Annotated in this window: 52 protein-coding genes and 1 riboswitch (2 of these 53 cut by a window edge); of the genes, 47 read left to right on the forward strand and 5 right to left on the reverse strand. The window is 37.2% G+C overall.

Going from position 1 to position 57,671, the window contains the following annotated elements:
- The 14 genes from ybeY to IGJ66_RS03425 form a co-directional block, all read left to right on the forward strand.
- Window positions 1-364 carry the 3' portion of an rRNA maturation RNase YbeY gene (gene ybeY / locus IGJ66_RS03360; protein ID WP_067483877.1) on the forward strand. Its footprint begins 113 nt before the window's first position, so only the last 364 of its 477 coding nucleotides appear in the window; the start codon falls outside the window, past its left edge; its stop codon occupies window positions 362-364.
- The gene (locus IGJ66_RS03365; RefSeq protein WP_172843720.1) at window positions 348-740 is read left to right on the forward strand and encodes a diacylglycerol kinase family protein; all 393 of its coding nucleotides are present in this window, start codon (window positions 348-350) and stop codon (window positions 738-740) included. Before ybeY ends, IGJ66_RS03365 begins: the two co-directional genes overlap by 17 nt.
- A gap of 18 nt (window positions 741-758) precedes the next feature.
- Entirely contained in the window at window positions 759-1,658 is a 900-nt protein-coding gene (gene era / locus IGJ66_RS03370) for a GTPase Era (RefSeq protein ID WP_430616816.1), read from the forward strand.
- A 75-nt stretch (window positions 1,659-1,733) separates the two neighbouring features.
- On the forward strand, window positions 1,734-2,594 hold the full coding sequence (gene recO / locus IGJ66_RS03375) for a DNA repair protein RecO (RefSeq protein WP_067483884.1): 861 nt from the start codon (window positions 1,734-1,736) through the stop codon (window positions 2,592-2,594).
- A 300-nt stretch (window positions 2,595-2,894) separates the two neighbouring features.
- Window positions 2,895-3,137, forward strand: coding sequence for a hypothetical protein (locus IGJ66_RS03380; protein ID WP_218658118.1), 243 nt, complete (start codon window positions 2,895-2,897; stop codon window positions 3,135-3,137).
- 22 nt (window positions 3,138-3,159) lie between these two features.
- Complete coding sequence (glyQ, locus tag IGJ66_RS03385; protein ID WP_067483888.1) at window positions 3,160-4,077, forward strand: glycine--tRNA ligase subunit alpha; 918 nt, start codon at window positions 3,160-3,162, stop codon at window positions 4,075-4,077.
- Between the two features lies 1 nt (window position 4,078).
- Window positions 4,079-6,154, forward strand: coding sequence for a glycine--tRNA ligase subunit beta (gene glyS / locus IGJ66_RS03390; RefSeq protein ID WP_430616817.1), 2,076 nt, complete (start codon window positions 4,079-4,081; stop codon window positions 6,152-6,154).
- 662 nt (window positions 6,155-6,816) lie between these two features.
- Window positions 6,817-7,548 (forward strand): GntR family transcriptional regulator, encoded by a 732-nt coding sequence (locus IGJ66_RS03395; RefSeq protein WP_067483891.1) that lies wholly within the window; start codon window positions 6,817-6,819, stop codon window positions 7,546-7,548.
- Between the two features lie 12 nt (window positions 7,549-7,560).
- The gene (locus IGJ66_RS03400) at window positions 7,561-8,736 is read left to right on the forward strand and encodes an SIS domain-containing protein (protein ID WP_430616818.1); all 1,176 of its coding nucleotides are present in this window, start codon (window positions 7,561-7,563) and stop codon (window positions 8,734-8,736) included.
- A 25-nt stretch (window positions 8,737-8,761) separates the two neighbouring features.
- Window positions 8,762-9,733 (forward strand): tagatose-bisphosphate aldolase, encoded by a 972-nt coding sequence (gene lacD, locus IGJ66_RS03405; protein ID WP_067484145.1) that lies wholly within the window; start codon window positions 8,762-8,764, stop codon window positions 9,731-9,733.
- Window positions 9,734-9,824: 91 nt separating this feature from the next.
- A complete protein-coding gene (locus tag IGJ66_RS03410) occupies window positions 9,825-10,304 on the forward strand; it encodes a PTS system mannose/fructose/N-acetylgalactosamine-transporter subunit IIB (protein WP_067483894.1) in 480 nt (159 codons plus the stop codon).
- Between the two features lie 12 nt (window positions 10,305-10,316).
- Window positions 10,317-11,210 (forward strand): PTS mannose/fructose/sorbose/N-acetylgalactosamine transporter subunit IIC, encoded by an 894-nt coding sequence (locus tag IGJ66_RS03415; RefSeq protein WP_067483895.1) that lies wholly within the window; start codon window positions 10,317-10,319, stop codon window positions 11,208-11,210.
- On the forward strand, window positions 11,197-12,006 hold the full coding sequence (locus tag IGJ66_RS03420) for a PTS system mannose/fructose/sorbose family transporter subunit IID (RefSeq protein ID WP_067483896.1): 810 nt from the start codon (window positions 11,197-11,199) through the stop codon (window positions 12,004-12,006). The genes IGJ66_RS03415 and IGJ66_RS03420 overlap by 14 nt, the downstream gene beginning before the upstream one ends.
- Window positions 12,007-12,019: 13 nt before the next feature.
- Entirely contained in the window at window positions 12,020-12,424 is a 405-nt protein-coding gene (locus IGJ66_RS03425) for a PTS sugar transporter subunit IIA (protein ID WP_430616819.1), read from the forward strand.
- Between the two features lie 85 nt (window positions 12,425-12,509).
- On the opposite strand, the gene yidC is transcribed toward IGJ66_RS03425, so the two are convergent.
- Together yidC and IGJ66_RS03435 are read right to left on the reverse strand one after the other, a co-directional pair.
- The gene (yidC, locus tag IGJ66_RS03430; protein ID WP_067483898.1) at window positions 12,510-13,445 is read right to left on the reverse strand and encodes a membrane protein insertase YidC; all 936 of its coding nucleotides are present in this window, start codon (window positions 13,443-13,445) and stop codon (window positions 12,510-12,512) included.
- A gap of 173 nt (window positions 13,446-13,618) precedes the next feature.
- On the reverse strand, window positions 13,619-13,894 hold the full coding sequence (locus IGJ66_RS03435; protein ID WP_067483900.1) for an acylphosphatase: 276 nt from the start codon (window positions 13,892-13,894) through the stop codon (window positions 13,619-13,621).
- Between the two features lie 105 nt (window positions 13,895-13,999).
- On the opposite strand from IGJ66_RS03435, the gene IGJ66_RS03440 reads away from it, so the two are divergent.
- The 13 genes from IGJ66_RS03440 to IGJ66_RS03500 all read left to right on the forward strand — a co-directional run bounded on the left by IGJ66_RS03440 (window position 14,000) and on the right by IGJ66_RS03500 (window position 26,572).
- Complete coding sequence (locus tag IGJ66_RS03440) at window positions 14,000-14,764, forward strand: TrmH family RNA methyltransferase (RefSeq protein WP_071868703.1); 765 nt, start codon at window positions 14,000-14,002, stop codon at window positions 14,762-14,764.
- 119 nt (window positions 14,765-14,883) lie between these two features.
- Complete coding sequence (locus tag IGJ66_RS03445) at window positions 14,884-15,387, forward strand: HD domain-containing protein (RefSeq protein ID WP_067483904.1); 504 nt, start codon at window positions 14,884-14,886, stop codon at window positions 15,385-15,387.
- 377 nt (window positions 15,388-15,764) lie between these two features.
- Window positions 15,765-16,112 carry an LPXTG cell wall anchor domain-containing protein gene (locus IGJ66_RS03450; RefSeq protein WP_067483906.1) on the forward strand — a complete coding sequence of 116 codons (348 nt, stop codon included), beginning with the start codon at window positions 15,765-15,767 and terminating at the stop codon, window positions 16,110-16,112.
- Window positions 16,109-16,837 carry a WxL domain-containing protein gene (locus IGJ66_RS03455; protein ID WP_311797931.1) on the forward strand — a complete coding sequence of 243 codons (729 nt, stop codon included), beginning with the start codon at window positions 16,109-16,111 and terminating at the stop codon, window positions 16,835-16,837. Before IGJ66_RS03450 ends, IGJ66_RS03455 begins: the two co-directional genes overlap by 4 nt.
- 20 nt (window positions 16,838-16,857) lie before the next feature.
- On the forward strand, window positions 16,858-17,637 hold the full coding sequence (locus tag IGJ66_RS03460; protein WP_270607310.1) for a WxL domain-containing protein: 780 nt from the start codon (window positions 16,858-16,860) through the stop codon (window positions 17,635-17,637).
- 19 nt (window positions 17,638-17,656) lie between these two features.
- Window positions 17,657-19,480 carry a leucine-rich repeat domain-containing protein gene (locus IGJ66_RS03465; RefSeq protein ID WP_430616820.1) on the forward strand — a complete coding sequence of 608 codons (1,824 nt, stop codon included), beginning with the start codon at window positions 17,657-17,659 and terminating at the stop codon, window positions 19,478-19,480.
- Between the two features lie 42 nt (window positions 19,481-19,522).
- Window positions 19,523-20,275 carry a WxL domain-containing protein gene (locus IGJ66_RS03470; RefSeq protein WP_067483914.1) on the forward strand — a complete coding sequence of 251 codons (753 nt, stop codon included), beginning with the start codon at window positions 19,523-19,525 and terminating at the stop codon, window positions 20,273-20,275.
- A gap of 78 nt (window positions 20,276-20,353) precedes the next feature.
- A complete protein-coding gene (locus tag IGJ66_RS03475) occupies window positions 20,354-21,418 on the forward strand; it encodes a DUF916 and DUF3324 domain-containing protein (RefSeq protein WP_430617015.1) in 1,065 nt (354 codons plus the stop codon).
- A complete protein-coding gene (locus IGJ66_RS03480; RefSeq protein WP_311817870.1) occupies window positions 21,399-22,154 on the forward strand; it encodes a class A sortase in 756 nt (251 codons plus the stop codon). Before IGJ66_RS03475 ends, IGJ66_RS03480 begins: the two co-directional genes overlap by 20 nt.
- Before the next feature lie 2 nt (window positions 22,155-22,156).
- Window positions 22,157-22,618 carry a hypothetical protein gene (locus IGJ66_RS03485; protein WP_157495862.1) on the forward strand — a complete coding sequence of 154 codons (462 nt, stop codon included), beginning with the start codon at window positions 22,157-22,159 and terminating at the stop codon, window positions 22,616-22,618.
- A gap of 6 nt (window positions 22,619-22,624) precedes the next feature.
- Window positions 22,625-24,049 carry a helix-turn-helix domain-containing protein gene (locus IGJ66_RS03490; protein ID WP_430616821.1) on the forward strand — a complete coding sequence of 475 codons (1,425 nt, stop codon included), beginning with the start codon at window positions 22,625-22,627 and terminating at the stop codon, window positions 24,047-24,049.
- A gap of 450 nt (window positions 24,050-24,499) precedes the next feature.
- Entirely contained in the window at window positions 24,500-25,147 is a 648-nt protein-coding gene (locus tag IGJ66_RS03495; RefSeq protein WP_067483924.1) for a FusB/FusC family EF-G-binding protein, read from the forward strand.
- 41 nt (window positions 25,148-25,188) lie between these two features.
- Window positions 25,189-25,253: riboswitch (Fluoride riboswitch) on the forward strand.
- A 53-nt stretch (window positions 25,254-25,306) separates the two neighbouring features.
- Window positions 25,307-26,572: a voltage-gated chloride channel family protein gene (locus IGJ66_RS03500; RefSeq protein WP_430616822.1), complete on the forward strand. Its 1,266-nt coding sequence runs from the start codon at window positions 25,307-25,309 to the stop codon at window positions 26,570-26,572.
- Window positions 26,573-26,999: 427 nt separating this feature from the next.
- Here IGJ66_RS03500 and IGJ66_RS03505 read toward each other — a convergent pair whose 3' ends face one another.
- Together IGJ66_RS03505 and IGJ66_RS03510 are read right to left on the reverse strand one after the other, a co-directional pair.
- Complete coding sequence (locus IGJ66_RS03505; protein WP_430616823.1) at window positions 27,000-28,199, reverse strand: YdcF family protein; 1,200 nt, start codon at window positions 28,197-28,199, stop codon at window positions 27,000-27,002.
- 168 nt (window positions 28,200-28,367) lie between these two features.
- Window positions 28,368-29,675, reverse strand: a complete 1,308-nt coding sequence (locus IGJ66_RS03510) for a serine hydrolase (protein ID WP_067483930.1) — start codon at window positions 29,673-29,675, stop codon at window positions 28,368-28,370.
- Window positions 29,676-30,177: 502 nt separating this feature from the next.
- On the opposite strand from IGJ66_RS03510, the gene IGJ66_RS03515 reads away from it, so the two are divergent.
- The 14 genes from IGJ66_RS03515 (at window position 30,178) to copB (ending at window position 49,172) form a co-directional block, all read left to right on the forward strand.
- On the forward strand, window positions 30,178-31,299 hold the full coding sequence (locus IGJ66_RS03515) for a hypothetical protein (RefSeq protein WP_430616824.1): 1,122 nt from the start codon (window positions 30,178-30,180) through the stop codon (window positions 31,297-31,299).
- 712 nt (window positions 31,300-32,011) lie between these two features.
- Window positions 32,012-32,212, forward strand: a complete 201-nt coding sequence (locus tag IGJ66_RS03520) for a cold-shock protein (RefSeq protein ID WP_002288762.1) — start codon at window positions 32,012-32,014, stop codon at window positions 32,210-32,212.
- Between the two features lie 373 nt (window positions 32,213-32,585).
- Window positions 32,586-35,366: a helicase C-terminal domain-containing protein gene (locus tag IGJ66_RS03525; protein WP_071869147.1), complete on the forward strand. Its 2,781-nt coding sequence runs from the start codon at window positions 32,586-32,588 to the stop codon at window positions 35,364-35,366.
- A 52-nt stretch (window positions 35,367-35,418) separates the two neighbouring features.
- Window positions 35,419-35,946, forward strand: coding sequence for a DUF5590 domain-containing protein (locus IGJ66_RS03530; RefSeq protein WP_071869146.1), 528 nt, complete (start codon window positions 35,419-35,421; stop codon window positions 35,944-35,946).
- Window positions 35,947-35,965: 19 nt separating this feature from the next.
- On the forward strand, window positions 35,966-37,162 hold the full coding sequence (locus IGJ66_RS03535; protein ID WP_071869145.1) for a pyridoxal phosphate-dependent aminotransferase: 1,197 nt from the start codon (window positions 35,966-35,968) through the stop codon (window positions 37,160-37,162).
- Between the two features lie 33 nt (window positions 37,163-37,195).
- Window positions 37,196-38,494, forward strand: coding sequence for an asparagine--tRNA ligase (asnS, locus tag IGJ66_RS03540; protein WP_067483937.1), 1,299 nt, complete (start codon window positions 37,196-37,198; stop codon window positions 38,492-38,494).
- A 234-nt stretch (window positions 38,495-38,728) separates the two neighbouring features.
- A complete protein-coding gene (locus IGJ66_RS03545) occupies window positions 38,729-39,112 on the forward strand; it encodes a YccF domain-containing protein (protein ID WP_067483938.1) in 384 nt (127 codons plus the stop codon).
- Between the two features lie 171 nt (window positions 39,113-39,283).
- The gene (locus IGJ66_RS03550; protein ID WP_430616825.1) at window positions 39,284-41,383 is read left to right on the forward strand and encodes a heavy metal translocating P-type ATPase; all 2,100 of its coding nucleotides are present in this window, start codon (window positions 39,284-39,286) and stop codon (window positions 41,381-41,383) included.
- 360 nt (window positions 41,384-41,743) lie between these two features.
- A complete protein-coding gene (locus IGJ66_RS03555; RefSeq protein ID WP_067483942.1) occupies window positions 41,744-43,210 on the forward strand; it encodes an amino acid permease in 1,467 nt (488 codons plus the stop codon).
- Between the two features lie 161 nt (window positions 43,211-43,371).
- A complete protein-coding gene (locus IGJ66_RS03560) occupies window positions 43,372-43,917 on the forward strand; it encodes a topology modulation protein (protein ID WP_071869142.1) in 546 nt (181 codons plus the stop codon).
- 73 nt (window positions 43,918-43,990) lie between these two features.
- Window positions 43,991-44,425, forward strand: coding sequence for a CopY/TcrY family copper transport repressor (locus IGJ66_RS03565; RefSeq protein WP_067483945.1), 435 nt, complete (start codon window positions 43,991-43,993; stop codon window positions 44,423-44,425).
- 13 nt (window positions 44,426-44,438) lie between these two features.
- Window positions 44,439-44,651 carry a copper chaperone CopZ gene (copZ, locus tag IGJ66_RS03570; protein ID WP_430616826.1) on the forward strand — a complete coding sequence of 71 codons (213 nt, stop codon included), beginning with the start codon at window positions 44,439-44,441 and terminating at the stop codon, window positions 44,649-44,651.
- Window positions 44,648-46,831, forward strand: a complete 2,184-nt coding sequence (locus tag IGJ66_RS03575) for a heavy metal translocating P-type ATPase (protein WP_430616827.1) — start codon at window positions 44,648-44,650, stop codon at window positions 46,829-46,831. Before copZ ends, IGJ66_RS03575 begins: the two co-directional genes overlap by 4 nt.
- Window positions 46,832-46,973: 142 nt before the next feature.
- On the forward strand, window positions 46,974-49,172 hold the full coding sequence (gene copB / locus IGJ66_RS03580; protein WP_270607510.1) for a copper/silver-translocating P-type ATPase CopB: 2,199 nt from the start codon (window positions 46,974-46,976) through the stop codon (window positions 49,170-49,172).
- Window positions 49,173-49,199: 27 nt separating this feature from the next.
- On the opposite strand, the gene IGJ66_RS03585 is transcribed toward copB, so the two are convergent.
- Complete coding sequence (locus IGJ66_RS03585) at window positions 49,200-49,352, reverse strand: hypothetical protein (protein WP_169819337.1); 153 nt, start codon at window positions 49,350-49,352, stop codon at window positions 49,200-49,202.
- A gap of 296 nt (window positions 49,353-49,648) precedes the next feature.
- Here IGJ66_RS03585 and IGJ66_RS03590 point away from each other — a divergent pair, with 296 nt between their 5' ends.
- The 6 genes from IGJ66_RS03590 to IGJ66_RS03615 all read left to right on the forward strand — a co-directional run.
- Complete coding sequence (locus IGJ66_RS03590; RefSeq protein ID WP_082904095.1) at window positions 49,649-51,304, forward strand: PTS transporter subunit EIIC; 1,656 nt, start codon at window positions 49,649-49,651, stop codon at window positions 51,302-51,304.
- Entirely contained in the window at window positions 51,270-53,306 is a 2,037-nt protein-coding gene (locus IGJ66_RS03595; protein ID WP_067483955.1) for a BglG family transcription antiterminator, read from the forward strand. The genes IGJ66_RS03590 and IGJ66_RS03595 overlap by 35 nt, the downstream gene beginning before the upstream one ends.
- 33 nt (window positions 53,307-53,339) lie before the next feature.
- Window positions 53,340-53,780 carry a PTS sugar transporter subunit IIA gene (locus tag IGJ66_RS03600; protein ID WP_067483957.1) on the forward strand — a complete coding sequence of 147 codons (441 nt, stop codon included), beginning with the start codon at window positions 53,340-53,342 and terminating at the stop codon, window positions 53,778-53,780.
- Window positions 53,781-54,325: 545 nt separating this feature from the next.
- Window positions 54,326-56,089: a PTS mannitol transporter subunit IICBA gene (locus tag IGJ66_RS03605; RefSeq protein WP_430616828.1), complete on the forward strand. Its 1,764-nt coding sequence runs from the start codon at window positions 54,326-54,328 to the stop codon at window positions 56,087-56,089.
- A 14-nt stretch (window positions 56,090-56,103) separates the two neighbouring features.
- A complete protein-coding gene (locus IGJ66_RS03610) occupies window positions 56,104-56,541 on the forward strand; it encodes a PTS sugar transporter subunit IIA (RefSeq protein WP_067483960.1) in 438 nt (145 codons plus the stop codon).
- A gap of 12 nt (window positions 56,542-56,553) precedes the next feature.
- On the forward strand, window positions 56,554-57,671 hold the 5' portion of the coding sequence (locus IGJ66_RS03615) for a mannitol-1-phosphate 5-dehydrogenase (RefSeq protein ID WP_430616829.1). Its footprint extends 34 nt past the window's final position; 1,118 of the gene's 1,152 nt are visible here — the first part of the coding sequence; the start codon lies at window positions 56,554-56,556; its stop codon lies off the right edge, out of view.

Raw genomic sequence — 57,671 nt, forward strand, 5'->3', positions numbered from 1 at the left:
AATGTCAGTGACTTTCATGGATAATGATGCGATCCAAGTAATCAATCGTGATTATCGAGGAAAAGATGCACCAACTGACGTCATTAGTTTTGCTTTGGAAGAAGAAGGCGAAGACGAGATCCCAGTTATTTTTGAAGATGGAGAGAATCCAATGCCACGTGTTCTTGGCGACATTATGATCTCAATCGAACGCGCTGCAGAACAAGCAGAATCATATGGCCATTCATATGATCGCGAATTAGGTTTCTTAGCAGTACATGGTTTCTTACACATCAACGGGTATGACCACATGACCCCTGAAGACGAGAAAGAAATGTTTGGGTTACAGAAAGAGATTTTGGATGCTTATGGACTTAAAAGATAAACAGGTTGAGAAGAATAAACATTTTATGACTTCTGTGGAATTTGCCATTCAAGGAGTAAAAACGGTTTTTGATGAAGAACGCAACATGAAAACTCATGTTGTGTTCGGCATCTTTGCATTGATTGCTGGCGTTATTTTTCAGCTTAGTCAGAATGAATGGCTGTGGCTGTTTTTAGCTATTTTTTTAGTGTGGATCGTTGAAATTTTAAATACTGTTTTTGAAAATGTTGTCGATATGTTTACGGACTTTCATTTTCACCCGATCGGGAAAAAAATTAAAGACATGGCTGCGGGAGCGGTTTTATTGACGGCTTGTTTTGCGGTGATCGTAGGTTTGATTTTATTTGTTCCCAAAATTTATCAATTATTTTTTTAAAGAAGAAGGAGAAACAATATGCCAGAACATAAATCAGGATTTGTTGCCATTGTTGGACGCCCTAACGTTGGTAAGTCAACACTTTTGAATCGAATCGTTGGTCAAAAAATTGCCATCATGAGTGACAAAGCACAAACAACTAGAAATAAAATCCAAGGAGTCTACACGACACCAGAAGCACAATTGATTTTTATTGATACGCCAGGAATTCATAAACCCAAACATCGCTTAGGTGACTTCATGGTCGAAGCAGCTTACAGCGCACTGAAAGAAGTAGATGCTGTATTATTTATGATTAGTGCGGATCAAAAGCGTGGCCGTGGGGATGATTTTATTATTGAACGACTAAAAAATGTAACCTCACCTGTTTATCTAGTTATCAATAAAATTGATAACATCCATCCAGATGAGTTGCTAAGTATTATCGAAGATTATTCTTCACAGATGCCATTTGCTCAAGTAGTGCCGATTTCTGCAACTGAAGGAAACAATGTGGATCGTTTGATGGAAACTTTAGTGGATGAAATGCCAGAGGGTCCGCAATATTTCCCAGAAGATCAAATAACAGATCATCCAGAATATTTTGTTGTTTCAGAATTGATTCGAGAAAAAGTACTGGTATTGACTCGTGACGAAGTTCCTCATTCCGTAGCAGTCGTTGTTGATTCGATGAAACGTAATGAAAATGATAAAATTCAAATCCAAGCAACGATCATTGTTGAACGTGATAGCCAAAAAGGAATCATCATTGGCAAAGGCGGAAAAATGTTGAAACAAATCGGAACAAAAGCACGTAAAGATATTGAAAGTTTACTCGGTGATAAAGTTTTCTTGGAACTTTGGGTAAAAGTTCAAAAGGATTGGCGTGACAAAAAAGTCTATCTCCAAGACTTTGGTTACCGTAAAGACGAATACTAAAATCAGTAAAAAAAAACGGATCTGGACAGGTAGCAATACTTTTTCCAGATTTCTTTTTTTGAGGAGGGGAATCGATTGAGTCAATTGGTTGAATCAAAAGGCTTGATTATTTCTAGTCGCAACTATAAAGAAAAAGATAAATTGGTCAAGATTTTTACAGAATCAGCGGGGAAAATGATGTTTTATGTCAAAGGTATCCATCGCCAAAACCAGCCATTAGCACCTGCTATTCGACCGTTTACTCAAGCTGTTTATATTGGCACCTTTAAAAGTGAGGGTCTATCTTTTATCACGAGTGTCAAAGATGTTCATGCCTATCGTAAAATTCAAGAAGATATTTTTTTGAGTGGCTATGGGACTTATTTGTTAAGTTTGGTTGATGCAGCAATTGAAGATCACCAATATGATCCGAATCTTTTTCATTTTACGCAACAAGCGTTGGAAAGAATGAATCAAGGAGACGATGCAGAAATCATCACCAATATTTTTGAGATCCAAATCCTACAACGATTTGGGATTGCACCGATTTGGACGCATTGCGCGGTTTGCGGTGAAACACAAGGAAAATTTGATTATTCTTCAAAATATGGCGGTGTGATTTGCGAACGTCATTGGTCCCTTGATCCAAGAAGGTATCACGCGGATCCTCGAGCTGTTTATTTTGCACGTATGTTTTCTGCTATTTCTTATGAGAGAATCAACGGAATCCATTTAAAAGAAGAAACGAAGCAAGCGATTCGTCAATTGATTGATCAGCTTTATGAAGAATATGTGGGGATTCATCTTAAAAGCAAAAAATTTATTGATCAAATGAAATCATGGGAGCATGTGCTCAAACCATTAGAGAAAAAAGGTGACGCCCCAGCTACTGAGCAAGAAGAAGTAGCTGAGGAACCCGAGTCACCTTTGTCAGCTGATCCTACAGATCATGAGTGAGCCGAGAAAAAAAGAAATTTAATTGGTCAATAAAAAAATTTGACAAAAGAGTAACGAAACGGCTATTATTAACCGTAGATAAAAATAGTACGTTGATCAAGAAGAGTAAAAAATACGTGGGTAAAAGCGAGTTCGGGAGAGTGTGAGCCGAATACAATCGATTTTTGAAGTGGCGCTTGGGAGTACGTGAAACGAAGCTGCCGAATGTTTATTCGGAAGTAGGGTGGAACCGCGAATTTATTCGTCCCTATGTCTGTAGTCAGACATAGGGACTTTTTGTATTTTTAGGAGGAAATCAAGATGCAATTTGACATGGAAATTCCGGCAACAGAGTTTAAAGAAAACCGAATCAAAGTTCTTTCAAGTGTCGCACTAGCAGTCAGTGTTGTTGATGACCAAGAACAAGTGAAAGAAAGCTTTACCACCAGACCAGAAGAAACGATTTATTCAATTACTGCACAATTAGCTGAGACAGACGTTGTTCGTGTGAAATTGATTCCAGGTTCAGTCGTCGCATTCTATCCAGTCGTGCAAGCTTTGTAAGAAATGAAAGGGGTACTATACTATGAGTAAAAAATTAAGCGTTCAAGACATGATTTTAACATTACAAAAATTTTGGGCATCAAATGGTTGTATGCTGATGCAAGCCTATGACACAGAAAAAGGTGCCGGAACAATGAGTCCTTACACATTTTTACGTGCCATTGGACCAGAACCTTGGAATGCGGCTTATGTGGAACCTTCACGTCGTCCAGCAGATGGTCGCTACGGTGAAAATCCAAACCGTTTGTATCAGCATCATCAATTTCAAGTCGTGATGAAGCCTTCACCAGAAAATATCCAAGAATTATATTTGGAAAGTTTACGTTTATTAGGCGTTGACCCACTAGAACACGATATTCGCTTCGTTGAAGATAACTGGGAAAATCCTTCAATGGGTTGTGCTGGTGTTGGTTGGGAAGTTTGGTTAGATGGAATGGAAATCACACAATTTACGTACTTCCAACAAGTAGGTGGCTTACCATGTAAACCAGTGACTTCAGAAATCACTTATGGGTTAGAACGCTTAGCCTCTTATATCCAAGAAGTGGAAAGTGTTTATGATCTTGAATGGTCGGCAGGCGTGAAATATGGTGAGATTTTCAAACAACCTGAATATGAGCACTCAAAATATTCGTTTGAAGTCAGTGACCAAGAATTATTGTTACAAAATTTTGATCGTTTTGAAAAAGAAGCGAATCGCTGCATTGATGAAAACCTTGTTCATCCAGCATATGATTACATCTTAAAATGTAGCCATACGTTTAATCTACTTGATGCACGTGGCGCTGTTTCAGTTACAGAACGTGCTGGCTATCTTTCTCGAATCCGAAATATGGCTCGTGCAGTAGCAAAAATCTTTGTTGCAGAACGTGAAAAACTAGGGTTCCCACTATTGAACAAAAACACAGCAAATCCAGAAACAGTTAAGGAGGCTGAATAAGATGGCAAAAGACTTATTATTAGAAATTGGACTAGAAGAAATGCCCGCTCATGTAGTAACACCAAGCATGAAGCAACTAGAAGAAAAAACAGCAAAATTTTTAGATGAACATCAATTGACTTATGATTCAATCGAAACATTTTCAACACCGCGTCGTTTAGCAATCAAAGTAGTAAATGTTCCTGAACGCCAAGCAGACAGTGAAGAAGAAATCAAGGGACCTGCAAAAAAAATTGCATTAGATGCTGATGGAAATTGGTCAAAAGCAGCCGAAGGATTTGTTCGTGGGCAAGGACTAACAACAGCTGATATTACTTTTAGAGAATTAAAAGATGTTGAATATGTTTATGTTACAAAATACACGCACGGAAAACCTGCAATTGAAGTTTTAGCTGGGTTGGCAGATGTAATTAAAAGTTTAACTTTCCCTGTAACAATGCACTGGGCAAATTTTGATTTTGAATATATTCGTCCAATTCATTGGATCGTTGCGTTGTTAGATGATGAAGTCATTCCATTTAGCGTATTAGATGTTGAAACAGGTCGTACTTCTCGTGGACATCGTTTCTTAGGCGAACCAATCACTTTTGACCATGCGAAAGAATATGAAGATAAATTGAATGAACAGTTTGTGATTGCTTCACCACAAAAAAGAGAAGCAATGATTGTTAGCCAAGCACAAAAACTAGCAGAAAAAAATCATTGGGTAATTGACCTTGATCCAGAGTTGCTTGAAGAAGTAAATAACTTGGTAGAATATCCAACTGTTTTTGCTGGTGATTTTGAAGAAAAATATCTTTCTGTACCAGAAGAAGTCTTGGTAACTTCAATGAAAGAGCATCAACGTTACTTTGAAGTTCGAAATGACCAAGGAATGTTATTACCTCACTTTATTTCCGCTCGTAATGGAGATGCTGTCAAATTAGACAATGTTATTAAAGGAAATCAAAAAGTATTGACTGCACGTTTAGAAGATGCTGAATTTTTCTACAATGAAGACAAGAAAGTTTCAATCGCAGAAGACGTAGAAAAACTGAAATCAGTTACTTTCCATGAAAAAATCGGTAGCATTTATGAAAAAATGCAACGTGTTCAAATCGCTGCCCGCATTATTGGGGAAGAAGTTGGGTTATCTGAATCAGAATTAACAGACCTTCAACGAGCTGCCGAAATTTATAAATTTGATTTAGTGACGAATATGGTCGGTGAATTCCCTGAACTGCAAGGAATCATGGGTGAAAAATATGCGTTACTTGAAGGTGAAAAACCTGCAGTTGCGAAAGCGATTCGTGAACACTACATGCCAATTTCAAGCGAAGGTGAACTACCAGAATCAGTTATTGGTTCGGTTTTAGCAGTTGCAGACAAGTTAGATAGTATCTTTTCTTTCTTTGCTGTAGGAATGGTACCAAGTGGATCAAACGATCCATATGCTTTACGCCGCCAAGCTTATGGTGTGGTTCGTATCGTTGAATCAAAAGGATGGAGCTTCCCGTTAGCTAAATTGCAAGAAGTTATTGATGAAGAAATCAGTAAAGATCTAACACGTTTTGGAATTGACTTAACCAGTGGTCAAGGCGAAGTTCTTTCATTTATCAAAGGACGTCTACGCCAATTATTAGTCACTAAAGAAATTCGTCACGATGTGATTGACGCAGTATTGAATGCGGAACAAAAAGATTTAACAAAAGTCTTTAGCGCAGCACAATTATTTAAAGAACATTTGAATGATGCAGATTTCAAACCATCTATGGAAGCTTTGACACGTGTCATCAACTTAGCGAAAAAAGCAGAAACAACAGAAGTTGGTGTAGTAGACCCCGCATTATTTGAAAATGAAGCAGAATCAGCATTGAATGAAGCTGTGAATGAGTTAAAAGCTAATTTTGCAACACAAACATTAGGTGAAAGCTATGAAAGCTTAGTCCAATTGCGCCCATTGATTGAAGAATATTTTGATCAAACAATGGTTATGGCGGAAGATCAAGCAGTACGTGCCAACCGTTTAACGCAATTGAAAGAAATTGCATTTATGGCGTTGTCTTTGGCAAGCTTGGATAAGATTATGACAAAATAAGATTGTGGCACCAAGCGTTAAGCTTCAAGCAATAAGAATACTTTTCTAAAAATAGTTTTCCATACTTTAAGAAAAGAGGACCTATTGCCAAAGAAGTTGCTTGGGGAACACCGTGAATAAAGGTTGTGGCGCAAAACGCTTAGCTCCAACAAGATAGCGAGCAGACACACAAAATAGCTTTCCATATTTTGAAGTGAATGTAAGCTATATGGAGGAGTTGTTTTGGGAACACCGTGAATAAGGTTGTGGCGCCAAGCGTTCAGCTCCAAAAAAATAATGAACAACTGACAAAAATAGCTTTTCATGTTTTTGGACAGTTATGAATTATTTTGAGGAGTTGCTTGGGGAACACCGTGAATAAGGTTGTGGCACCAAACGTTCAGTTTCATTGAGATAGCGGGCCCATACTTTTTCAAAAAAATAAGTTTATTTAGAACTGAGACAATGAAATTTGTCTCAGTTTTTTTGCATTAGAAGCCATTATCAAGCAATAAGTGTCATAATTTTATCAACTGGTATCAGTCTGGTACTTTTCTGAAATGAAAAAAAATCCTTGATAATACTGATAATGTATAATTTTTTTAAAAAAAAGGTTTGACAAAATAGAGAAATATTTTTATTCTTGTCATGTGGTTATAACCAGTTAGAGGAAGGAAAAAATAATGGAGAGCTCAAGCAAAGGAAAATCATTATACTATCAACTTGTTGATGTATTAAAAGATCGAATCGAAACGCAGATGACAGCACACGATCAACTGCCATCTGAACGAGAATTATGTCAACATTACGGCGTTAGTCGCACGACTGTTCGCTTAGCTTTACAAGAATTAGAAACACTAGGTTGCATTTATCGCCGCCATGGTAAAGGTACATTTGTCTCTGATCTATCTGTGAAATCATCCAACTTAGCTGGAGCATACAGTTTTACAGAAGCAATGAAAGAATTAGGCAGATTACCTAAGACAGTTATTTTAGAATTTCGTCAAATCGAAGCAACAAAGAAAATTGCCCAAGCTTTGAATATAATGCTTGGTGAACCAGTGTTTAAAATCAAACGATTACGATTGGCAGATGCAGAACCCTTGATGGTAGAACGTTCTTACTTGCCAGTTAAATTATTTATGAATTTAGATTTACCGTTACTTGAAAGTAAACCCTTATATGATGTTTTTTCACAAGACTACAATCAAATCGTCCAGTTTGCAGATGAAGAATTTTATGCGAGCATCGTTCAAAAGAAAGACGCCGATTTATTACGTATCGCAGATAGTGCACCTGTATTACATTTGATTCGGTCGACGTACAATCATAAAAATGAAATTATCGAATACACAGTCAGCGTTGCCAGAGCAGATCAGTTCCATTATAAAATTCGGCACGTACGTAGTAATTAAGGAGGAAGTCAAATGCTTGAACAAAAAACAAAGTTAAAAGAGCTAGGTGCAGCAATCACGGCTAGTGAAATTCAACAGCAACCAGAATTATGGCAAGAAACCGTTACAATCATGAAGGAAAAAAAAGAAAAACTCAAAGAATTTTTTGAAAAAATGGATGAAGCAGCAGATGGAAAACGTATCCGAGTGATTTTCACTGGAGCGGGAACGTCTCAATATGTTGGAGATACAATTGTTCCTTATTTGAATGGACATGGTGAAACACAAAAGTTTATTTTCCAAAGTATTGGAACAACTGATATCGTTGCTGCACCACAAGATTATTTAATTCCAGACGAACCCACATTACTTGTATCGTTTGCACGCAGTGGGAATAGCCCTGAAAGTTTAGCGGCAGTTAAGCTCGCAAATCAAGTTGTTTCGACGATTTTTCATTTAACGATTACTTGTGCAGCAGAGGGAAGTTTGGCTAAAGCAGCAGAAAAAGATGCAAACAACTTTTTGTTATTGATGCCTGAAAAATCAAATGATGCTGGTTTTGCAATGACTGGAAGTTTTACGTGCATGATGTTAAGTGCCTTACTGATTTTTGATCAAACAACGGATGAAACAAAGGAAAAATATGTAACCGTTTTATCAACGCTGGGTAAGGATATCTTAAACAGAGCAACTGAGATTAAGGAATTGATTTCGCCAGATTTTCAAAGAATTGTTTATCTAGGATCAGGTAGCTTAGCAGGTTTGGCAAGAGAAGCACAACTTAAAATTTTAGAATTAACTGCGGGAAAAGTCGCTACTAGTTTTGATTCTTCCATGGGTTTTCGTCATGGACCTAAATCATTTGTAAATGACGAAACGCTCGTCTTTGTATTTGTCAACAATCAGCCTTACACACGAACCTATGATTTAGATATTTTAGAAGAAATTCACGGAGATAAAATTGCGAAACAAGCGATTGCGATTGCTCAACCTGGAAAAATAAACTATTCTGGTCAAACTTTCCAAATCGAAGCAACTGAAATTCGTTTGCCTGATGGGTACCTATCTTTAGCGATGATCTTAGTTGCACAACTGATTGCATTGTTGACATCCATCAAAATCGGAAATACCCCAGATACTCCTTCACCAAGCGGAACCGTTAATCGTGTTGTTAAGGGAGTAACGATTCACGACTATCCAGGAATTTAAAGAAAAGAGGAGAAAATAAGTGAACTTGACAACAGAAAAACAAGCAGCAATGAATCGATTATCCACAGAAACCGGGAAAATCAGTGCATTAGCAATTGATCAACGTGGTGCACTGAAAAAAATGATGAATGCACTAGGAATGGATGCGACAGCAGAACAAATCAGCGAATTTAAAACCCTCGTTTCAAGTGAACTGACACCTTTTGCTTCTGCTATTTTGTTAGATCCAGAGTATGGCTTACCTGCGGCAAACGCTCGTGACGAACAAGCAGGCTTGTTATTAGCTTATGAAAAAACGGGGTATGATGCGACGAAACCAGGGCGTCTACCTGATTTGCTCGAAGATTGGTCTGCCTTACGTTTAAAAATAGCGCAAGCAGATGCTGTTAAATTCTTACTATATTATGACGTAGATGAAGACCCAGCAATCAATCATGTAAAACATGTTTTTGTCGAACGTTTAGGAAGTGAGTGCGCAGGAGAGGATCGTCCTTTTTACTTAGAATTGGTTTCTTATGATGCAACAATTACAGATAGTAATTCAATTGAATATGCGAAAATCAAACCCCATAAAGTCATTGAGATGATGAAAGAATTTTCACGGCCAAACTATAAAGTGGATGTATTAAAAGTCGAAGTGCCTGTCAATATGAATTACGTTGAGGGGTTTGCTACTAGCGAAACATGCTACACACAAGTTGAAGCACAAGAATTCTTTAAAGAGCAAAGTGAAGCAACGAATTTACCATTTATTTTCTTAAGTGCAGGAGTGTCAACGAAATTATTCCAAGAAACGTTGGTCTTTGCCCACAAATCTGGTTCAGACTTTAACGGTGTTCTTTGTGGCCGAGCAACTTGGAAAGACGGTGTAAAAGCCTATGTTGAGAGTGGTCGAGCAGGCGCAATTGATTGGTTGCAAACGACTGGTCGGGCAAACATCGAGGAATTAAATGAAGTTGTGGAACAAACAGCGACACCTTGGTATGAAAAAGCATAACAGTTTCATTTTAATTGAAGAAAAAGTAAGCGGTTTCGATTGCTTTTTATAGTAACATCACATATTTAAAAATAGAAGGGAACGAAGCAAAATGGCAATTATTGGCGTACGGATTGATGGCAGACTGATTCATGGACAAGTAGCGAATTTGTGGACAACAAAATTAAATATTACGCGAATCATGGTAGTGGACGACGAGGTAGCAACGAATGCAATCGAAAAAAGTGGTCTAAAGCTTGCTACACCAGCCGGAGTAAAGTTAAGCGTGTTACCAGTAGAAAAAGCAGCAACTAATATTTTAGCTGGAAAGTATGATTCGCAACGATTGCTGATTGTTGCAAAGAAGCCAGATCGTTTATTGAAGTTAGTTGAATTAGGCGTTCCTTTAACAGAAATCAATGTTGGCAATATGTCTCAAACAGATGAAACTCGATCGATTACTAAGTCAATCAATGTTGTAGAAGAAGATGTGTCCGTATTTAAGCAGTTGGCAGCCAAAGGTGTACACCTGATTGCCCAAATGGTCCCAAGTGACAAAGCCGAAGACTTTATGAGTCTGTTAACAAAATAGGAGGAATAATTCATGGATATTCAATGGTGGCAGATCTTATTATTATCATTATACGCAGGCTATCAAATTTTAGATGAGTTACAAATTTATTCGTCAATGAGTGCACCCGTGTTTGCAGGTTTATTTGCAGGTTTAGTGATGGGTGACTTGCAATCCGGTCTTATTATTGGTGGTAGTATGCAGTTAACAGTGTTAGGTGTTGGGACATTTGGTGGTGCCTCTAAGATTGACGCAAACTCAGGGACGATTTTAGCGACGGCATTCTCTATCTCGCTTGGAATGAATCCTGAGCAAGCGATTGCAGCAATTGCTGTGCCGGTAGCTAGTTTGATGATCCAATTAGATATTTTAGCTCGCTTTGCAAATACGTATTTTGCACATCGAATTGATCGACATGTTGAAACAATGAATTATAAAGCAATTGAACGAAACTTCTTGATGGGTGCCTTACCTTGGTCACTTTCTCGATTAGTTCCTGTCTTCTTAGCTTTGGCTTTTGGTGGCGGCTTAGTTGAAAATGTTGTTGGTGTGTTAAATGGTGACCTAAAATGGCTAGGTGATGGTTTGTCTGTAGCCGGAGCTGTTTTGCCAGCAGTTGGGTTTGCTATCTTATTACGTTATCTACCTGTTAAGAAACATTTTCCATATCTTGTTTTAGGTTTCACGATTACTGCATTGTTAGCAACACTTTTCTCAAACGTTCAATTACTTGGAACAAGTGTCGCAAGTGTAGTGAAAGAAATGCCAGGAACGTTTAACTCATTACCAATGTTAGCTGTTGCTTTGATTGGATTTGCATTAGCAGCAATTAGTTATAAAAATGGTCAGAACAATCACAATCAAAAACCAGTAGCAAGCGAGCAAGTAGAATCAGCTGAGGGGGAAATCGAAGATGACGAAATCTAATTATAAATTGACAAAGGAAGATTTTAAACAAATCAATCGAAGAAGCTTATTCACCTTTCAACTAGGTTGGAACTATGAACGGATGCAAGGTTCAGGTTATTTGTATACGATTTTACCTCAACTTCGTAAAATTTATGGTGATGATACACCTGAATTAAAAGAAATAATGAAAACGCATACGCAGTTTTTTAATACGTCAAACTTCTTTAATACGATTGTAACTGGTATCGACCTTGCAATTGAAGAGAAGGAAGGCATTGCAGCAAAACAAACCGTTTCTGGGATGAAAGCTGGGTTAATGGGACCTTTTGCCGCAATTGGTGACTCGATCTTCGCAGCGCTTATTCCAACTATTTTTGGTGCATTGGCTGCGAACATGGCAATCAATGGAAATCCAGCGGGTGTTTTTATTTGGATCGCGGCTCAAATTGCAGTCATGGTCTTTCGCTGGAAGCAATTGGAGTTTGCCTATAAGGAAGGAATTTCCTTGGTAACAACAATGCAATCGCGGCTCACTGCGTTAACTGATGCAGCAACTTTACTCGGTGTCTTCATGGTGGGCGCTTTAGTAGCAACGATGGTCAATGTAAAATTTTCTTGGGCACCAAGCATTGGTGATGTGACGTTAAATATGCAAAATAATATTGATATGATCTTACCTAAGCTTTTACCAGCAGCAATCGTTGGTGGTGTGTATTGGATGTTAGGTAAGAAAAATATGACATCTACACGCGCTATCTTTATTGTTTTGATTGTCTGTGTTGCGTTATCAGCCCTTGGTGTGATTTCAAAATAATGGGGTGGAAGAAATGAGTCAAGAGTTAGTTTTGATTAGTCATGGTCAATTATGTGAAGCCTTGAAAAAAAGTACAGAAATGATTATGGGACCACAAACAGCAATTCATACGGTGGCGTTGTTAGAATCAGATGGAGTAGAAGACTTTAAAGAAAAATTTTTACAAGTCACAGATGAATTAGACTCCTATGTTGTCTTTTGTGACTTAATGGGAGGGACACCCTGCAATATCATCTCTCGTATGATTATGGAAGGCGCAGCGATTGAACTTTATGCAGGGATGAATATGCCAATGGTGATTGAGTTTATCAATGGGACATTGATTGATACACCTGTTGATTTTATTACTTCCGGTCAGCAAAATATCGTTTCTGTTAATCAAATGATTGCACTGACGAATGAAGAAGAGGATGAATAAAATTATACATCATGAAAAAGAGTGGCTGATCGAAGGATCAGCCACTCTTTTTCTTGTTGAAAGTAAAATGCTTGAAATAAAAATTTTAGTTACGGTTTTGTTTACCAGCATTTCGTTTTTTTGATGAATTATTTCTTTGTTGTGTATTGACTTGTTTAGGTGCTTTTTTCGTTTCAGCAGGTGTGACGTCTTTTCGAGGTGTCACGACTTGCTTGGGCGGATTTTGTTTCAATTCTTCAGCCACTTGAGCTTTTAAACGAGGCTTCATCAAAACGTTCGTAATGAATGTTTGAATACAACTAAAGATACCACCAACTACCCAGTACAGCGTAACGCCGGCTGGTGCACTAATTGACATAAAGACAATCATTGCTGGTGAAACAATCAGCATCGTACGCATGGTTTTCTTTTGCTCTTCGGGAATACCAATCGTTGAGATATATCCTTGAAGCAAATAAGCAATACCAGCGATAGCAACTAACACTAAACTTGGTGAGCCAAGATCGATTCCGTAAAAGCTTGATTCGCGGATTCCTTCAGTATAACGGGCAGTAAAGTAAAGTGCTGAGAAGATAGGCATTTGGATTAGCAAGGGTAAGCAACCAATTCCACCAGTCATACTCATCCCATTATCTTTATAGACTTGTTGCATCTCTGCTTGTGCAGCGACTTGTTCTTCACGAGTCGTAGCAGCTTTTAACTTTTCTTGTGCAGCTGATACTTGTGGTTTTAACGCTTGCATTTTTTCTGATTGGATCATTGTTTTTTTCGATTGGCTAATACCTAAAGGCAGGATTACTAACCGAACGATAATAGTCAAAACAATAACGGCCCAGCCATAAGACCAATTAAAATTTTCTACTAAATAGGTAATTGCTTGCCCCATCGGATGAACAAGAACTCGATAGACAAAACCTGATGTGTCAGGATTTCCATGCGAGTCAGTTCGAACACAACCGGATAAAAAAAGTAGGACAGTAACTAGTCCAGATCCCAATAACCAATTTTTCCATTTATTCATAAAATACTTCCTCTTCCATAATTTTTACACAAAATTAACTATACTAAAAAAAATTTCATAATTCAATCAACTTCATAGAAAAGTCATAGAAATGTTCGGAAACTGTCCCCAGAATACACAGAAAAAATAAAGAGGAAAATCAGAAACCTGTTTTTTCCTTTTTCATGAAGTTCTTAGTAGATGACGTCAAAACTTGTTCGGTTATCCATCCACGGATTGTCTTGTAAATCGAGATAGGTCACTCGACCAGCAGGACTGGGTGAATCTTTGATCTCTTTAATGAAGCTTTCTACTTGTTCATCCTCGCCTGCGGCCTCTATTGTAACGGAACCATCTTCTTCATTTTTTACTGTTCCATAAATTCCTAAACGATCTGCAACCATTTTTGTTGTGTAACGAAAACCAACACCTTGGACGCGACCTTGGACATTCATTTTGACTTTACGCATAAGTTGTCACCCGCTTTCATTTTCTTATCCTTATGATAACTATTTTTTATGAGAGAAACAAGTTACAGCCTTGAATACATGCTATAATCAAGTGAGGTGAAAAAGGTGAAAGAAATTCAATCCGCAAAAAATCCACGAATCAAAGAATTGAAAAAATTGCATAAGAAAAAATATCGCGAAGAAAATCGCGCTTATCTTTTAGAAGGTTTTCACTTGATTGAAGAGGCAGTGGCTGCAAATGCTGTCATCAAAGAAATTTATGTTACCCAAAAAGGTCAAAGAGAATGGCAAACTTGGCTAGAGAAACTAGCTGAGATTGAATTATTTTTCGTAACAGATGAAGTCATGCAAGCCTTATCTGATTTACCAACACCACAGGGAATCCTTGCTGTTGTAGCACGTGAAGCAATGGAACCACCAGTTTTTTCGGGTGGCTGGTTGTTGCTAGATAATGTCCAAGATCCCGGAAATGTGGGGACGATGATTCGAACAGCTGACGCTTTTGGCTTAGCAGGCGTGTTGCTTGGCCAGGGAACAGCTGATTTATACAGTACGAAAGTGTTAAGAAGTATGCAAGGCAGTAATTATCATTTGCCTGTTATCCAGATGGACTTATCACTTGCTGTTCAGCAACTAAAAGAGCAGGGGATTATGATTTATGGAACAGAGTTGAATGAAGCAGCAACTGCGTTGAATGAAGTAGAAAAACCGGCTAATTTTGCCATTATTATGGGAAATGAAGGACAGGGAGTTAGCCAAGAATTATTGAACTTCACAGATAAAAATATCTATATACCAATGAGTGGAAATGCTGAATCATTGAACGTAGGTGTGGCGACAGGTATCTTGTTGTACCACTTTGCAGTTTAGTTAAGGAACTATTAAGCTTTCTTATTTTACTGCTCAGTAGCTAGAATCTTATCGTTTCAGGTGATATACTATGGTCAATTTCAGAAATAACGAAAATCAAAAGGTGGCAGATTGAAAATATGACAGAAAAATGGCGTGAAGACGAAGAATACATGTCTTATGTAGCAGATCTTTTGGAAACAGATGCAGTGAAAAAATTAGCCGACTACACGCAACATGTCCACTCAACACGATTGGAACATTCCATTAGTGTTTCTTACTATAGTTATTTATTAGCGAAAAAATGGGGCGGGGATGCTAAGGCAACAGCAAGAGCTGGGCTTTTACATGATCTGTTTTATTACGACTGGCGAACGACTAAATTTGATGAAGGTTCACATGCGTATGTACACCCAAGAATTGCTGTGAAAAATGCAGAAAAAATCACGGAACTATCTGATTTAGAACGTGATATTATCTTGAAACATATGTGGGGAGCAACCATTGCACCACCCAAATATAAAGAAAGCTACATTGTGACATTTGTTGATAAGTATTGTGCAGTGAAAGAAGCTGCCCAACCAATGACTAGTAGCATGCGTCAAAAATGGCAACATTATTTTGGAAAAGAACAATCTATTTAAGACAAAAAGCATAGGGCAGCGATCGTAATTGATCGTTGCCCTATTTTTTTGGCGATAGGAGTAGGTATACGAGAAAGTAAAACGAAACAGAGTTCTGTTTTGTTTTACTTTTTTTTGTTAACTGTTAAAAAATAGTTTTGCCCTTGAATACTGGTTAAGGCAAATCAAAATAATAACTGTTAACGGTAACCCGAAATAAAAAACATAACAATAATTCAAGTGTGTAAGCGTTAAAAGCTATTGCTACATAACGGTTTATATATTTTTTTTGGGTGATTAAGTAAAAAGTTTGAATGAAACAATTTTTTTATTTTTTTATACTAAGGTTGGTTGAAGGCCAGTTCAGCCGAATCACGATTAGAAGAAAGGAGTAGCGTATGAAAAATATTTTAAAAACTATAATTGTTTTACTTCTAGTTTTTTGTGCAGTAGGGATCACAAATAAAACGAATGCAGTAGAACGAAATTATGAGTCAAATGGACAAACTAGTTTTTATGGTAAGTATGAGTACGAAAATGATTCGAATGATTCTGGAGCCAATTGGCTAGACGGATCGAATAATTATTTACGTGGATCAAATAATTATTTATCAACTGGCCAAGTCGTATTACCAAGTACAGGGGACTATACTTATCCAGTTTTTGCACAAGTGGGGGTTATTCTGTTAATCGGAATAAGTGTTTTTGTTTTTATTGAAAAAAGAAAAGGGGAAAATCAATCATGAAAAAGGCAGTCGCGTTGATGTCAACAGCTGTGTTGTTAGGATTTATGGTAAATACAATCCAAGTATCTGCAGCGGAAACATTTCCAAAAGAATATAACACGGAAGGAATCATCACTTTTGAAGCAGGAGATGAAGAGGTAACACCTCCAGTCGATCCGGAAGATCCAGATCCAACAGATCCTGTAGATCCAGTGGATCCTCCAGGACCAGGGACAGGTGGTTCATTATCCATTGATTACGGTTCAAAATTTAAATTTGGTGTACAAAAAATTTCTACAGCAGATAAAGTTTACTACGCAGCACCAGATGAAATGACTGATGGCTCTAAAAAGCCAACGTATGTCCAAGTTACCGATAAAAGAGGGACATTGGCAGGATGGAAGCTAAGCCTTTCTCAACCAGAACAATTCAAAACAGCATCAGGTGAAGAGTTAGTTGGCGCACAATTAGCATTTACAAAGGGACAAGCTGCTTCTTTAGTGGATGAAAAATATACACCAACAACTGTGAACACTGAATTAACATTGACACCAGGAGCAAGTAACACACTTGCAATCAACGCGAAAGAAGGTACTGGTGTTGGAACATGGGTTTACCGTTTCGGTGCCAATGAAGAAGAAAATAAAGATGCTGTACAACTTTCAGTACCAGGGAAGTCTGTTAAATTAGCGCAACAGTATTCAACCAAACTAGTTTGGACTTTGGAAAATACGCCAAATAACTAATTTTGAATAGGAGAGTATGAATGAAAAAGCAAATAGCAGGTTTGTTAACATTAAGTACTGTTGGTCTTTTGGCGCTATCTATCGAAGGATATGCAGCAGAAAACAAACAGTATGAATCAAATGGAATCGTAGAGTTTATTCCTAATTTAGATCCAACAGATCCACTTGATCCAGAAAATCCAGATCCAGAAAAACCAGTAAATCCAATCGATCCAACAGATCCAGATGGACCAAATCCAGGAACAAATGGACCATTGTCAATTGACTATGCTTCTAGTTTAGATTTCGGTAAAAATCGTATTTCTAATAAAGATCAAGTTTACTTTGCCAGAGCACAAGCTTATCAAGGCAATCAAAAAGATACACCTAACTTTGTTCAGATTTCGGACAATCGTGGAACAAATGGTGGTTGGACGTTGACAGTCAAACAAGACGCCCAATTAACTTCGACAACGCAAACATTGAATAATGTTTTAACGGGTGCACAAATTACTTTAGCTGATCCAACAGTGAACAGTAATGCACAAAACGTAGTAGCTCCTGATGCAAAAGATAACATTGCTTTAGTACCTGGGCAAGAATCTGTTGTAACAACGGCCAAAGCAGGCGCTGGCGCTGGAACTTGGGCAACTTATTGGGGCGCTGTAGAAGAAGTAAACGAAGTTGATGAGAATGGTGATGCACAAAAGGTAAATATTACAAAAGCTATCCAATTAGCTGTACCTGGTGCAACACCTAAAGATGCAGTTAAATACCAAACAAAATTAGTTTGGACGTTAACGGATGTTCCGGGAATTTAAGGATTAGGAGGAAAGAGATATGTTAAAAGGGAAAATAGTAACGCTTATGTTAAGCGGCATATTAGCGACCAATATCTCTCCTATTGCCAATACATTTACTTCAGTATCTTATACAGATAACTCTGAACGAACGAAAAGCTCATTTAGTGAAGATACGAATGTATCGGAGTCGCTGGCTCCTGATTCTTCCAGTAATCAGATTGAGACAAGCGTAGATAAAACAAGTGACTCATCAATAGAAGAGACAACTTCTTCTACTGTCGAACAAGAAACTGAACAAACAACTGAGCAAACAACAGAAACGTTAACAGAAGAAACTTCTTCTACTGTTGAGCAAGAATCAAAACCTCAAACGAAAAATATAGTGGGAAGTCAACGAATTAGTGTTGTTTTTCCTGATCCTAATTTCGCAGCCGAAATTGCACGTATTTTTAATAGAACTGTTTCTTCAACAGTTACTCAAGCCGAGCTCAATACAATCAATACGATAATTTTAGAAAATAAAGTAATCGGTACGATTGAAGGTGTCCAGCATTTAAACAACTTAGCAGAATTCTCATTGATAAATTCAATGAATGTAACGAGCTTAGCACCACTACAAAATGGTAGCATGTCGAAATTAAAAGTGATTTTTTTGAAAAATAATCAAATCACTGATTTAACGCCACTAAGCCATATAACTTCATTAGAACGACTATATTTTGAGAACAACAAAATTACTTCCTTGAAACCAATTAGTACATTAACAAATCTAACAACATTAAGTTTTCAAAATGAAGATGGGTTACCACAAAAAAACCAGATTGCTTCTTTAGAGGGAGTGGAGTCACTTCATAAATTAAAAATCATTTATGGTAAGGGAAATCAACTTACAACGTTGGAAAATTTGCTTAATTTAACTACTTTAGAGCAAGTGTTTGTTGAAAGTAATAAATTGACAAATTTAAAAGGGTTAAGAAATAAACCGAATCTAACGGATTTAAGTGTCATGTATCAAAGTGTTTCCGATATCTCAGATATTTCGACAGCCACGAATTTGAGAAATCTGTATATCCGAACAAATAAAATTACTACGATCGAGTCATTGGCAAGTTTAACAAAGCTGACCTTACTATTTATGGAAAATAATCAGGTTCGAGATATTAGCCCGTTGAGAGGGATTACGACATTAACAACTTTTTCGGCAACAAATCAAACGATATTACTTGATAGTGTTGATTATTATCCACTAAAAGATTTCACGATTGAGAATGTCGTTAGAGGACGAATGAATGACCTAGTTACTCCTCTTGACATCAGTCATTCAGGAACATATCAAGATGGTAAAATCAAATGGAATCTACCTTCAGGGACAACCCTTGCGACTTATACTTGGAGAACATCAGCTAATTTACCAGGAACTTTTTCTGGAACAATCAGTCAACCACTGAATGAAAAAGAGGGACAGTTGTTCTTTAACGAAGCACCGACAACGATTGATTTTGGTATGCACAAAATTTCAAGCATGACGTTAAATACTTTTGGACAACCTGTAGGCAACTTGAAAGTTACGGATGAACGAGCTGCAGGAAGTTGGAAAGTTCAATTAAAACAAACACAGCCATTAATGAACAATGGTTATGAGTTATCAGGTGTGTTGTCGTTTGTTACTGCTGAAAATACAATGGCAATCGGTGCTGATGCAATCACCGTTTTTGAAAGTAATCAAAAAGGTGAAAGTGATTTATCTGGACTATTGGATAGCCAAAATCAAAAAGGAATCAAAGCAAGTATTCCTGTCGAAGACCAAAGAATTGGAACGTTTGAGGGAACCTTACAATGGACCCTTGTTGATGTACCATAATAAAAAATAAAAATAAAAATGAAAAAGAATGGGGAAATAAAAATGAAAAAATTATCGAAATTATTTATGTCAACAATCATTTTAGGAGCATTAACTGTACCAGTAACTACATTTGCCGCAGAAGATGGTGGTGTTTATACTTCAAATGGAATCGTAGAATTTGTTCCTGATACAGATCCAACAGATCCAGTAGATCCAACAGATCCAACAGACCCAATCGATCCAATCGATCCAACAGATCCAGAAGGTCCAAATCCAGGAACAAACGGACCATTGTCAATTGACTATGCTTCAAGCTTAGACTTTGGAGTACAAAAAATTACTTCTAAGGATCAAATATACTTTGCTGCGTCACAAAAGTATAGAGCATTTGATGAAGAGGGCAACCCAAGTACAGAAGTCAAAGAAGGACCAAACTATGTACAGGTAACTGATAATCGCGGAACAGAAGCAGGTTGGTCATTAAAAGTGAACCAAGAAGGTCAATTTATGTCTACTTCAGGAAAAGAATTAACGGGTGCAACAATCAGCTTCAAAAAAGGTAGTGTTGTGACAGCTTCTGATTCAGGCAAACCAGTTGGACCAGAAACAATCGTTTTAAATGCAGATGGTTCACAATCTGATGTTATGGCAGCTAGCGTAGGGAATGGTGCTGGAACATACCTTTACACTTGGGGAACCGCTGCAACAGCTGGCGAAAGTATTGAGTTGAGTGTTCCTGGTTCAACGACAAAATATGCTGAAAAATATTCAACTAAGTTAACTTGGACATTAACAGACGTACCAGGAAACTAATACAACTTAGAGGCGAGAGCTATCTCTCGTCTCTTATCTATTGTTAAAGGAGTGGTTTGATTGAAACGAAAACAAATAATGTTCACGATTGTACTAGTTATTCTAAGTATTTTTTCAATCAGTACGATGGTAGCTGCCAGCGAATTCAATTTCGCGGTTACGCCGATAACACCTGAAAATCAAATTGATAAGGAAAAAACTTATTTTGATATCCAGCTTGAGCCAAATCAACAAGAAGAGTTAAACGTTGATTTGCGAAATGATACGGATAAAGACGTTAAAATTGATGTTTCACTAAATAGCGCTACGACTAATTCAAATGTAGTAGTTGAATATGGAAAAAATGAGATAAAAAAAGATAGTAGCCTAACATTTAATCTGGAAGATTATGTGTACTATCCAGAAACAGTTACTTTGAAACCTCATAGTAATCAAACCGTTACCTTCCAAGTTAAGATGCCAAATGAAACATTTGATGGCGTACTGGCTAGTGGGATTACATTTAAAGAAGTTCAAGATGAAGAGAAACAAAAGGAAAAAGATGAACAAGGATTATCAATTAAAAATGAGTATTCTTATGTTGTAGCTTTACTGATGCGCCAAAACTTAAATGAAGTGGCACCTAATTTAATTCTTCATGAGGTTGAGCCTGGGCAAATCAATGCTAGAAATGTCATTTTAGCGAATATCCAAAATGATCAAAAAACGTATATCAACCAAGTGAGTATTCAAACCGAAATTACAAAAAAAGGTCGCTCAGAAATTTTATACCGTGAAGATAAAGAAGATTTACAGATTGCACCAAACAGCAACTTTTCTTTTCCTACTTCTCTAGGTGGTGCTGCCTTGGAACCAGGTGAGTATCATCTAAAAATGACTGTATTTGGAAATGAAAATGAGTCAGGAAAGTTTACTAGAGAAAAAGAGAACACGACTGTTAACTACACCAACCATTGGGAATTTGAAAAAGATTTTACAATTGCTGGGGATGTCGCTAAGCAATTAAATGCGAAGGATGTCACAATCAAAAAAGATAATACCTTACTTTACATCTTGATTGGACTCCTTTTATTGGTCTTAGTGTTATTACTAATACTTTGGTTGATTTGGAGAAAGAAAAAAAATGAGGAAGAACAAGCTTAAAATTATTATCAATTTTCTTTTTATCATCGGGCTGTGCTTGATTTGTTTTCCTTTAATCAAAAATACGGTTACGCTAGTAAAAATTCAGAAAACAGTAGTGTCGATTACAGCTGATTTACCTGAACCAAAAGAAAATGAGCGAATCGAATTACCGACAATCGAAAGTTATTTAACAGCTTCTTCCAAAACGGTTGGCTCAGGTATTGGTGAATTAATGATTCCTAGTCAGAAAATAGACATTCCTATTTTTGCTGGTTTGAATAATCAGCAAATGTTATTTGGTGTAGGGGCGATGTACCCCGAACGTGACGTATTAAATGAAAATATGGTACTTTTAGGACATCATTTAAGCATGACAGATCTATTATTGGGGAATATCAAGGATATGCAAGTAGATGACCCGATTTTCGTGAGCTATTTGACGGAAAGTCTCCAGTACCGAGTAATCGAAACGAAAATAATAGCTGAAACAGATCTCAGTGTTTTACAAAATACGCAAACACCGCGATTAACACTGATTACTTGTGATAAGCCGCAAAGAACAGATAAGCGAATCGTGGTTACAGCAGAGTTCGTTTGCCAGGAAAAAGCGGGAGCAATACAAGAAGTGAAGAACCACATAACGCAAGATAAACGAATAGTACAAAGAAGTATTGTAAAATATAGCTTAATACCTATTTTAATAATGATTTTTATCTTAGTTATAATGAGCTATGTGATTTGGAGATATATATGAAGATGAATCAGTATAAAAACATTTTATTATGGAGCTCGATTATCCTCTCACTTTTTAAAGCAACAAATGTCGTGTATGGAGATGAAAATCAGTCACCCATTTATGATCCAACGAATCCAACGCAACAGGTTCAGCCACTAGAAAATACACACGAAAACGAAGCAATCGTTTCGATTGAAAACAGCTCTGAACCCGCATCTGAAATACAAGAAAGCAGTGAAGAACCAAAGGAAACACACGAGTCTTCCACGACAACAAGTTCACCACCGATAAAGAAACCCCAAAAGAAAATCAAAAAGAAAAAAGAAGAAAAGATTTATTTAACTAAAGAGCTATTCAATTTGAATAGAGATGTAGTACAAAACGGTGGTTCAGGAGACGATGGCCCAGAAGCAGAAAATTTATTTTATTTCCAATTGATTGGTGAATTAGTGGGAACAGCAATATATGGAAGAAAGAGCTGATTACTAATGAATTATGAGTTTTTTTTGAGCAAAGAGGACCATCGAAGCTATTCCCTACTTAAGTATTTGGAAGAAAGCTCAAATTTGTCAGAACCAATCTTAAAAATTCAAGAAGAATTATCTTTGTCGACATTTCTTTTGAAAAAGACGATTGAAAACTTGAATTATGATATTGAGACATTAGGGCTTAATCAGCATTTAAAAATCCAGACAACAGGGACAGAAGTTTCATTAGAAATTGACGGAAAATATTCTAGTGGTTGCCTATTATCAAATTACATCAAACGGTCAATCTACTTGGATTTATTGATTGAATTTTTTCGAGAAGATTACACTACCCTTGAAGTTTTTGCAGATGAGCATCATATCAGCTATTCTTCAGCTTATACAATCTTGCAAGAACTCAAAAAAGTGTTGAAAAAACATCAGATCTTTTTTGACAAAAAAAGATTATATGGCAATAAAATAAATATTACGATTTTCTATTATCAATTGTTTTTGATTGCTGATATTCCTTATCAAAAAGTATATCCGGATGCGACGATTGAAACGGTTAGCGAATTTGTTTGTTTATTAAGTCAGGAGTTTTCTTTATCCGTTTATGAAAAGAAAAAACTATTTCATTATTTCTCTGTTCATTTGTTGGCGGAAAAATCAAAATCACTAGAAATTAATCAGAATATCCTGTCTTTCTTTTCAACTGCTGAAGTTGAAAAAATGGAACAGCTTTTAGAACCAGCCTCAAAAAATTTTGTTTACGTGGTTTTGATTTGGTTGTATCTTAATGATAAATTAATTCAGAAGTATGTTAAAAAGAATGAAGATGAAATGATTAAGAAATTAAATGATCACTTTATTCAGAATTTTGAGAAACGGTTTAAACCATTAACTGAAGAAATAGTCGTAGCAATCCGCAGAGAATTAAGTAAGATTCATTTTAATGTGCTGTGTTATCCAATCAATAAATTTGCTGAATTTACGATAAACATTTATTTTTTTAGGCAAAATTATCCAGAATTTTATTTCTATTTGTTGGACTACATTAACTTAATGACAGCAGAATACAAAGAACTATCTCGAGATAAAGTATTTCTGTTTTTTAATTACTTGATGTTAATCATCAATCATGTACCCGTTCAGTTGATTTCTGACTCAGTCAAAGTCGGTATCGATTTTTCTTATGGATCTGCTTATAACCAATTCATCAAGAAAAACTTAGGTTTATATATCAATCTAAATGTAGAGGTCGTTGATGATGAACAATCAGCTTATACAGATGTAGTTATTACCAACATGAATAATTTGTATGGGGAAAGTTCTCCACAAGTTGTCGTCTGGTTAAATCCACCTCGCCCCGTCGATTGGGGGAATCTTACCAAGATTTTGTTGAAAATCCAAGAGGAAAAATATAAGAATAGTCAAAACAACTAATACTCGTACAAGTATTGTTACCAAAAAAGACTTTTAGCTATTGATCAGTAGCCAAACATCGAAAAATGTTTTTTAGCCAAAAAGATGGAACAGAACGCAAGCACGTTTTGTCCATCTTTTTTATTGTCTGAAGTTTGAGTATGGAAGAGAAAAGAGTCGATGTGTTCAAAAATGTGGAGAGCGTCTGAAACCTGTCGAAGGAATCTGGATATGTTTCTTTGAAGAGGAACACATCACAAGCAATGATTGACGAAAAAGCGAAATTGGTGTTTACTTACAGATGACCATTTAAGCAAGTACATAGATCAATACCATTAAAGGGGGTGATGATGAGATGCACATTAACGTATCTTATTTAAAAGAGTTGGGTTTGAACAAGTAACGACATGCTTTGTTGAAACAACTTTTTTCTTCAAAGTATGACTTTTGAAAGAAGAAAGGACTCTTAAAATGAAACAAACAATCCAACCATATCAATATTATTTTATTCAACGTGAAGTAGAACAATTACTTAATGCTTATTCTTCTGTGAACGATCCGAAAACGGTTCAAACAGTTCAAGCATTAGCAACTGAAAAAATTCATTCTGTCATTCAGGAAGAATTACCTGAGATCACCGATTTTTTAGCAATCGTAATGAATGTCACGCTAACACGAGCAAAAGCGGAGCGTGCGTTGGAAGAACTGAAATCCTATGTCATACCTTTTGAGCAACCTTCGAAGCAACAAGTTGACAAAATTTTTCGGAAAGTGAAAAAGCTGAAACAACCAACCTGGTCAGCATATGATCTTAGAGAACACACTTATGTAGGGTTCAACGATCCGGGAAGTCAAAGAAAGTATTTGCTTTACTATGAAGAAGGAAAACTCCAAGGAGATTACGGCAGTCTATCACCAACCATTACAAAAGGAATTTGTGCTATTTGTCAGAAAACATCGAATGTTTCACTCTTTCTTTCAACGACAAAGTCTGGTTCAGACGGTACCTATACAAAAAAAGGCAATTATATTTGTCATGATAGCGATATGTGTAATCATCAATTGGTACAACTTGAGCCATTTTATGAATTTGTTCACCGCGTGAAAAAAGAACGATAGTTGATTGTAATTTTCAGAAAATCATGCTATATTTTTAAATGAAGTGAATAGGTGATGGTGTTCGCCTTTAAACGTTTATCAATAAACTAATGACGCCTACTAAAAAACGGGATAAGTGTCCTCTTTTTTAGTAGGTGTCTTTTTTTAGGAGGAGTTTTAATGGAAAAACAAACAACAAATGTGTTAAGAATAGGAGGCTATATGCTGAAGTGGCTACTGATTACGGCCATTTTAGGAGTGGTAATGGGAAGCCTTTCAGCATTTTTCTTAAACAGTTTAACGTTTGTAACTAATTTGCGCTTGACCCATACGTGGCTATTATTTCTTTTACCCGTAAGTGGTGCTATTTTTGCTTATTTATATACAAATTATGGTGGGAATTCAAGTCGTGGAAATAATTTAGTTATCGATCAAGGTAATGGTGGGGAAGAAAGAGTTCCGCTACGATTGATTCCATTGACTTTATTTGGAACAATCACGACTCACTTATTTGGTGGATCAGTTGGTCGTGAAGGAACGGCTGTTCAAATGGGGGGCGCATTAGCAGATAACTTATCACGTGTATTTAAACTGAATCAGTTAGAGCGAGAAATCTTGATTATCAGTGGAATCAGTGCAGGATTTAGTTCTGTTTTTGGTACACCTTTGGCAGGAACCTTGTTTGGCTTAGAGGTTTTAGCAATTGGTAAAGTTCGGACAGAGGCTTTATTTCCAAGCTTTTTTGCAGCTATTTTTGCAAATCTCATGACAGAAAGTTTTGGAATTGTTCACGTCCATTATCCGATGGGAGAAATTCCTGCGTGGAGTGGTAGTTTGTTTGGTAAATTGATGTTGGCAGGAATCGTCTTTGGTCTTTGTGGCTGGGTATTTAGTCGTTCAATCGTCTTTTTGAAAAAAGTCTATGCTAATTGGTTTACGAATCCTGTTTTACGAAACTTTATAGGTGGAGCAATTGTTGTTTTGGTAGCTGTTGTCTTGCAAACACAACGTTATCTTGGCTTAAGTTTACCTTTACTGCAAGATGCTTTTAATGGTAATGCGCACCCCTTTGATTTTTTAGGAAAACTGGGTTTTACTATTTTATCTTTGGGCGCTGGATTCCAAGGTGGGGAAGTTACACCCCTGTTTGAAATTGGTGCAACATTAGGTGCAAGTTTGGCACCAATCTTACATGTCTCTGTTCCATTTTTAGCTGGACTTGGTTTCATTGGTGTGTTTTCTGGTGCGACGAATACACCAATAGCTTGCTTTATTATGGGAGTTGAATTGTTTGGTAGTGAAGCAGCCGTGTATTTCTTTTTGATTTGTCTAGTTAGCTTTATGTGTTCTGGCAACAATGGTATTTATTCTGCACAACAGGTTAGTATAAAAAAGGGAATCTTTTTTACACCTGTTCTTGAATCATTCCGCAATAAAAGAAAATAAAAAAGCAAGTCGAGGTCAGTTCGGACTTCGACTTGCTTTTTGTTTTGTGGATATTTTTTGTTGAGTGATTAAGGTTTGGAGCTACAACCCTTTATTCACGGTGTTCCCAAAACAACTCCTCCATATAGCTTGCAGATACTTCAAAATATGCAAAGCTATTTTGAGTGTCTGCTCACTATCTAGTCGGAGCTGAACGTTTCGCGCCACAACCTTATACACGGTGTTCCCCAAGCAACTTCTTCGGCAATAAGTCCTCTTTTCATAAAAATATCCTTATTGCTTGAAGCTGAACGCTTGGCACCACAACCTTATACACGGTGTTCCCAAAACAACTCCTCAAGATAGCTTGCAACCACTTCAAAATATGAAAAGCTATTTTGAGTGTCTGCTCATTATCTAGTCGGAGCTAACCGTTTTGCGCCACAACCTAACTAAACAGTGTTACCAACACTAGCAACAAATCAAAAGCGAAAATCAACGAACACATAATGAGATGGCGCTTTTTATTCAGCATCAAGATTGCAATGTATTCTCTTAGAAAAGCATTTGGCAGATAATATAAAGCTGTCTTTGAACCAATTCCGTTTGCTTTGAGTTGTGCTTGTCGCGCATAAAGTCCTGCACGAAAAATATGATAGTTATTTGAACTGAAGATTGCTTGGTAAGGGCCTTTCATTAAACAATCCATGATTTCCTTAGAAAAACGCATATTTTCTAAAGTAGTCGTTGAATTTGTTTCAACAATAATCTGTTCTTCCGGAATGCCTTTTTTCAACGCGTAATTTTTCATTGCAACAGCTTCAGGCAACTTCTCGTCAGCTCCTTGTCCGCCAGACATCAATAATTTTGGTGGATTAAGTGTTGCTCGCTCTTGCGCTCGATAAAAGGCAATTGCTTTATCAATTCGTTGACCAAGTAAAGGTGATACTTTTTCACCACCCAAAAGTCCAGCACCTAAAACGATGATGAAATCTTGGTTGAACCGTGGACGATTGAATTGATATAGAACAGAAATCGTCAAGAAATTATAAAATACGACAAACAAGTAGAATAAAATCATGGGTACAACACTGAATAAAACGTTTGCCCACTGTGGCAGATATTGAAGTAAGAAAAGTTCAGTTAACAAAAAGATGGTTAAGAAAACACCAAGCAATAATGTCAACAAATTCGCTAGTGAATGTGATTCTTTTTTTAATACCACGATGCCATTCCAAAATAAAACGACAATCAATATATATAATCCAAACAACAGGATTAAAAGAAGGGGAATAGCAATCAGTGCAAGCAATCCACCAATGAAAACATTCTCTGTTTCAAACAAAAGCATGACTAAGTAAATACCGAAGCTGATCAGAAATAAATTAAACAACCACCCATTCAGTAGTCGCCTTTTCTCCGTAAAATAAAAAAAGGCAAAGACACTAAAAAAGAATAAGGGAATCATAAAAAAGAGTGAGTGATAGGAAATTTCTAATACAATCAAGTAAGTCAGTAATACACCAAAGGACCATGTACTACCATAGAAAAAAAGTGCAGGATCTTTTTGTTTTTTCCGCCAATAATAAATACCAACAATGCCTAAAAAATAGAGAGCCATAAAAGCTAGATCTCTGGTTAAATTCATAAGTTCAACTCCTTTTTCATTCATTAAGTATAACGAAATTTCTCTAAAAAAGCTTTTAATAAAACTAAAAAATTGAAAGAAAATGAGCGAAATAAAAAAGCGTGAGAGCCGTTGTCGTGTGACAAACGTTTCTCACGCTTAATGAATTGTAGATTACTTTACTTAGGATTAAAAAAGATTTGTAAAGAATTCAGCGACATGTCGCCAACCAAGAACGAAAATATTCGCTTTTTCAACTTTAGCAGTTGTGATGATATCAGTTGCAGGTGCATCTTTTTCATCTAAATAGCCAAGTTTGTCATCTGCTAAAGTGATTGTAGCAGTACCGACTTTTGTTCCTTTGTCTGCAGGTGCTTGAATTTTTTGATCGGTTAATGAATCTTTTGCAAGTGTAGGTGTAATGGTTAACTTTCCTGTATCCATGTCATTACGAACCCAAACTTTAACTGGTGACTTAAGTGCGACTGGAACAGTTTGTTCTTTACCATCAAGAACATCGATTGTTTTCATGTCTGGAATACTTGCGCCAGCTTTACCTAATTCTTTTTCTGACCAGTTGTCATAGCAGTAGTCCATTAAGTTTGCAGTAGCAGTAAAGCGAGCACTTGGATTTTCTTCATGGCCATCAGCATTTAATACAACGGTGATTACACGACGATCATCTTTTTTGATCGTACCAACAAAACAGGCACCGGCCAAATCAGTTGTTCCAGTTTTTAATCCATCAACGCCTTCTTTGTGGTTGATAAATCCCGGAAGCATCCAGTTCCAGTTAACCATCTCAACTGGGGAAACCGTATCTTCACCAAACATTTGAGTCGCAGTACTTGTGACTTCTAAAATCTCCGGATAATCTAGAATCAGGTGACGAGCAACAATAGCGACATCACGTGCAGAAAGCTGATTTTCGTCTGTTTCAGAGCTTCCTGGGTAGCGATTATCCCCCAAATAGCTATTATTTAGTCCAGAAGCATTGACTAAAGTAGCATCTGTGATCCCCCATTTTTTTAATTGTGTTTGCATCAACTCAACGAATTTAGGTTCACTACCAGCAATTTTTTCAGCAAGTGCAACAATTGATGCGTTAGCAGATTGGATTGCAGCAGAATCAAAAAGTTCTTTGACAGTATACGTGTTTTCCTTGTGCAATGGCACATTTGATAGATCTGGTGTAACACTTAATTCTTCCGCATAATCTGAAATGGATACTTCATCATCCCAAGCAAGCTTTCCCTGTTTAACTTGGTCAAGGATAATGTAAAGACCAATGATTTTTGTGACTGAGGCAATTCCCATCGGTGTATCACCATCTTGGTTATACAAAATCTTGCCGGTTTCGGCATCAATTGCAAAGGCCGCTTTGGCGCCAACAGAAAACGTGTCGTCAGCCCTAACAGTTAATGTGGGGAAAAGGGAGGCAACACATAAGATGAGGCTAGCAAGCAGAACAACTAACCGTGTTTTTTTTATGGACATATTCAGTCTCCTTATCGATTTCTTTTCGTACAAATTAAAATTTTATCAGAGAGTGTGGGGACTTTCAATGTTTCTGAAAAAAACTTTAGATGTTAGTAAATCAGGAGACGTAGAGTCAAAATTATAGTAGAAATCAATCGTTTTTTACACGTATTTTAACTGGTTGTGGGTCAAGTTCAACGACACGACTAGCGACAAATGCGAATAAGCTCATCATACTCAATAAACTAAAAATAATTAGTAATTGCATCTTTTTCACCTCATTTAAGTTAGTGATCAATCCATTTTTTGAAGTTTTTCTATTTGATAACTTAATCATAATAGTAAATTTTGAATCATTTGCTGAGAAGTTTAGAGGAAAGAATGGTTTAAATGTGAACAAAACATGAATTATTGAGAAATGAGAAAACGCTTGCGGGTTGCAATTCGTTTTATTGGGTTGAAAAAAATTGTTGTGGTAGACTTTAAATGTAGGAATGATTTTTTTAGGAGGGATGCGTTTATGACAAAAATCGATAAAGAATTGTTGTCTCAATTAGCTTCAGAAGGTGCAAAAGGTCCGTTTGTAACAATTATGTTGAATACACACGTTTCACATCAAGATGTTGAAAAAGATCAAATCAAATTTAAAAATTTTGCGAAAGAAGCCAAAAAACGTTTTGAAAAAAAATACTCAAAACATGAGTGGACTCCATTTAAAGAAAAGATTGAGGAAATCCTAAATGATGCTTCATTTTGGCGTAGTGGCACAAAAAGTGTGGCAGTTGTCTTAAATGAAGAGCAATCGTATATTTACCGTTTAAGTATTCCAGTTGATGATCAATATTATGTTAGTGATTTACCTTATTTATTGGCAATCATTAAAAATGCGCAATTCAACTATTCTTATTTTTTATTAGGATTGAATCGCGATTCCATGAAGTTGTATGAAGTAAGCAACAAGTTGATCAAAGAAATCGAATTACCAGAAGATGCACCAGTAGATATCGTAACAGCTTTGGGCGACGAGTTAACAGGTGGGAATCTAAACTTTATTACGAGTGGTAAAGCAGGGAATTCAAAAGAAGGTGTGACGTTCCATGGAGTCAGCACGAAAGATGAAGAAGTCAAAATCGATTGGATTAACTATTATCAAGCGGTAGATAATTATTTACGTGATACATTTGAAAATCCAGAAAAATGGCCAATTTATTTATTTGCCTTACCTGAAAATCAAGCTGTTTTCAAAAAAGTAGCAAAAAATCCAGACTATCGTTCAGATGTTGCTGTCTCAGCTTCACCAGCGCAATTGTCATTAAAAGATATTGAGGTTGGCGCGCAACGTTTGTCAAAAGAATTGGCAGATAAAGAAGCTGAAAGTTATAACAAATTGTTGGATAAAAAATTCATTGATCAATTAGTGGATATTGTTCCAGCGGCGAAAGAAGGTAAAATTTCGCATTTGTTTATTGCAACTTCTAATTTAGTCGATGGCTTTGGTGAAGATCCGGAAACGGAATATGATCGCCGTCAAGTTTTAAATCAATTGGCGGATGATGTCATTGAAACTGGTGGACAAGTCTTTATCTTAGATCAAAAAGAATCGCCAGATGAAAAGAGTTTGGTGGCAATTTTGCGCTATTAAGGAAGGTTGTAGCACAAAACGTTTAGCTTCGACAAGATAGTGAGCAGCCATTCAAAACAGCATCTCATGTTTTGAAGTGGATGAAAGCTATGTGGAGGAGTTGTTTTGGGAACACCGAGAGAAAGGTTGTGGCTCCAAGCGTTCAGCTTCAAGCAATAAGGAATTTTTTCTAAAAATAGCTACTCATGTTTTTATGAAAAAAAGACTTATTGTCGAAGAAGCTGCTTGGGGAACACCGAGAAAAAGGGCGCGAATGAAGCCCATCCACTTTAATAGATAACAAAAAGAATTTTTGATTTGACCACGAAAATAAGGCTGAAAATAGTGCACAAAGAACAGTTAAGAATGACCTGCTTTTAAGTATTAGAAAAGGCTTGCTGTGTTATTTCTCTTATTTTTACTATGGACAAGAAGTCAGACGTTACGCTGGCTTCTTGTTCTTTTTTTTTGCGTATCCGTTTCCTTTCTTAATAATCAAAAAACTTCAAAGAAAATTGTTCGAGTTCTACTTAAGGTGGGAATTGTGAAAAAAATGGAGTTTTTTTAAATAAATGTTCTAAAATTCTAGCTATTCCAATAGATGTATGGTATATTAATAGTCGTAGTTTCTGTTCGGTAATTATGGTAGCTTGTTTCAAATAAACATCTTCCAGATATTCACCATACAAGTAATTGCAAAATATGTGTTTGAAACACAAGGAGGATTTTTATTATGGAAACAGGTACAGTTAAATGGTTTAACTCAGAAAAAGGATTTGGATTTATCACTGCAGAAAACGGAAACGACGTATTCGTTCATTTCTCAGCTATCCAAGGCGACGGATTCAAAACTTTAGAAGAAGGCCAAGCAGTAACTTTTGATGTTGAAGAAGGTCAACGTGGACCTCAAGCAACTAACGTTACTAAAGCTTAATTAACCTATAAATTAAACAAAAGCTTGGAGTAGTTATCTTTTGATAATTATTCCAAGCTTTTTTATTGTGTCAGAGTTGATTCTTTTTTCTTGATCCAATCAGTAACGATTCAATTTTTTACAGAAAAAATAAAAGGGAGAGGCTAGGATAAAAATTCTCAGCCTTTTTTTGTTACGAAAGTTAGCCAGCAAGGAAAAAAATCTTTGAGAAGGGAGAAAAGGTGGATAAAAAAAGTGTGAATCATTTTTGAACGTTCGTTCTTTCTTTTTAAGGTGAAACACTTTTGTCGCAGCCTCTTCTTTGTAGTATAATTTCAAAAGAAACACCCGTACTAAAAAAGTAAATGAAGCGGCAAGAGAAGAGGAAATTATTTTGAAACCAACAACTTATGCAGTCGTCGATATTGAAACGACTGGGACGAACCCAAAAGAAGATCGTATTATTCAATTTGGCTGCGTCATGATTGAAGCTGGTCGAATTACTTCCCGCTTTTCGATCGACATTAATCCGGGGCGAAAGATTTCAAAACAAATCCAACATTTAACAGGAATTTCGAACCAACGCGTCCAGCGTGCGCCTTATTTTGAAGATGTCGCACCGACGATTTACAATCTCTTAGCAGAAACAGTATTTGTCGCACATAATATTTACTTTGATTATAAATTTTTGAATCAAGAATTGATGCGGTGTGGTCTTCCAGAATTAAAGATTCCGGGGATTGATACGGTTGAATTAGCGCAGATTTTTTTACCAACAGAACCAAGTTTTCGCTTGAGCGATTTATCTGAAAGTTTAGGATTTATTCATGAAAATCCACATCAGGCAGACAGCGATGCGGAAGTGACTGGTCAGCTCCTTTTACTGATTGAAGAACGCATGCGTCAGTTGCCATTAGTTACGTTGGAAGAAATCGTTCGACTAAGTAAATACACTGGGATGGATACGAGCCGATTCATCGCACGTGTTGTTGAAGAGATGAAACAGCAAGTCCAGCCATTAGATGATTCGATTGAGATCATTGATGGGATTGCACTACAGAAGAAACAAGTGGAGCTGTTTTCCCAGGTTCACTACGGTAAACAAACTTATCCAAGAAAAAAACAGGCAAAAGAGCGAATGTTTGGCGAAACATTGATGTATCGTAAAGAACAAAATCGTTTGATGAATGCAGTATATGATCACTTCACTAAAAAAGAGGAACAAAAAAACTTGATGATCGAAGCTGCGACGGGAATGGGGAAAACGATTGGCTACTTGTTACCACTAAGCTATTTGGCAACACCTGAGAAACCAGCTATTATTAGTACTGTTTCACTAGTCCTTCAGCAACAAATCGTCGAGAAAGACATTCCTTTGCTAAACCAATTACTGGATCAGCCGATTCAAGCAACAATCATCAAAAGTTTTCGTCATTATATTGATCTTCAACGGTTGAAAGCGACACTGAACGAAGCACCAAGTCAAAAACAATATGCATTGTATCAAATGTCGGTTTTAGTTTGGCTGACACAAACACAAACCGGTGATTTAGATGAATTACATTTAACGAATTTGAACCATGTCTTTTTCCACGATATTGCTCATCGTGGCGTTCATTTTTTAGCACCAAACCAGCCATTTTACGAACAAGATTTTGTTCGCTTTTTATTGAAAAAAGCAAAACAAAGTAATTTTTTGATTGTTAATCATGCATTTTTAGTCCAAGAAACGTTGCGTAAAGAGCCATTACTACCTGAGAGCCCCTATTTGTTGATTGATGAGGCGCATCACTTGCCTGAAATTGCTGAGAAAATCAATGATCGAAGATTGAGTGTGGCACATTTTTATAAACAAGTACAGCAGTTGAATGATGAAGGGCAATTGTTTGATCGCATGAGCAGTTATTTGCCAGATAATCATGAAGTGACTCGTTGGTTACAGATTTACCGGCAGGAATTAGTTTCTTTATGTGAGGCACAGTTCACGATTGCAGAAGGTCTGACGGAGTTGTTGAACCAAAACGGAAACAGTCATCAAGAAGAGGTCATGGTAACGAAAGAATTATTAGATGAATTACCATTTGAGGCAGGGATTGCGATTGATCATCTGCAATTATTCTATCGGGAAATTTATCAGCTTCATGAACAATTGAAATTAAGTTTGGAAATCATTCAAGAAAGCTGGTCAAATCAAATGCGCTTGGATCTAGCCAATTTGTATGCTTTATTTGACCAATTAGATACGCAACAACAATTTATGGAGCAATGGTTGGAAGATTGGCGTGAACAGTTGATTCACTGGGTCGTGCTTGGAACTGGTCCACAGCAATTGATGTTTCATCTACATGATTTTCAAGCAGCGTTATTACCTACAACAGTTTGGTATCCAAGATATCAACACATTCTTTACATTGGTGGTACTTTGAAAATTGGACCGGATCGGAATTATCTTTCAAAACGACTGGGTATTGAAGGCACACCATTGAAAGTAATTGCCTCACCATATGATTATGAAAGCCAAGCCAGAATTTATTTGCCAACAGAAGCACCCGCAGTGAATCAGGTAACAAGTCAGGAATATATCGAATACTTGACCAAAACACTAACGGGATTGATTAAACGAGAACAGCGACCTATTTTAGTCTTGTTCACCTCGCATGATATTTTGCAACAAGTCTATCAAAAAATGCATATGAGAATGCTGGAACAAGGCAGAGAAATATTAGCACAAGGATTTGGTGGAAGTCGCGAAAAATTATTGAAGCGATTCATGTTGTCAGAAATGAGTGTCCTTTTTGGTGCTGATAGCTTTTGGGAGGGTGTCGACTTGCCCGGAGATGCGCTCCAAATTGTTGTTGTCACACGACTACCTTTTGATAATCCAAAACGACCAATGGTAAAAGCTAGAAATGCCTATCTTGAATCAGAAGGAATCAATCCTTTTTATCAGGAATCAGTGCCTAAAGCAGCTTTGAAATTACGCCAAGCGTTGGGACGACTGATTCGGACTGAAACTGATCGTGGTGTGTTATTGATTTTAGATCGTCGGTTGTTAACGGCAAGATATGGTGGAAGAATTTTACGTTCTCTACCGAAAAAAGTAAAAGTCCAAGAAGAACCAATTGATGTAATCTACCAAGAAATCAGTGAATTCTTAACAAAAAACGAAGAATAAAGTCAAAGTAATCTTCCTATTTTGAGAGAAAAATCTGGTATAATGAAATGCAATGAAGATAAAGGAGCGACGATCCTTGAAGAAAGAATCAAAAAGAGAAAGAACCATTAATCGCGTGTTGCTTAGTTTGATCGTATTTTTACTAGCAGTAATCGTCTTTAGTTCGATTTTTTATTTGCGATCAAATCGCCCTTATGCACAGGCGGAAAAAGAAGCAACAGCTCTTGCAAAGAAATATGCGAATTTGGAAAATGTCGATCAGTTTTACTGGTATACGCGTGAAAAAACTTATTTTTCACTAATGGGGACGAATGACAAAAATCAAAAAATTGTAGTCGTCATTCCAAAATCTGGTGATAAGGTGAAAATCTTGGATCAAAATAAAGGTTTAACAGAAGAAGAAGCCAAACAAAAAATCCAAGAAGCACATCCAGAAGCCGTAATTGAAAAAGCAACACTAGGGATTTTTGAAGATCAGCCTGTTTGGGAAGTTGTCGCTAAAGGTACGGACAATTCATTAAGTTATTACCTTATTACATTTGAATCAGGCGATGAAGTGAAAACCATTCAAAATATTTAACTGTGAAGGGATGAAAAGGATGGAGCTATCTAAGAGAGCACAACGTTTAGAGCCTTCTGTAACACTTGCAGCGGCAGCCAAAGCAAAAGCACTGAAAGCCCAAGGTAGAGATATCTTAAGCTTAACAGTAGGTGAACCAGACTTTGCAACACCTGAGAATATTCAGGAAGCTGCAATCCAAGCAATCAAAAATGGGAAAGCAAGCTATTATACACCAACTGCTGGAATTCCAGAGTTGCGCCAAGCAATTGTTGATTATTTAAAACAGCATTACCAACTTGATTATCAAGCTTCACAGACCATTGTTACTGACGGAGCAAAGTTTGCCTTATACACGCTCTTTCAAACAATTCTTGATCCCTCAGATGAAGTAATTATCCCTGTTCCTTACTGGGTAAGTTATGGGGAGCAGGTCAAATTAGCCGAAGGTGTCCCAGTCTTTGTTCGTGGAGAAGAAGCAAATGAGTTCAAAGTGACAGTGGAGCAGTTAGAGGCTGCTCGTTCTGAGAAAACGAAAGCGGTGATTATTAATTCACCGTCTAATCCGACAGGGATGATTTACACCAAAGAAGAACTGTTGGCGATTGGAAAATGGGCCGTTGCAAATAATATTTTGATTGTTGCAGATGATATTTATGGTCGTTTAGTTTATAATGGCAATGAATTTACTCCAATTGCCACATTAGGTGAAGCAATTCGTGAACAAACAATTATCATCAATGGTGTTTCAAAAACATATGCCATGACTGGTTGGCGGATCGGGTATGCAGTTGGTAATCAAGCAATCATTGACGGAATGATCACGATTGCATCACAATCGACTAGCAATCCAACAGCAGTCAGTCAGTATGCTGCAGTTGAGGCATTAAGAGGAGAACAGGATACGGTAGAAGAAATGCGTCAGGCGTTTGAAGAACGTCTCAACCGTTTGTATCCATTAGTGGCAGCATTGCCAGGAGTCAAACTTGCGAAACCGCAAGGCGCTTTCTATCTGTTCCCTAATGTGAAAGAAACGTTAACTATTTGTGGGTATAGCAATGTGACAGAATGGGTCGAAGATCTGTTAGAAGAAACAGGCGTTGCTTTAGTTACGGGTGAAGGATTTGGTGCAAGTGAAAATGTTCGTTTGAGCTATGCGACAAATCTTGGAACGCTTGAAGAAGCTGTGTTAAGGATTGCTCAATTTATTGAGAGTAAAAGTCAAAATGAATCCTGAAAGTAAAACAGGAAGAAAAAAGGAGAGTCATTCGTGGAACAAATTCAAATTATTGATTCGAAAAACCATGTAGGAGAAACTGTGACAATTGGTGCTTGGGTTGCTAACAAGCGCTCAAGCGGAAAAATTGCCTTTCTTCAACTAAGAGATGGAACAGCCTTTTTCCAAGGCGTAGTTGTCAAAAGTGAGGTACCAGAAGAAGTTTTCCAAACAGCTAAGAACTTACATCAAGAAACAGCAATCACTGTTACTGGTGAAATTCGTGAAGATAGCCGTTCAAAATTTGGGTATGAAATTGGCATTACTAACATCGAAGTTGTTGGTGAAAGTCATGATTATCCAATCACACCGAAAGAACACGGTACAGACTTTTTGATGGATCACCGCCATTTATGGTTGCGCTCATCACGTCAACATGCAATTATGCAAATTAGAAATGAAATCATTCGTGCAACGTACGAATTTTTCAATGCGAATCAATTTGTTAAAATTGATCCACCAATTTTGACTGGTTCAGCACCAGAAGGCACAACCGACTTATTTGAAACAAACTATTTTGATCAAAAAGCGTATCTTTCTCAAAGTGGTCAATTATACATGGAAGCTGCTGCAATGGCATTTGGAAAAGTCTTTTCATTTGGACCAACATTCCGTGCAGAAAAATCAAAAACACGTCGTCACTTAATTGAGTTTTGGATGATTGAACCAGAAATGGCCTTTACTCATCAAGAAGAAAGCTTGGAAGTCCAAGAAAAATATGTGGCTTTCTTAGTACAAAGTGTCTTAGATAATTGTGATTATGCTTTAGATGTACTGGAACGTGATAAAGAAGTCTTGAAGTCTTATACTAAATTACCTTTCCCACGTATCACGTATGATGATGCGATTGAACTATTGAAGAAAAATGGATTTGATGATATTGAGTGGGGCGAGGACTTCGGTTCACCACACGAAACGTTTATTGCGAATTCATTTGAACAACCTGTTTTCATTTTGAACTATCCAAAAGCAATCAAACCTTTCTACATGAAACCACATCCTACACGTGAAGATGTTGTGATTTGTGCAGATATGATTGCGCCAGAAGGTTACGGCGAAATCATTGGAGGCAGTGAACGTGCAACTGATTACGAATTTTTACTAGAACAAATTCGTGAACATGGCTTAGATGAAAATGAATATTCTTGGTACCTTGACCTACGTAAATATGGCTCTGTACCTCATTCAGGTTTTGGTTTGGGTCTAGAACGTACGGTTACTTGGATTTCAGGAATTGATCATGTGCGTGAGGCAATCCCATTCCCTCGTTTGTTGAACCGTATTTATCCATAAAGGTTGTGGTTCCAAGCGATTAGCTTCAAGCAATAAGGATGCTTTTCTAAAAATAGTTTTCCATATTTTTGTGAAATTTAGACTTACTGGGAGGAAGTTGCTTTAGGAACACTTTAAATAAGAACACAACTTAATAAAAAGAGTTTAAAAAGGAAGCATGACGAAACTTTCATGCTTCCTTTTTGGCATTTTATGCGATAATAGATTCAAGTAACTTTGGCAAAGGAGAATAGTATGAGCTGTTTAGGAAATATTTTATGGTTTATTTTTGGTGGATTAGTTGGTGGACTTGGCTGGCTGATCGCCGGTGTATTATGGTGTATAACAATTGTTGGAATCCCAATTGGGTTACAATGTTTTAAACTTGCTTCTCTATCTTTTGCTCCATTTGGAAAAGAAGTCGTTTATCATCAAAGTGGTTTTTCATTGATTGTCAATTTGATTTGGTTGATTGTATCAGGTCTCCCTTTGGCGTTAACACACGTTGTAAGTGGCTTGATTTTGTGCATTACGATTGTGGGAATCCCATTTGGTAAGCAATCATTCAAATTAGCTCGTTTGGCATTGATGCCATTTGGAGCAGAAATTGTTCCAAGTAATCACTATTATTTTGAGTAACGATCAAATAGCGGACAAAACGGAAATCGTTTTGTCCGCTATTTTTGACAAGAAAAGAAAAATGTCAAATAAAAGAAAAAAAGAGAAGGCTTCCAGTTGACATATGAATGCACATTCATTTATAATTACTTATGAAGAGTTATTCATGTGTATTGCAAGGAGGGAAAGAAAATGAATAAAGATTATCGATTAGATGGCTTAGATTGTGCAAATTGCGCAATGAAAATTGAAAAAAAAGTACAGACAATTGAAGGTGTGAAGGAAGCAAATGTAAACTTTACTACTGGTAAGTTGCGAATTGTTGCAAACGAAGCAGATTTAGCAACAGTTGAAACGAAAACGAAGCAAGCAATTAAAGAAATCGAACCTGATGTGGCGGTTAGTGAGATTACAAATAATCATCAAGACGGAGACGGACATAATCATGAGCATGATAATAGTCGAAATGATTTGCTTCGTATTCTTATCTCTGCATTAGGAATGGGCCTTTTGATTTGGTTCTCGCCAACTGGTATTGTTCGCCTAATTGGTTATCTCCTTATTTATGGATTAATTGGTTTTGATGTAATAAAAAAAGCTGTTATGAATATAACCAAGGGTCAGATTTTTGATGAAAACTTTTTGATGGCGATTGCGACAATTGGTGCAATGATTATTGGCGAATATCCTGAAGCAGTTGCTGTAATGCTGTTTTATCAAGTAGGTGAATATTTCCAAGGATTTGCGGTCAAACAATCACGGAGATCTATTCGTGAACTGATGGCCATTCGCCCTGATACAGCCCGTGTCCAAACTTCTGAAGGCTGGAAGAATGTTTCACCAGAAGCAGTTGAGTTAGGACAACAAGTCTTAATCAAGCCTGGTGAAAGAGTCCCACTAGATGGAAAGATTATTGAAGGTGAATCTATGGTTGATACTTCTGCCTTAACTGGAGAATCTGTTCCGCGAAAAGTAACGAGTGGAGAAATGATTCTCAGCGGTTTTATCAATAAAAATCAACCTATCGTAATGAGTGTTGAGAAAACTTATGGTGAATCAACAATCAGTAAGTTATTGGAATTAGTTGAAAATGCTAGTAGTAAGAAAGCACCAGCCGAAAATTTCATCACTAAATTTGCGCGTTACTATACACCAATCGTAGTTGTTTTAGCGGTATTGTTAGCAATTGTGCCACCATTAGTGGTTCCTGGTGCCGTATTCTCTGAATGGATTTATCGAGCATTGACGTTCTTAGTTATTTCTTGTCCTTGTGCTTTAGTGATTTCTGTCCCATTGAGTTTCTTTGGCGGGATAGGTGGCGCAAGTAAGATTGGGGTATTGGTTAAAGGAAGTAACTACCTTGAACTACTTGCAGAAACAGAAACAGTCGTTTTTGACAAAACGGGGACGTTAACTAAAGGTGAATTCTCAGTTCAAACAATTGAAACAACGATGGATCAAACAACTTTTATGCAATATGTAGCGAGTGCCGAACAATATTCTACACATCCAATCGCTCAATCAGTCTTGGCTGCTTACCAAGGTCCTTTATTGGTGAGTGAACAAGTAGAAGAAATTGCTGGTGAGGGAATCTCAGCAGTGATTGATGCTCATGATATTTTAGTTGGTAATCAGAAATTGATGGCGCGTAAACAAATTGCATTTTCTACGAGTGAAGAAGTTGGAACATTACTTTATGTTGCGATTGACCAAAAATATGTCGGCTTCCTATTGATTGCAGACGCACTAAAAGAGGATGCAATTGAAACAATGAATAAGTTGAGAAAAGCTGGCGTCAAAGAAACAGTCATGTTGACAGGTGATGCGAAAAAGATTGCTGATTCTGTAGGTGAAAAAGTAGGAATTGATCAAGTTTATAGTGAATTGCTTCCTCAAGATAAAGTTGACAAATTAGAAATGATTCTTGCAAAAAGTTCTGGCAAAGTAGCTTTTGTGGGTGACGGAATCAATGATGCTCCCGTTTTAGCAAGAGCAGATGTCGGAATCGCCATGGGCGGATTAGGAAGCGATGCGGCAATTGAAGCAGCTGATGTTGTAATCATGAACGATGAACCTTCAAAAATTGCAGACGCGATGCGAGTAGCTCGTAAGACATTACGAATTGTGAAACAAAATATTGTCTTTGCAATTGGTGTGAAAGTTCTAGTTTTACTACTTGGTGCATTAGGCTTTGCCTCAATGGGTGATGCTGTTTTCGCAGATGTCGGGGTAACGGTGATTGCTGTTTTGAATGCAATGAGATGTTTGCGAGTGAAAAAATTAAATAAATGAATATTGATAAATTAAATATGCGTAAAAAAGTTTTGTTATCGCTCTAAAAAATAACGTATGTTCGAATCCAAGAGATCACTGTTGCTGGTCTCTTGGATTTTTTTCATGTAATTTTAAAAGAAGTCGCAGCAAACAAAAATGTATTTTCATTTTTCAGAAAATTATGTCTTGCAAGTATCATAAGACGAAAACTTTTTGAACAAAAAATATTTTTCTGGTTTTATGATGAAAAAATAATTTTAAAATGATGTGTTTATGATAAAAGAATGCACACTTAAAATAACAAACTATTGCGACAGTTAAAAAAAGTGATTATTATTACATGGTGCAATAGATACTTTATATCAAAGGAGAGAGACAATGAACGACAAACAACTGCGCTGGTTCACAGTTGCATTGATTGCATTCAATATGGTCTGGGGTATGGGAAATGTTGTGAATAACTATGCACAACAAGGGATTTCCGTTATTACTTCTTGGCTATTGATTCTTGCAATCTATTTTATTCCTTATGCTTTGATTGTTGGCCAATTAGGTTCAACATTTAAAGATAGTAAAGGTGGCGTAAGCTCTTGGGTTGAAAATACAACTTCCAATAAACGACTAGCTTATTACGCTGCATGGACTTATTGGGTTGTGCATATTCCTTATTTGGCACAAAAACCACAAGCAATTTTGATTGCCGCTGGCTGGGCAGTCCAAGGAAATGGAGATATCGTGAATACGATGTCTGTTCAATTAGTTGCTATTATTTCATTAGTAATCTTTCTAGCGTTCTTATACTTATCAACTAAAGGATTATCAACATTGAAAGTAATCGGTGGATTAGCAGGAACTGCGATGTTCGTGATGTCATTACTATTCATCTTACTAGCAGTGACAGCACCATTCATCAATCCAACAATGGAATTTGCTACACCACATATGAATCAAGTGAAAACATATATTCCGACATTTGATTTTAGTTACTTCACAACCGTTTCAATGTTAGTTTTCGCAGTAGGTGGAGCAGAAAAAATCTCTCCTTACGTAAACTCAACAAGAAATCCTGCAAAAGAATTTCCAAAAGGAATGATTTTCTTAGCAGCAATGGTTGGTGTTTGTGCAGTATTAGGTTCAGTTGCAATGGGTATGCTATTTGCAAGTGACAATATTCCCAAAGACTTAATGGCAAATGGTGCTTACAGTGCCTTCCAAATTTTAGGTAATTACTATGGAATTGGAAATGCACTAATGATTATCTATGCGTTAACAAATATGGTTGGGCAAATTTCTGCTTTGGCCTTCTCAATTGACGCGCCACTAAAAATCTTGTTAGCTGATGCTGATCCAGAGTTCGTACCAAACTGGTTGCGTAAACGTAATCGTAAAGGGACTTTGGTCAACGGTTATTTCTTAACAGGGATTTTAGTAAGTATCATTATCTTACTACCAATTTTCGGTATCAAAGACATGAATGAATTAGTTAAATGGTTGACTAACTTAAACTCAGTTGTAATGCCAATGCGTTATCTATGGGTATTCTTGGCTTACATGATGTTGAATAAAGCATATAAAAAATTCACTTCAGAGTATAAATTTGTTAAGAATCCTAAAATCGGTTATATCTTCGGTGCATGGTGTTTTGCATTTACAGCATTTGCTTGTATCTTAGGTATGGTTCCAAAAATCGAATACGCAGCTGATCCAAAAGCTTGGTGGTTCCAATTGATTTCAAATATCATTACACCAATTGTGTTGATTTTACTAGGAATGATCTTACCTGCGATTGCACGTCGTGATAAGAACAAAGAAGTTCCTGTATCAGAAACAATTCCACAAGCATAATTCAGTAATTAAGTAATAAAAGTGAAAGAATAAGTTGCCATAGGGTCTGACAAGCTAACTAGTGATTAGTTTGTCAGATCCTATTTTTTTGTGTATCGTAAAAACTATACATATTCATAAGTAGGAATGAAATCAAGAAAATAGAGAGGGAGGATTTATCAATGAATTATTTGATCATGGGCAATTCTGGTTCAGGGAAGTCAACATTTGCTCGGAAACTTCAACAAGTAACAGGAGCCAGTTTATTGCCACTGGATTTTTTGTGGCATCAAACAGACTATAGCGAAGAAGCTCAAATTTGGTTTCAGGCAGAGCAAGAAAAGTTTATCCGCACAAATGAAAACTGGATCGTGGATGGCAATTATTTAGGAACAAGTGACTTACGGTTCCAACATGCGGACATACTTATCCTCTTAAAAGTACCACGTCTACTGTCCTTGTTTCGAGTAATTTCTCGTTCAATCAAACGAAAAAATAATCCAGATTCTAGACCAGATATGCCAAAAACATTTCAGGAAAAATTTGATCGAGAATACTTAGATTTTCTACTCTACATTTGGCGATTTCCCAACAACCAAGCAGTGAGACTAGAACAAATTTTGCAGGAGCAACCCAATGAACTACAAGTAATCATTCTAAAAAGCAAAAGAGATCAAAAAATTTTCTTTCAAAAATTAATCGAGCAAAAAAGAAGTAAAGAGAGTTGACAGTTTTTGTTTACAGTTGTAAACTAAGCTTGTCTTTAAAGATTACAAGTGTAAACGAAGAGGGGTGAAAGCAATGGTAAAAACGAAAATGCCTGTTAAAATTAGTGATTCTGAGTGGGAAGTAATGCGAGTGATTTGGACATTGAACCAAACGACTGCGCAAGAGATCACTCAAATTTTAGCGGATTCAATGGACTGGAAAGCTGCTACTGTCAAAACGTTACTGGGACGACTAGTGAAAAAAGAAGTTGTGTGGACGCAGCAAGAGGGGAAAAAATTTATTTATCATCCGGCAGTTTCTGAAATGGAAACGGTTCGTAGCGCAACAGAAAATTTATTTTCACATATTTGTGCAAAAAAAGTTGGTGAGACGATTGCTGACCTAGTGGAAGAAGCCACTTTGACACAAGCAGATATCGATAAAATTATGGAACAGTTGCAACAAAAAGAACCAGTGGCAACAATTGCTTGCAATTGTATCCCCGGACAATGTACGTGTAAATCATAAGGAGGAATTTAGGATGAAACAACAATTTTCAATTCAAGGTATGAGCTGTAGCCATTGTGTAGCAAAGGTTGAAGAAACACTTCAAACATTACCAGGTGTTCAAAAGGTAAAAGTAAATCTGAAAAAAGCGAAGGGCATGGTCAAATTCGACGAAAGTCAAATTCAATCAGACCAAATCAAAGAAAAAATTACAGCACTAGGATATCCTGCAGAGGTGATTGAATGACTGAAACACCACAAATGACTACCTTGGTGATTACTGGTATGACTTGTGCAAATTGCTCTGCACGAGTGGAAAAAGAATTAAAAGAACAACCAGGAGTGATTTCGGCAACGGTCAATTTAGCAACGGAAAAAGCAAGTGTCAAATATGCTGAGACTTCTTCTGAGGCATTGATTCAAAGTGTCGAAAAAATTGGGTACGGCGCAATTTTATATGACGAAGAACACAAACAAAAAATTGCTGAAGAAAAAAAAGCGTACTTACGAAAAATGAAACGAGATTTATTTTTAAGCGCACTCTTAACTTTTCCATTAATGGCATCAATGATTGCCATGATGTTAGGAAATCATGGCGTACTTGTTCAATTTTTCCATCAACCAATGGTCCAACTGCTTCTGGCGTTTCCCGTCCAGTTTTACGTGGGTGCACGTTTTTACCAAGGTGCATATCATGCACTGAAAACCAAGGCACCAAACATGGATGTTTTGGTCGCTCTTGGAACGACTGCTGCTTTTCTATTAAGCATTTATAACGGATTTTTTTCAAGTACAACCAATGATTTGTATTTTGAAAGTAGCAGTATGATCATCACCTTGATTTTATTAGGAAAATATTTAGAGCATACAGCCAAAAGCAAGACAGGCGATGCTATCAAGCAATTGATGTCGCTACAGATGAAGACAGCTCAGAAATTAGTTGATGGTGTCGAAGAAACGATTGCGATCGAAGACGTTACAGTGGGAGATTGTTTAGTGATTCGCCCTGGTGAGCAAATTCCGACAGATGGGAAAATCATTTACGGAAGTAGTGCGATGGATGAAAGCATGTTGACAGGGGAAAGTTTGCCGGTGGAAAAACATCTTGGTGACGCCGTTTTTGGAGGAACAGTGAATACGACTGGTCTAGTACAAATTCAAGTTTCCCAAGTCGGTAGTCAAACCGTGTTAGCTCAAATCATCCAAATGGTAGAAGATGCCCAAGGAAGTAAGGCACCAATTCAACAAATTGCTGACCGTATTTCTGGTATTTTTGTACCTGTAGTCTTAGTTGTTGCTTTCTTTACGTTGGTTTTAACTGGATGGCTTACAGGTGATTGGCAATTGGCTTTGATTCACAGCGTATCCGTTTTAGTGATTGCTTGTCCTTGTGCCTTAGGATTGGCAACACCAACAGCAATTATGGTTGGAACAGGTGTCGGCGCACGAAATGGTATTTTGATTAAAGGCGGCGAAGCGTTAGAAGAAGCGGCGGGACTTACGAGTATTTTATTAGATAAAACAGGAACGATTACACAAGGAGCACCTCAAGTAACTGATGTGATTGGTTCAACAGAAGTTGTTAAACTCTTTCATAGTTTGGAACAAGCTTCCGAGCATCCTTTAGCAAAAGCAATCAATGATTATAGCAAAAAAAACGGGATTGCTCCTTATGAAGTGAGTGAATTTACTGCACATCCGGGCGTCGGAATCAGTGGGAGAATCAATCAGCAAGAATATTTTGCTGGGACAAAAAAACGCTTAGCTCAATTAAGCCTATCAGTTGCGTCATTGGAAGAACAAGCGCTACACTTAGAACGAGAAGGAAAAACAGTCATGTATTTGGCTGATGAGAAGCAAGTTTTAGGATTGATTGCAGTAGCTGATGCAGTAAAACCAGAAGCAAAACAAGCAATTGCAAAACTTCAAGCACAAAAAATCGAAGTGTACATGGTGACGGGTGACAACAAACTTGCTGCTAATGTGATTGGTAAACAAGTAGGTCTTGATTCAGATCATATTTTTGCGGAAGTACTGCCAGATGAGAAAGCCGCTTATGTTCAACGATTACAACAAACGGGTCAGAAAGTCGGCATGGTTGGTGATGGAATCAATGATGCCCCAGCCCTTGCTTTAGCTGATGTTGGTTTAGCGATGGGAAGTGGAACGGATATTGCCATGGAAACAGCTGATGTTACTTTGATGAATAGCAATTTAATGGCTGTTGAGCAAACGATTGACCTATCTCGTGCTACGTTGAAGAAAATCAAACAAAATCTTTTTTGGGCTTTTGTTTACAATACAATTGGGATTCCATTTGCTGCGTTTGGTTTGTTGAATCCGATTATCGCTGGTGGCGCGATGGCATTTAGTTCAGTCAGTGTGCTACTTAATTCATTGAGTTTGAATCGAAAAATGAAAAAATAATTGAAGTGAAGAAGGGATCGAGATGAAAGAATCAGAAAAACAGAATGAATTGTCGAAACACGATCATGAAAAAATGATGCAGGATCAGATGTCTCACGATGAGCAGCATTCAGCGAGTCAGGAGGCTCATGAAAAGCAAGAAATGGACAAGCAAAAGCATCAGCATGACATGAGTGGAATGGATCACTCGAAGCATGAAGGAATGAATCACGAGCATGACATGAGTGGGATGGATCATTCAATGCATGGACATATGCATGACCATGATATGGGTGGGATAGATCACTCGAAGCATGAAGGAATGAATCACGAACATGATATGAGCGGAATGGATCATTCAATGCATGGACATATGCATGACCACGATATGGGTGGGATGGATCACTCCATGCATATGGGGAATTTTAAGCAGAAATTTTGGTTGTCCCTTGTTTTAGCTATTCCAATCATTCTTTTGTCACCAATGATGGGCTTGGAACTGCCTTTTCAAATCAGCTTTCCTGGTTCTGAATGGGTTGTCCTTGTTTTAGCTACGATTCTCTTTGTTTATGGTGGTCAACCATTTTTAAGTGGTGCCAAAATGGAATTGGAGCAAAAGAGTCCGGCAATGATGACCTTGATTGCAATGGGGATTTCTGTTGCATATATTTATAGTTTGTACTCTTTTATCGCGAATTTAGTTAACCCACATGCACATGTGATGGACTTTTTCTGGGAATTAGCTACTTTAATCGTCATTATGTTACTGGGCCATTGGATTGAGATGAATGCTGTTTCAAATGCAAGTAATGCGTTGCAAAAGCTAGCAGAGTTATTGCCTGAATCAGTTAAGCGAATCAAGGAAGATGGGACGGAAGAAACAATTTCTTTGAAAGAAGTTCATGAAGGTGATCATCTAGTCGTACGCTCAGGAGATAAAATGCCGACAGATGGCATCATCATCAAAGGAAGTACGATTGTCGATGAATCAGCTGTTACGGGTGAATCAAAAGGAGTCAAAAAACAAGTTGATGATCGCGTAATTGGCGGATCAGTCAATGGTGAAGGTACGATTGAAATCAAAGTTACGGGTACAGGTGAAAATGGATACCTTGCGAAAGTAATGGAAATGGTTCGTAAAGCACAAAGTGAAAAATCAAAATTAGAGTCTTTATCAGACAAGGTTGCTAAGTGGTTGTTTTACGTTGCGTTGATTGCAGGGATCTTAGCATTTATTATTTGGCTAGTTGTAGCCGATTTACCTACCGCGTTAGAACGAATGGTGACGGTCTTTATTATTGCGTGTCCCCACGCACTAGGTTTGGCAATTCCTTTAGTTGTAGCTCGTTCAACATCAATTGCTGCAAAAAACGGCTTGCTGTTGAAAAATCGCAATGCTTTAGAACAAGCCACTGATTTGGATGTCATCATGTTAGATAAAACCGGAACCTTGACGCAAGGAAAATTTACGGTCACAGGTGTTGAAATGCTAACTGATTCTGTAACGAAACAGGAAGCACTTGAAATGATTGGTGCGCTAGAAGCAAATGCCAACCATCCATTAGCAATCGGGATCATGAGCTATCTGCAAGAGCAAAAAATTACACCCGCTAAAGCTGAAAATTTGAAAAATTTAGCAGGTGTTGGCTTAGCTGGCACGGTGAACAATCAGGAAGTCAAAATCGTGAATGAAAAAGAAATCAAACGACTTGGCTTCGTTGTAAAACCAGAGTTACTCCATAGCTATCAAGAACAAGGAAATACGATTAGCTTTTTACTTTTAGCAGACCAATTGGTGGCAATGATTGCACTAGGTGATGTCGTGAAACCAGAAGCAAAACAATTTATCCAAACATTGAAAGATCGCAAAATCACACCAGTCATGTTGACCGGTGATAATGAAAGTGCTGCTCAAGCAGTAGCACATTATTTAGGAATCGATGATTTTTATGCGGGATTGTTGCCTGATGATAAAGAGAAAATCGTGCAAAATTATTTGCAACAAGGTAAAAAAGTCATTATGGTTGGTGACGGGATCAATGATGCACCAAGTCTAGCTCGTGCAACAATCGGTATGGCAATTGGTGCCGGAACAGATGTGGCAATTGATTCAGCAGATGTCGTTTTAACCAATAGTAATCCCAATGATATTTTGCATTTCTTAGATTTAGCAAAACAAACAAGAAGAAAAATGATTCAAAACCTTTGGTGGGGAGCAGGCTACAATATTATCGCAATTCCTTTGGCTGCCGGGATTTTAGCGCCAATTGGTATTTTATTAAGCCCAGCTGTTGGTGCTGTCTTGATGTCACTCAGCACAGTCGTAGTTGCTTTGAACGCGTTGACTTTGAAAATCAAATAAGTTAGATAAAACCAAGGGGTGATGAGCTTAGGCCATCACTCCTTTTTTGATTAATCCAAAGCTTGTTTGAAATAATCGTGCTTTGGCTTCAAGCTCGATTTTTACTTTTTCAATTTCTTTTAATGAAAGTGTTTGGCTTTCGTGGATTTTCTTTTTCGACTTTTGTAAAAGTTCACTCATTTGTAGAACCTCCATTCATACAAAAATAATTAGTTAGGTACCGAATCATTTTCTTGTTTCGATTATAGTTCGGTACCTAACTATATGTCAAGAAGTTTTCTAAAAAAGAATAGATTAGATGTGAACTACATAAAAATTTTGTGGACGCTTTGGGTTCTTTGTTATACTTTAATAGTGACTCTTCAGATGATCATCTTGAAGTGTAAGGAAGTGGGGAGGAAAATCACTTGGTAGAAAACATAACGACCAAAAGCTTGGGACTACGAAAACTTGGACATAAATTGAGCCAATTGATTATGCCAAACCTAAGTATTTTTATTGCTTGGGGATTTCTTTCTTTTCTAACGCCTTATTTTTCTGGAGAATTAGCCCAGAGGCTGAATGAAGTGAGCGAGTGGATGCTTCATTTGTTATTACCGATTTTGATTGGTTATCTAGGTGGGAAAATTACTGGAAATCAACGTGGAGCAATTGTTGGCGCAATTGCTACGCTAGGAATCATTGTTGGTTCAACTGCGCCACAAATTGTGGGAGCCATGATTATGGGAACGTTAGCAGGAAAAGTGTATGATTTTTTTGAAAATAAAGTTAAAGAACAGTTTACGATTGGATACGAGATGTTGATTCATAATTTACTTGTAGGAATCATCGGTGGTGTATGTTGTCTGCTGGGAATGATTGTGATTACGCCTCTCATTTCTTCGGTTAGCCAAATGATTTCACAAGCTATTCTTTGGTTGACGGAAATGAAAATGCTTACGTTAGCTCATGTCTTGTTGGAACCACTCAAAGTATTGTTTTTTAATAATATTATCAATCATGGAATTTTGACACCACTTGGCATTGAATTTACTCAACAAGAAAACTCATCGATTTTATTCTTGATGGAGGCGAATCCGGGGCCTGGGATTGGTGTGTTGCTTGCGATTCTTTTTCAGGGAAGAAGAGAAACCAAAACCAATGCAGGGAGTGCGCTAATGATCCAAGCTATTGGTGGTATCCATGAAATTTATTTCCCTTTTGTATTAATCAAACCAAAACTTGTATTGGCAGTCATTTTGGGCGGTGCTAGCGGAACCTTTCTGTTTCAGTTATTGCATGTAGGGTTAAGTGCGCCAGTCTCACCGGGCTCATTAATCGTTATTTTGACGAATACGCCGACAAATCAGCTTTTAGCCGTTAGCTTTGGCATTTTAGTGAGTATTCTAGTGACGTTTAGTTGTGCATTGTTTTTACTAAGGAAAGAAGCAGTGAATGTTGAACAAGAAAAGTCAAATGATGAGGAACGTGAAGAAATGCAACTAGCGAAAAATAAAAAAATTATCTTTGCTTGTGATTCGGGAATGGGCTCAAGTGCGATGGGTGCTGCGCTATTAAAGAAACAACTACAAGTCGCAAACTTACCTGCAAGCGTTGATTATGCTTCGATTTATCAAGTCAAAGATCAACCAGATCAACTAATTATTGTTCAAAGTGAACTGACAGTGCTCGCACAACAGCAAGCACCAAATAGCCAAATTCTCTCCTTGGATCACTTTTTGGAAGTAGAGAATTCTTTACCAAAGATTAAAAGCTTTCTTTTAACAACTACTCACATGGAGAAATCCGCAGAAATTGCCATAGAAATGGACAGAAACGAAACTGAAAAGGTCGTGTTTTTATACGCTGAAAATATTCGAGGCTCACAAACGATGGGCATGACGATCCTAGCACAATTAGCGAAGAAACAGGGACGCTCACTTTCCATTAGCAAGCTACCAATTGAACAGTTAGTAGGCGAAAAAGAAACCATTTATGTTGCTACAACTGCTTTCTTCCACAAGTATCCCCAGTTAGCAGAACTCTCCAAGATTGTTTTAGTTGAACATTTCGTTTTAACAACAACCTATGAACAATGGATGAAAGGAGGAGTTGAGCATGTACTTGTCCACAAGGGAAAAACAATTGATTAGTGAGTTGTTACACAGTTCCACACCAGTGTCCGTAGATCGAATGATGACGGTCTTAAAAGTTAGCAAGCGAACAGTTTATCGTGAGCTAGATCAGTTAGCTTTATCGTTGAAAGCAGTTGATGCGCAATTAAAAAAAGTAACACGTGGTTCGTTCTTGATTGATGCGACAACTGAAACCAAGTCGAAACTATTAGCAGAAATCAATGATGAAGGTGGCGAAGAGCTTTCGACATTGGAGCGACAACATGCGATTTTATTAGCGATTTTATTGACAGCACAGCCGTTGAGTTTAGCACATTTTTTGGAAACTTATTTAGTCAGTAATACAACATTTTATGCAGATATCAAGCAACTTGAAGCAAGTATCGAACACTTGCCTTTAAAAATTGTTCGTAACCAAGGATATGAAATCGTTGGCCCAGAAAAATATCGACGTTTATTGGCGGCGAATGTGTTGGAATTGGAAATTAATGAATATGAATTGTTTCATCTGATGAAAGAACAAAAAAGTTCAAATTATTTTTTTCAATTTATTCAGTTAGAAAATTTTTTTTTAGTGAGAAAGATGATTAGTGAAGAGCTGATTGGCAAAAAAAATGAGCTGAGTGACCGCAAATTAGCGCATCTGATTTTGATATTGACGCTGACGATGGATCGGGTGAAAAAAAATCAGTTTTTGACGAATGAAACATATTTAGGTTTAGCCAATAAAGAGTTTTTACAAATCGCCAAGCGACTTTTTGCTATTATCGGAAAAGAAAGCCAACAACTTTATCCAGTGAATGAAATTGTCTTTTTTGCAAGTTTGTTGAATGATTTTTCTAATTCATTTGATAAAGATTTCTTTGATGAACATTTTGATACACAGCTTGCTTATCTAGTAAAACAGCTGATTACATTAGTTAGCGAAGAAACAGATGTACGTTTTTATGAAGATGAAAGTCTTTATAAAATGTTACTAACACATTTGTCTGGGGTATTTTCTCGAGCGATTTTGCAAGAAGAAACGTTGACGAATCCGATTCTTGAAAAAATCATGGTTCAATACGAGGAACTGACTACCGCCATTCGATCCGCAGTTAATCAAGTCTTTCAAGAAAAACAGTTATCCAATGAAGAAATTGCCTATATGGTTTTACATTTTGCTAGTTCACTTGAACGTAGTCCAAAAGAAAGTTCGATCCGTATTGCCGCTTTTTCTCCAAGTGGTTTGGCCTCAACTAGTATGCTAGAAATGCGCTTGAAACGGTATTTTCCTTCGATTAGTCAACTGGAATTTTATCGGATTGCAGATATCAAAAAAGTAAATCTTAAAAAAACATATGATGTGGTCATTTCGACTTCCGTTTTACCGGGATACACAGGAAATTATTTGTTGGTGTCACCCTTATTGTTAGAAGATGAAATCAAACGTTTGAAACAAGCTTTTCAAAAAGTGAGAAGCGCTCATCCTTTGCCAGCAGAAAAAACGACTACATCTGAGCCAATTTTAGCAGATCAATACGAACAAACTTTAGCTGTGATGGAAAAAATCAATCAGTTACTTTCTCGCTTTTTTATTCAAGAAATCAGTAATGAAGACAAACTAAGTGAGATTATAAAGCAGGTTCTTTCTTTTTTACCAACGAATTTACTTACAGATGAAAAAGACGTCCAAGAAAAATTAATGCGACGGTATCAACAATCACCAATTGGGATTCCTAAAACAACTATGGGCTTGTTTCACACATCTAGTTCAGCAGTGGCAGCTCCAGTTTTTTGTATCTTCGAGTTGAAGCAACCAATCACAATTGAAGGAATGGACAAGCAATCGATCACGCTTGAACGAATGATGCTAATGCTCGCTCCCTCACCAATTGAGGAAACAGATAGCCGCTTACTAGGAAAAATCAGTGCAGCAATGATTATGAATGACTTGAACTTAGAAATTTTTCAGTCAGGTAATCAAGCAATCGTCTATCAATTGTTGGCAAAAATTTTGATTGATGAGATGAAAAAGTAAAGGAATGAAAAAAGAAACGGAGAGGAGACAAAAATGGAATTAGCCACAGAAAGAATTCAATTGAATCAAACTTTCAGTGATTGGCAAGATGCGCTGACAAATATTGGGGCATGGTTAACTAACCAAGGCTGGGTAAAAGCGGGGTACACTGAATCAATGATCGAACGTCAAGAATTGATGAGCGTTTATATTGGTAACTTTGTTGCCCTACCTCATGGCAACGAAGAACTGGTAGTTAAAGAAGGCATCTCACTTATCCAAGTGCCTGACGGGGTTAACTTTGGAACTAAAGAAGAGCCAAAAATTGCCACAATTCTATTTGCGGTTACCTTCAAAAAGGAACAGCAATTACCAATGTTACAAGAACTGGCATTTTTTTGTGCGGAAATTGAACAAGTGATTGCGTTAAGCGATGCGAAAACTGTGTCAGAAGTGCAAGCAATTTTGGAAAAAAACACCACTAAGTTTGAGTGAAAATTTATAGTTAAAATGAATGAATATTAGTGAACTGTAAAAGAAGGTTGTGGTGCCAAGCGTTCAGCTTCGAAAAAATAATGAGCAACTGACAAAAATAGCTTTTCATGTTTTTGGACAGTTATGAATTATTTCGAGAAGTTGCTTGGGGAACACCGAGGCGAAGGTTGTGGCGCAAAACGCTTAGCTCTGACAAGATAGCGAGTAGGCACTCAAAAATAGTTTTTCATCTTTTGAAATGACGCAAGCTATATGGAGGAGTTGTTTTGGGAACACCGAGGAGAAGGCTGTGAAAGAAGTGTTCAACTCCAATAAATAAAAAAATTACCAGAAATTGCTTCTCAAATTTTTAAGTAATTTGAGCTTATTTGGAAGAAGTTACTTCTGGAACACCGTTTATTTTGAAAAAAGAGTACGACAATCGTCGTGCTCTTTTTTTTTATACTCTCCATGTTTTGGCACAAACCTTTGTGCCAAAGTACGACTATTTATGTATTTAGTAAGCGGATACAATTAAGCCATAAAGAAGAAAAGGAGCTAAAAAAATGGAGCAGACGATGAATACCAAAGAAAAAGTCTCACTGAAAGCACGTGTTCAAAAATTAGGAAGTACCTTGTCTAGTATGGTGATGCCCAACATTGGAGCACTAATAGCATGGGGTGTCCTAACAGCTTTATTTATTCCAGATGGCTATTTACCGAATGAACAATTTGCGACAATGGTTGGTCCAATGCTGACTTACTTGATCCCGCTATTGATTGGTTACACTGGTGGAAAAGTAATCGCAGGTGATCGAGGCTCAGTTGTCGGAGCCATCGCAACGATGGGCGTCATCGTGGGGACAGATATTCCAATGATGCTTGGCGCGATGATTATGGGGCCTTTGGGCGGTTATGCAATAAAAAAATTCGATCAGGTATTTCAATCACGAATTAAATCAGGATTTGAAATGTTAGTTAATAATTTTTCAGCAGGATTGATTGGTTTTGGTTTAGCTCTAGTTGGTTTTACCGGGATTGGTCCAGTTGTGGATGGCTTGACACAAGCGATGGCCCAAGGTGTAGAAGTTATTTTAAACGCGCACTTAATTCCACTTACGAATATTTTTATCGAACCAGCGAAAATTTTATTTTTGAATAATGCAATCAATCATGGCATTTTAACACCACTTGGAACAGAGCAAGTCGCAACAGCAGGCAAATCAATTTTGTTCTTATTAGAAGCCAATCCTGGCCCTGGCTTAGGTGTGTTATTAGCTTTTACTTTCTTTGGCAAAGGCGCAGCAAAATCTTCTGCACCCGGTGCAATCATTATCCACTTCTTAGGTGGAATCCATGAAATCTATTTTCCATACGTCATGATGAAACCGCTTTTGTTCTTGTCGGTAATTGCAGGCGGAATTTCAGGAAGTTTCATTTTCCAATTATTAGATGCAGGACTACGCGCGCCAGCTTCACCCGGATCAATTGTTGCTATTTTAGCAATGGCACCACTTAGTTCTTATCTACCAGTGTTATTAGGTATTGGAGTTGCAACCATCGTTTCATTTGCAATATCTGTAGTTATTTTAAAGGCAGATGCTCGAGAAGAATCAGAAAGTTTTGAGCAATCGGTTCAAGAAATGAAACAAGCCAAACAAACTGCTAAAGGCTTGACTATTCGTCCAGAGGCATTTTCATCAACTAAAAAAATTATTTTTGCCTGTGATGCAGGTATGGGTTCAAGTGCAATGGGAGCTTCAATTTTAAGAAAAATGGTTCAGAAAGCTGGTCTGCCACAAGCCGTGACAAATCAAGCGATTAGTCAGTTAGTAGATGAAGAAGGGACGCTAATCATTACCCAAGTTGAATTGCAAGAACGAGCAAAACAAAAAGCACCACATGCACAGTTTGTTGCAGTTGAAAACTTCTTGAATTCACCGAGATATGACGAGGTAATCCAACAATTAAGCCAAAAAGAAACAACCGAAACTAGGGAACTAATGGACGAACCATCAATCGAAATCGGACCACAAGACATGAGTAAAATCCAAAAAATCGTGATTGTCCACGACCAACGAGCAGGATCGGCAACGATGGGAATCAATGTCTTAAAGGAAGTGCTTCAAAAAAATGATATTCAAATTCCATTAAAAAAAATCAAGATTGATGAATTAGCTGATGATGAACATTCATTGGTACTTGCTAAAGAACATTTGACGAAAGAAATTCAAGAGCTTGCACCTAATGCTCTTCACTTACCAGTTGAAAGCATGGTTCAAATCAAACATTACGAAACCATTGCGCAACAGCTTAAAAAATCTGCTTAAAAAAGGAGAAAACGATGAAAGCACTAGATTTTAGTATGATCGAATTAAACCAAGCATTTGCTTCTAAAGAAGAAGCGATTCGTTATTGCGGAGAAAAGTTAGTTGAGGCGGGCTGCGTGGATGAAGCATACATCGACTCAATGATTCAACGTGATGAGATGTTATCTGTCTATATGGGAAACTTTATTGCTATTCCTCATGGGACAGATTCAGCAAAAAAATATGTTAAGAAATCTGGTATCTGTGTAGTACAAGTACCCGAGGGAGTCAATTTTGGAACAGAAAATGAGGAAAAAATTGCGACTGTGTTATTCGGCATCGCAGGTGTCGGAGAAGAACATTTAGCGTTAGTTCAACAAATAGCCTTATATTGTAGTGATGTTGACAACGTTGTTCAGTTAGCAGATGCATTAAGTAAAGAAGAGGTTTGTGAAAATTTAGCGATTGCATAAGGAGAGAGAAAGATGAAAGCAGTACATTTTGGAGCAGGAAATATCGGACGTGGATTTATCGGTGAAGTGTTAGCAGAAAATGATTTTGACATTACTTTTGTGGATGTCAATCGTGAAATCATTGATGCGTTGAATGAAAGAAACGGATATGTTATCGAACTTGCGGATGAGTCAAAGAAACGAATTGAAGTCCAACATGTTTCTGGAATCAATAATCAAGAAAATCCTCAAGCCGTAATTGCTGCGATTGGCGAAGCAGACTTAGTGACAACTGCGATTGGACCCAACATTTTGCCTTTTATCGCAGAATTGATTGCTAAAGGGATTGAGCAACGAGAAAAAGTACAGAATACAACACCTTTAGATATCATTGCTTGCGAAAATATGATTGGTGGTTCAGCATTTTTAGAAAAAGAAGTTCGTAAACATTTATCACAAGTTGATTTTTTAGATAAGTATATTGGTTTCCCCAATGCAGCAGTTGACCGAATCGTTCCGTTACAAAAACATGAGGATCCGCTGTTTGTTCAAGTTGAACCTTTTAAAGAATGGGTGATTGCAGATCACGAACGAAAAAACACAGCAATCGAATTGGAAGGTGTCCTTTATGTAGCCGAGTTAGAACCTTATATTGAACGCAAGCTATTCAGCGTAAACACTGGACATGCAACAGCTGCTTACACGGGTGCTTTGCTAGGCTATCAAACGATTGATGAGGCAATGCAAGATGCGTTAGTTGTCGCACAACTAAAATCTGTGTTGCATGAAACAGGAAATCTGTTGATTGCGAAGTGGGGCTTTGATGAAAAGCAGCATGAGCAATACATTGAAAAAATTATTCAACGTTTCCAAAACAAATATATTTCCGATGCAATTAGTCGTGTTGCGCGGACACCTTTACGAAAATTAGGAAATCAAGAACGCTTTACTCGACCAATCTTGGAATTAAAAGAAAGAGATATTGTTTCACCACATTTGACTGCGACGATGGGTATTATTTTTAACTATTATGATCCAAACGATGAACAAAGTTGCGAACTTTATGAAATGAAGCAAACAAAAAATATCGAGGAACTGATCCAAACCGTGACAGGAATCAACGATGCGAAAATGATTGGCGCAATCAAACA

This window comes from Enterococcus sp. DIV0176, from assembly GCF_050528535.1.
Taxonomy (GTDB): Bacteria; Bacillota; Bacilli; order Lactobacillales; family Enterococcaceae; genus Enterococcus_B; species Enterococcus_B thailandicus.

What these genes read in the sequence shown, in the direction of transcription:
- IGJ66_RS03515 (WP_430616824.1), top strand. Translation starts at nt 30,178, where the DNA reads ATGACAAAAATCGATAAAGAATTGTTGTCTCAATTAGCTTCAGAAGGT.
- IGJ66_RS03450 (WP_067483906.1), top strand. Translation starts at nt 15,765, where the DNA reads ATGAAAAATATTTTAAAAACTATAATTGTTTTACTTCTAGTTTTTTGT.
- IGJ66_RS03465 (WP_430616820.1), top strand. Translation starts at nt 17,657, where the DNA reads ATGTTAAAAGGGAAAATAGTAACGCTTATGTTAAGCGGCATATTAGCG.
- IGJ66_RS03595 (WP_067483955.1), top strand. Translation starts at nt 51,270, where the DNA reads ATGTACTTGTCCACAAGGGAAAAACAATTGATTAGTGAGTTGTTACAC.
- yidC (WP_067483898.1), bottom strand. Translation starts at nt 13,445, where the DNA reads ATGAATAAATGGAAAAATTGGTTATTGGGATCTGGACTAGTTACTGTC.
- IGJ66_RS03605 (WP_430616828.1), top strand. Translation starts at nt 54,326, where the DNA reads ATGGAGCAGACGATGAATACCAAAGAAAAAGTCTCACTGAAAGCACGT.
- IGJ66_RS03600 (WP_067483957.1), top strand. Translation starts at nt 53,340, where the DNA reads ATGGAATTAGCCACAGAAAGAATTCAATTGAATCAAACTTTCAGTGAT.
- IGJ66_RS03505 (WP_430616823.1), bottom strand. Translation starts at nt 28,199, where the DNA reads ATGAATTTAACCAGAGATCTAGCTTTTATGGCTCTCTATTTTTTAGGC.
- IGJ66_RS03480 (WP_311817870.1), top strand. Translation starts at nt 21,399, where the DNA reads ATGAGGAAGAACAAGCTTAAAATTATTATCAATTTTCTTTTTATCATC.
- IGJ66_RS03490 (WP_430616821.1), top strand. Translation starts at nt 22,625, where the DNA reads ATGAATTATGAGTTTTTTTTGAGCAAAGAGGACCATCGAAGCTATTCC.
- glyS (WP_430616817.1), top strand. Translation starts at nt 4,079, where the DNA reads ATGGCAAAAGACTTATTATTAGAAATTGGACTAGAAGAAATGCCCGCT.
- IGJ66_RS03415 (WP_067483895.1), top strand. Translation starts at nt 10,317, where the DNA reads ATGGATATTCAATGGTGGCAGATCTTATTATTATCATTATACGCAGGC.
- IGJ66_RS03410 (WP_067483894.1), top strand. Translation starts at nt 9,825, where the DNA reads ATGGCAATTATTGGCGTACGGATTGATGGCAGACTGATTCATGGACAA.
- IGJ66_RS03420 (WP_067483896.1), top strand. Translation starts at nt 11,197, where the DNA reads ATGACGAAATCTAATTATAAATTGACAAAGGAAGATTTTAAACAAATC.
- IGJ66_RS03475 (WP_430617015.1), top strand. Translation starts at nt 20,354, where the DNA reads ATGTTCACGATTGTACTAGTTATTCTAAGTATTTTTTCAATCAGTACG.
- IGJ66_RS03400 (WP_430616818.1), top strand. Translation starts at nt 7,561, where the DNA reads ATGCTTGAACAAAAAACAAAGTTAAAAGAGCTAGGTGCAGCAATCACG.
- IGJ66_RS03425 (WP_430616819.1), top strand. Translation starts at nt 12,020, where the DNA reads ATGAGTCAAGAGTTAGTTTTGATTAGTCATGGTCAATTATGTGAAGCC.
- IGJ66_RS03445 (WP_067483904.1), top strand. Translation starts at nt 14,884, where the DNA reads ATGACAGAAAAATGGCGTGAAGACGAAGAATACATGTCTTATGTAGCA.
- glyQ (WP_067483888.1), top strand. Translation starts at nt 3,160, where the DNA reads ATGAGTAAAAAATTAAGCGTTCAAGACATGATTTTAACATTACAAAAA.
- era (WP_430616816.1), top strand. Translation starts at nt 759, where the DNA reads ATGCCAGAACATAAATCAGGATTTGTTGCCATTGTTGGACGCCCTAAC.
- IGJ66_RS03380 (WP_218658118.1), top strand. Translation starts at nt 2,895, where the DNA reads ATGCAATTTGACATGGAAATTCCGGCAACAGAGTTTAAAGAAAACCGA.
- IGJ66_RS03565 (WP_067483945.1), top strand. Translation starts at nt 43,991, where the DNA reads ATGGTAAAAACGAAAATGCCTGTTAAAATTAGTGATTCTGAGTGGGAA.
- IGJ66_RS03365 (WP_172843720.1), top strand. Translation starts at nt 348, where the DNA reads ATGGACTTAAAAGATAAACAGGTTGAGAAGAATAAACATTTTATGACT.
- IGJ66_RS03495 (WP_067483924.1), top strand. Translation starts at nt 24,500, where the DNA reads ATGAAACAAACAATCCAACCATATCAATATTATTTTATTCAACGTGAA.
- IGJ66_RS03610 (WP_067483960.1), top strand. Translation starts at nt 56,104, where the DNA reads ATGAAAGCACTAGATTTTAGTATGATCGAATTAAACCAAGCATTTGCT.
- IGJ66_RS03585 (WP_169819337.1), bottom strand. Translation starts at nt 49,352, where the DNA reads ATGAGTGAACTTTTACAAAAGTCGAAAAAGAAAATCCACGAAAGCCAA.
- IGJ66_RS03545 (WP_067483938.1), top strand. Translation starts at nt 38,729, where the DNA reads ATGAGCTGTTTAGGAAATATTTTATGGTTTATTTTTGGTGGATTAGTT.
- IGJ66_RS03550 (WP_430616825.1), top strand. Translation starts at nt 39,284, where the DNA reads ATGAATAAAGATTATCGATTAGATGGCTTAGATTGTGCAAATTGCGCA.
- IGJ66_RS03575 (WP_430616827.1), top strand. Translation starts at nt 44,648, where the DNA reads ATGACTGAAACACCACAAATGACTACCTTGGTGATTACTGGTATGACT.
- IGJ66_RS03455 (WP_311797931.1), top strand. Translation starts at nt 16,109, where the DNA reads ATGAAAAAGGCAGTCGCGTTGATGTCAACAGCTGTGTTGTTAGGATTT.
- IGJ66_RS03395 (WP_067483891.1), top strand. Translation starts at nt 6,817, where the DNA reads ATGGAGAGCTCAAGCAAAGGAAAATCATTATACTATCAACTTGTTGAT.
- IGJ66_RS03530 (WP_071869146.1), top strand. Translation starts at nt 35,419, where the DNA reads ATGAAGATAAAGGAGCGACGATCCTTGAAGAAAGAATCAAAAAGAGAA.
- copZ (WP_430616826.1), top strand. Translation starts at nt 44,439, where the DNA reads ATGAAACAACAATTTTCAATTCAAGGTATGAGCTGTAGCCATTGTGTA.
- IGJ66_RS03560 (WP_071869142.1), top strand. Translation starts at nt 43,372, where the DNA reads ATGAATTATTTGATCATGGGCAATTCTGGTTCAGGGAAGTCAACATTT.
- IGJ66_RS03520 (WP_002288762.1), top strand. Translation starts at nt 32,012, where the DNA reads ATGGAAACAGGTACAGTTAAATGGTTTAACTCAGAAAAAGGATTTGGA.
- IGJ66_RS03485 (WP_157495862.1), top strand. Translation starts at nt 22,157, where the DNA reads ATGAATCAGTATAAAAACATTTTATTATGGAGCTCGATTATCCTCTCA.
- IGJ66_RS03435 (WP_067483900.1), bottom strand. Translation starts at nt 13,894, where the DNA reads ATGCGTAAAGTCAAAATGAATGTCCAAGGTCGCGTCCAAGGTGTTGGT.
- IGJ66_RS03590 (WP_082904095.1), top strand. Translation starts at nt 49,649, where the DNA reads ATGCCAAACCTAAGTATTTTTATTGCTTGGGGATTTCTTTCTTTTCTA.
- copB (WP_270607510.1), top strand. Translation starts at nt 46,974, where the DNA reads ATGGACAAGCAAAAGCATCAGCATGACATGAGTGGAATGGATCACTCG.
- IGJ66_RS03535 (WP_071869145.1), top strand. Translation starts at nt 35,966, where the DNA reads ATGGAGCTATCTAAGAGAGCACAACGTTTAGAGCCTTCTGTAACACTT.
- IGJ66_RS03500 (WP_430616822.1), top strand. Translation starts at nt 25,307, where the DNA reads ATGGAAAAACAAACAACAAATGTGTTAAGAATAGGAGGCTATATGCTG.
- IGJ66_RS03555 (WP_067483942.1), top strand. Translation starts at nt 41,744, where the DNA reads ATGAACGACAAACAACTGCGCTGGTTCACAGTTGCATTGATTGCATTC.
- IGJ66_RS03510 (WP_067483930.1), bottom strand. Translation starts at nt 29,675, where the DNA reads ATGTCCATAAAAAAAACACGGTTAGTTGTTCTGCTTGCTAGCCTCATC.
- IGJ66_RS03470 (WP_067483914.1), top strand. Translation starts at nt 19,523, where the DNA reads ATGAAAAAATTATCGAAATTATTTATGTCAACAATCATTTTAGGAGCA.
- IGJ66_RS03460 (WP_270607310.1), top strand. Translation starts at nt 16,858, where the DNA reads ATGAAAAAGCAAATAGCAGGTTTGTTAACATTAAGTACTGTTGGTCTT.